A 55,710-nucleotide genomic window follows, 5' to 3' on the forward strand; every position below is an offset into this window, starting at 1 on the left:
CTCCTCCAGTATCACAATCGGCTTATTCCACGCGGTCGGTCGCAGGGGCGTGAGAGCTCGAGCCATTGCTCTGCCGTGACAGTCCGCCGGAAAACTCAAGGGCTTCAACCTTGCCGGTGAGTGAGGAATCGACAAGCATGATATCGGCAATGGTGACGCTGTTTTAGGCGACCGTCCGAGATAGTAGACCGATGACGAACTCACCGTAATGTTGGAATTGATTAAACCCATGCCATGAGCTTACAAGCCAAGCTGCCGTTTCGCCTGCATGAAGCTGCGCGCATCATTCAGGCAGTCGACCGCGAGAAGCCGGTCGCCGTTCAAATAGGAAACCGTCATGCTGCCTTCCGCTGCGCCGGGCGCGACTGTCGTTCGGTCGTAGCCCCGATTGAGACCGGCGATCTGTAGCTTCGTTGCGTATTGATCCGACCAGAACCACGGGCGAGGGCGGTAGCGAATAGCTGCGCCCAGAATGTTGCGAGACACGTGTTCCGCCTGATCTATGGCATGCGGCACGGATTCTAGTCGTGTCATCTCTCCATCGTGCAGGAACGTCGCACAATCCCCGGCCGCCCAGACGAAAGGATCGGACGTTCGGCCAAATCCGTCGACCACGATCCCGCCGTCGATTTCGAGCCCAGCCTCGCGTGCAAGCGCTGTGTCGGGCTGGACGCCGATCCCGACCACAGCCGCATCGACGGGCAGGGACGATCCGTCTGCCAGCGCAGCTAGGACCGCCGCTCCGTCCGTTTTAAGGCCGACCAGGCCGATGCCCTCGCGAATCTCGACGCCTTGGGAGCGGTGCAGGTTGCGGAAATAGGCCGCCGTTGGTTCAGCCGCGACGCGGTTCAATATACGTGGCGCCATCTCGACAACCGTCACCGTCGCGCCGACCTGTCGAGAGGCCGCGGCCACTTCCAGCCCAACGTAGCCACCCCCGACCACCAATATCCGTGCGCCGTCACGCAAGAACGGGCGCAAAGCATCCGCATCGGCTTTGCTCCTCAGGTAGAAGATCCTGTCGACCCGTTCCGTCATGCGCGCCGGCAGTCGGATCGGTCGTGATCCGGTCGCCAAAATGAGATGATTGTAGGGAAGGCATTCATCCCTAGTAGCGACAGTCTTGGCGGCGCGATTTATCGAGAGTGCCGGTAGGTTCGGCCGGATATCGATCTTCTGCTGCTGATAGAAGTCGCTGTTGCGAAGCGAAAGGCGGTCCGCCTCTAATTTGCCAAGCAGATAGGCTTTGCTGAGCGGAGGGCGCTGATAGGGCAAGACGCCTTCAGCACCGAGAAGGGTAATGGTGCCTTGGAATTTTTCTTGTCGCAGCTTGACCGCCGCAGCCAAGCCCGCTTGTCCTGCCCCGACGATGACGATCCGTTCCGCCATTGCTCACGTCTCCGCCGGTATGCGGATCGTGGCGCCGTTCAGGCGCGCGTCTACCCTGATTTGACAACTCAGTCGACTACCAGGCTCGCGTGCCGCGGCTGCGAAGTCCAGCATGTCGTTCTCATGTTCGCTCACCGGATCGAGCGCGCGGGCTAAGCTGTCATCGACAATCACATGACAGGTTGCGCAGGCGGCCGCTCCATTGCATTCCGCGATGATGCCCGACACTGAGTTCTGCAGCGCGACTTCCATGAGGCTGAGGCCCTCCTGTGCGATGCAGGAGTGTTGCGTTCCGTCTGGAAGAATGAATGTAACGTCGGTCATGTGCTTTCTCCTCTCATGCATCCCAAATCACGGGCAGGGTAACGGGACCGCGAAAGACCCAGCCATGAATGCGGACCGCCTCGCGATTCCTGAGATGAAGATTGCGGAGGCGTTCAAAGAGCCTCGGCACGACGAGACGGCCGACCATGTGCCGCGCGACCCACGTGCCGGCGCAGAAATGCGGACCGGCGCCGAAGGCGAGATGCGATTTCTTTTCCCGGAAGACATCGAAGCGATCCGGATCGGAAAAGCGGCTTGGATCACGGTTGGCCGCGCCGACGCAGAGCCCGACCTGGTCACCCTCGCGCAGTTGGACGCCGGAAAAGACGACATCCCGTGTTACGCGCCGCGGGTACATTCCGATCGGCGATATCCATCGAAGCGACTCCTCAAAGGCCGTCGGCCAGAGGTTTGGGTCCGCTTTCACTCGTTCGAGTTGATCAGGGTTTTCGAGCATGCCGAGAACCAGTGTCAGGATTGAATCGCGTGGTTCATTGAGCCCGCCACCCACCGCGACTTTGATGTTGGCGTAGATCTGTTCGATCGTGTGAGGATCCTCGGAATGGATCATTGAGGACAGCACCGACGCGTTGGGATTGTCGCGATGTAACGGCAGGGCGCGCTTGATGGCATCTTCGACGCCCTTGGCAGCGTCTTCCGCCTTGCGGGAAATCTCCGGATCTCCCGAATAGTTGCCCGCGCCGTCGATCAGAGATTGCGACCAGAGCGCCATGGTTTGCCAGTCGACGTCCTGAAAACCAAGCACCTCCGCCAGAGCGCGTCCAGCCATCGGCGCTGCTAGTGCGTGGAAGAGATCGGCCTCGCCATCGTGCTCGAAGCCGGCGATGATTTCATTGAAGATGGTTTCCAGCCGCGGCGCCCAACAAGATTTGACGGAGCCTGGACGCAATGCGGGTTCGATTGCCTTGCGTTCCCTGGCATGAGCCTCGCCGTCCTTGCGCATCATGGTATGACCCATGACCCTGTTGACCAGCGATTGGGGGTTCTCGGACGAGAAGGTCTCGGAGTCGCGCTCCATGGCCATGATGTCGTCATAGCGGGTCGCAACCATGATGTTCGCCGCCTCGATCTTGACGATCGCTGCCATATCGCGCGCCCGGTCGAATGTCGGATAGGGGTCCCTTAGAAGCTCTCCGAACGACACGTCCCGTATCAGCGGTATGTTTGATCCATTGTCGGCAAGCATTGGTTCTCCTCCCATCTCGCCCTCCAGCAAGTTTTCTGACATCAGGCTACGCGAGGGCTTTTCGTCCGACAATTGGATGGATACGATAAATGTCATCGAATTACTCGATAACGTTGGGAGGTTGAATGATCCCCGAGGAGTTGGCGCTGATCGATCTCAGATCGATGCAAATCCTTGTCGCTGTTAACGACGCTGGTTCGTTTTCCGCCGCGGCGATTCAGCTCGATATCAGCCAATCGACCGTGAGCTATGCGATTGACCGTCTTCGACGCGCTTTCGGCGATCCCCTCTATGTGCGGCAAGGCAACCGAATCGCGGAAACGGACAAATGCCGGAACCTTGTTTCGCAAACACGTGAGACGCTCAACCGCATGCTAGCGATCGCCGTTCCGCAAGAATTCGATCCCATGACGGCTGAGGGCGCGGTAACGCTTTCCTGCAATCATCACGAACGTTTTCTGCTCTTGCCCGCCTTTATCAGGACCTTGCGAGAGGCCGCGCCGAATGTCGTTCTCAATGTCCTGGAATCGGCCGTCAACGGAAAGCAGCAGTTGAAGGAAAACGTTGCAGATATTGTCCTGGGTCCCGTCCGAATCCTCGGTGAGGGCTATTTCCGACGAAGGATATTTTCCGATCACTATTCCTGTGTAATGGACGCAGACAATCCTCTTGCGAAAGGCGATCTAACGCTACAGCGCTTTCAGAATGCTGCGCATATTGCCATAACCCATAATGGCCAATGGCAAGCGCTTTATTTTGCCGCGCTTCGCGAGCGGAACATCGTCCTCACGCCACAGCTCACGCTTCCTAGTCATGACAGCCTAGAGCTGATGATCGCCGGAACGGATCTGGTTGCAACGATTCCAAATCGATTGGCGAGCACTTATGGCGGACGGCTCGCTGCACGGCCGTTCCCTATTCACATCGCAATCGACATCGATATGTATTGGACGGAGCGGACGCACAAATCGGGCTTGCATCGCTGGGTGCGTCAGCTTCTGGCTGATGTAACGCACGCCGTTGCCCCCGACCAAACTCAGGAAGAGGTGGCTTTCTCCTGACACGGGCAGAGGCCGGCATCTTCGCGATCCGGCTTCTAAACAGTTCCAAAAATTATATCGGCAGATGCCGCAGTTGCGTGCTCAGTCGGCCTTCGCACCGATCAGCACGAACGCGATTGTAGCCGGCTCGCTGTTTGGATTACGCCAAGCGTGACGTGCCCCATGCTGAACGAACGTGTCGCCTGCCGCAAGGTTCACGACAACGCCATCGTCGAGTTCCAGCGTTATCTTTCCTGTGAGAACGACACCGTAGTCCACTGTCGGCGTGGTATGCATTCCTGGATTGTCCATCTCGAATGTCTCGGCGATGCCCGGCGCGGCGGCAAGATGCTCCAGGCCTGCGAGATCTGGCCGAAACTCCGGCGACATCATCACGGTATCTGGCGGAAAGGTGACGACGAAAAAGGTCGACCCACCTGCAGGTTGCAGTAACGTACCGCTACCGGCCATCGTATCCTTTCCATCGAACGGTAGGGCCGGCACATCTCCAATCGTCCAAATGGGAGCCGATATGAAACCTGGTGTGTGCTTGAGTGCGCGTTCTCGTGGCGACGTGCCATCGCTCACAACGACGGATTTTCCGGATGCGTTCTTGGCGGTTACGACGCGTCTGAAGGTCATGATCTACTCCCACAATCATGTGAAAACTAACCGAGCCCGCCGCAAGTGGCGGGCCGGTGCTACGCTTAAGGACAAATCACGAAGTTCGAAAACCCGCCATGGCGCTGCGCGATGCCGGAAATAGCATTGTTGACATCGGAAAGAGGGAAGCTCTGTGTCTCCAGAATAGAGAGATCCACGATACCGGCGGCAACCATGTCTGCCATCTCCTGGCCCTCTGCTGTCGTCAGCCACGCCGAACCGTAGAGACGCTGATTACGGTCCATCAAGCGGTGAACGTCAATCTCGACCAAGCCTGCAATGGCGCCGATATCAGCGGCGATCCCACCGCGACGCAGGCTGAGCAGGCCTTGACGGAAAGTGTCGTGCAAAGCGCCCGGCCCACTGCAATCGAGGAATGCGTCAACTCCTTCGCCTTCCGTGTGTTTCATGGCAAAATCGGTGACATTACCGTCGTTGATCGAGAATATCTCGATGCGGTTTGGTGCGAATGTCTTGATCTCTTCCAATAGTGCCTTGTCACGACCAGTCCCGAGGATTTTCTTGACGCCTATCGCAAGACCGAAAATTGCGGCGCCGATGCCTAGGGTCCCGCTGATGCCGTTCACCAGGATCGTGTCGCCGGGACCTGCATTGACCTTCTTGAGCGCGGAATAGGCTGTGCCGAGATAACCGAGACGTGCAGCCTGATCGAATGTCATGTTGTCGGGGATCTTTACGATCGCCGAGGCTGGAGCGACGGTGTATTCGCTCAAGCCCCCGATCGGATAGTCCGCGAAGGTTTGAAAGGCGTGTTCGGAGAAACCGAAGTATCCCTGAAAAGCGTAGTGCTTGCACGATATCGAGTCACCGCGCCGGCAATGCCGACACGTACCGCAACTGCGGCCCGGATTGACATAGACGCGATCGCCAACGTTTAGTCCATGAACCTGACGCCCGAGCGCAGCAATCTCGCCAGCAGGGTCAAGGCCGAAGACGGCCGGAAGCGGCGGCTGTGGCATGTGCGGAAACCAAGTCGGCCAGTTCGCAAGAATATTATGCAGATTGGGAACGATCCCGCAGGCTTTCACCCGGACTAGGACGTCCAGGTCGCCCGGCTTCGGCGTATCCAATGTCTCGATCTTCATCTCTCCACCGACCGTGTGCATACGGGCAGCAGTCATCGTCTGCGAAATGGTCATCAGTTTGTTCCTCCTCACGGCAATAATGCCCAACCGGGGCAGGGCGCTCCTCTGCCCATAAGAGGTAATGGCAAAATTTCGAAATAGCAATTAATTTCGTAAAAAATAAATTTGTCGAAAAATTGGATGCACCACGCTTGAAGTAGCCTGGAGGAAGTGCGACCGAGGTCAGTATGGGAATGGCGACCAAGGTGTAGCAGTCACTCGGCAGCAACAACCGCCGACCGCTTCGAACCACGACGCGGACGCCCGCCCGGCAGGTCCGGAAAAAGATGACCTGCGTGTTCGATCACATTTTCACTTGTTTCGCGGATATGCCGCTCAATCAGGCTGAGCGCGGTATCGATGTCTCGATCCAGCACCGCATCGACGATCATCTTGTGCTCGACGTCCTTTTCTCGCCATTGCGGACGAAACTGCGACGACATCCGCCGATAGCGATGCGCCCGTTCGAACAGCTTAGCCCGCATTTCGAGAAGCACGGGCGAGCCACATGCAGCGACAAGCGAGAAGTGAAACTCGCCATGCATGACACTCCATTCGTCGGAGAGGTAATATTCCCGGCCGATTCGCTGCTGCAGCCTATCCATTCTGTGAAATGTTGACAGAATGTTGCCTTCCCAGCGATCATCGCCTTTGCGAATAGCTTTGGCGAGTGCCTCCCGCTCAATGAGAATGCGAACGTCCGTCAGATCGTTGAGATCGGCAATCGAAACCGGCGCCACGATGAAGCCACGCTGCCCCTCGGCTATGACGAGATTTTCGGCAGAAAGCCGCGACAGAGCCTCTCTCAAAGTAGAAAAACTAACCTGATAGCGTTCGCGAAGACCTTCGAAGCGCAATTTTTCGCCTGGTTTGAGAACGCAGTTTACGATGTCCTGCCGCATGCGCTGCAGCACGTCGCCAGCTCTCGTTTCGCCACCCGCATTCTGCTGTTCCAAGAGAGCCTCCACGTAAGAAGATCATCGCCACCTTCATCTCGGAATTTACGGAAAATTTCGAAAAAATCAACTTTGGCGAAAACCTGGCGCCGCGGAGACCTGAAATTCTTGATCGATTAAGAAATTACGATAATAGATGATATTTCGAAATTTATGGAGAAGATATGCGATATCTGAGTTTCTTACGCAACGGTCGTGCGAGTTACGGCTGCCTCATAGATGAGGGGGTTTGCGATCTGGGCAAACGCGCCGGCTATCCAGATCTCGCGACCCATATATCGTGCCGCTTCGACACACTGGGAGCGGAGGAAGATGCCAGCGCCGATTTTGCACTCTCGGAGGTGGAATATCTGCCCGTTATCCCGAACCCATCCAAGGTTCTGTGCGTCGCGACCAATTATCATGAGCCAGACGAAGTGAGGAGCGAGAGGCCAGATTACCCTTTGCTCTTCACCCGTTTTGCCGCCTCACAGACCGGACATCGCCAACCTTTAGCCAAACCCAACCTCTCTGAGAAGTTCGATTTCGAGGGTGAAGTTGCGGTCATTATCGGCCGCAGTGGCCGGCACATCGCGGAAACTGACGCACTTTCCTATGTGGCGGGCTATTCGTGTTTCAACGACGGAAGCGTGCGCGATTGGCAGAAGCATTCCACGCAGTTCACACCCGGCAAGAATTTTGCGAGGACCGCTGGATTCGGTCCCTGGATGGTCTCAACGGATGAAATCCCAGATCCCGCAGGTCTTGAACTGCGGACCCGGGTCAATGGCGAGGTGCGCCAGGCAAACAACACGAACCGTCTGATTTTCTCAATCCCCTGGCTGATTTCCTACGTGAGCTGTTTCACAATCCTGGAGCCTGGCGACGTCATCGTAACCGGAACCCCCTCGGGCTTCGGTTCGTCTCTTCAACCACCTGTGTTCCTGCGTGTCGGCGATGTCATCGAGGTGGAAATCGAAAGGATCGGGATACTCTGCAACCACGTCGCAGGCGAAAACGACGTTTTCGAATAATTTCGATAATTTTTTTTATTTCGAAATATATTGCGATCATCTGGCGTTTGCGCTATCAACGCCAAGAACGACAAAGGCCCAGTTCAGGAGGAACTCATGACGCACATCGTGCACGCTGTCGGCCATATGAAGGTCAATGTCATTGATCCAGAGGCCGTGATACGAGATGCGACGGAAATCCTCGGCCTGCACGTCACCCATCAAAATGTTGACCAAACCTGGCTAAGTTCAAATGGCCGGGCGGCGGAGCTCGTTCTCGTTCATGCCAGCGAGAATTCGGCGCACACAATCGGGCTGGAGGCATTGACGCCGGACTTGGTGGAGGAAGCCGCCTCGCGCATCGAAGACGCAGGCTGCCGCATTTTGATGCGAGAACCAAGCCTCGCTTGTATCGCCGCTGGAGTGACATTTGCGACGCCGGAGGGGCTGCGGTTCGAAATCCACTCGCCGATCCGCAATGTCACCTATGGCCGGCGCTACCCAACCACCGGCGTCGGCGCCAACCGGATTGACCATATCAATCTGATCACGCCGAATCCCTCCGTTACCCGCGCGCAACTAGAGGCAATCGGCGGCCTAAAGCTTTCGGAGCGCATGACCAACGATGCTTTGAGCTGGATGTATGGTGGCAATCGCCAACACCACATCCTGGGCCTCGTGCTCGGCACCGCTCCCGGCCTGCACCACGTTTCCTTCGAGTTCCTGGAGTTCAATCAATATCTGCGTTTGGGCGACATTCTTGATCAGTTCGACCGGCAGCTCATGTGGGGTCCAGGCCGCCACCGTCCTGGTGACAATACCTATGCTTACTACACTGACGCGAGCGGCATGATGATCGAGTGTTCCGGCGTAATGGCCCACATCGCGGACGATGCTGATTTCACGCCGAACGTGATCACCAACCTGGCACGTCCCGGCAACGTCCGAGACATGAATGTGTGGGGCACGCCGGCGCCTGCCGAATGGCGCGAATACCACCACCCGTTTGCCAAGATTGCCTGACAAAACAGAGGTAAAGCCGATGCAGGAAAAACTCGAGTTCATGTCCGACGGGCTGAAACTGTCAGGCGTCTTACACGTTCCGGAAGGGCGCAAGCCCGGTCAGAAATCGCCCGCGTTCATTGTCTGCCACGGTTTTGTCGGCTCCAAGGATGAAAGCCACGCGCAGATCCAGGCTGAAATGATGGAGGCCTTCGGCTATGTCGCATTGCGTTTCGATTTTCGCAGTTGCGGTGAAAGCGAGGGTGAACGGGCGCAGGTGCGCTGCTTCGACCAGGTCGCGGACGCCAAGAACGCACTGACGTTTCTTGCCACTCGCGAGGAGGTCGATCCAACACGGATCGGCATCACCGGCCACAGTTTCGGTGCAGCGGTATCGGTCTATACCGCAGGCGTAGACGACCGCGTGGCCTGCTGCCTATCGTCTTGCGGCTGGGGGGACGGCGAGCGCAAGTTCCGTGGACAGCATCCGACACCGGAATCGTGGGAGAAGTTCATCGGTATTCTGGAGAAGGGTCGCAAGCACAAGCAGGAGACCGGTGCGAGCCTCTGGATGTCGCGTTTTGATGCAGTGCCGATCCCGGAACACCTACGCAAAAACCTGTCGCCGAAGGCGATTATGGAAATCCCGGTCGAAACAGCCTGGTCCATGTACAATTTCCGTGCTGACGACGTCGTCGCCAACATCGCGCCCCGCCCACTGCTCCTATTTCATACGGCCAACGACATCATCACGCCGACGAGCGAGTCCATCCGCATGTTCGAAAAAGCCGGTCACCCGACGGAGCTGATGCTGATTGATACGACAGCGCATTTTCCGCTGGCACCCGGTGATGCGCCTCGCACCAAGACGATGATGAAGGGATGGCTCGACAAGTTCTTCCCGTCGCCACTCGGTGGCGTCGCATGACGGCAGAAAAAAAATGGATCGGCAAACAGGCACTGACGGATTTCTCGGCTGCTCTGCTTGCGGCCGGCGGGTTCAGGCCGGATTACGCCCGACAATCCGCTGATCTCCTGGTCTGGGCTAACCTGCGCGGAGCCGACTCGCATGGCGTTCTGCGCATCCCACGCTATATCGAGATGGTCGAGCTCGGCATCATAAACGGTCAAGCTGAGCCGACGGTTTCGCATGAATTCGGTGCGATTTGCCGTCTGGATGGCCACCGCCTTCCGGGCGCAGCCGGGATGTCCATGGCTGCGGAGAAGGCTGTGGAGCTTGCCAACAAGTTCGGGATAGGTCTTTGCGAGGTTTCGCGGACCAGCCACGCCGGCGCGATCGGCTATTTCGCCGAGAAGATCGCCTATGCCGGAATGATGGGCATTGTGATGTCTGCCTCGAAACCTTTGATGGTGTATCATGGCACGCGCGGAGAGGGCGTTTCCACTAACCCGCTCGCGATTAGCGCTCCAGCCGGTGACGGCAGATATCCGTTGATCCTTGACATGTCGACCGCGGCCGTTGCGCTCGGCAAGATCATGGCGGCCAGGGATTCGGGGCTGCCGATTCCCCCCGAGTGGGGGGTCGACGAACAGGGCATGCCGACCACTGATCCAAGTAATGTCAAAGCCATCCTGCCCATGGCGGGGCCGAAGGGCTCAGGACTCTCTCTTATGATCGAGATTCTGGTCAGCATTCTGAGCGGAAACCCCCTTATCTCCGCTGCGCTTGCCGACAAAAGGGACAACGGCTTCAACGGCGTGGCGATTGCCATCAATCCGTTGAGGTTCGGACTTTCGACTCCTGTCTCACAAGATGTGGCGTCGCTTGCGGGAGCGATTAAGGCGTTACCTCTGGCCGCCGGTGTCGAAGAGGTGCTTCTGCCAGGCGAACGCGGGTTCATCATGGCTGAAAAACGTAGCGTCGAAGGTATCCCGATCCCGGCTATGACGGCCAACCGGCTCACTGAGGAAAGTCGCAAGCGCGGAGTTCCCGTGCCTCCCGAATTCGACTGACACATCAGAACGCAGACATTCGGCGGAACTGTGCTCCTCGTTCTTTTCAAGAGGTCTTTCCATGCTCGTCCTTGATACCGAAATCACGATCGACGCTCCACCGCAACTTGTCTGGAGCGTCCTTGATGATCTGGAGAGCTATCCAGCGTGGAACGAAGTCCTTCCGGAGTTATAGGGCCGCACCACGGTCGGCGAACCGGTCAAGGGCATCCTGTGGCAAGGTAAGCCCGTCCCGGACATTCCGATCGCGCCGACAATCATTCGCATCGTCACCGTACGTGAGTTGCGTTGGCTCAGCCAAGCGCCTGATCCATCAGCTTTCCGCACCGAGCACTATTTTCTCTTACAGCCGCTGCCGGGTGGCCGCACACACGCAATTCATGGCGAGGCATTCTCCGGGACAGTTGCCGAAGAGCGTTGGCCGAGCATCAGCGTGAACCTGAAGCGGGCCTATGACAAGCTGAACGCCGCCCTAAAGGTGCGCGCTGAGGCGTTGCGGGATGTCGATTTTGTCCTTCACCCTGCAGTGAGCGCCAAAACGACCGGGCAGTTGTCCGGCGCTACGTTGCGGTGCCACTGCGCAAAAGAGCCGGTGGAGATGACTGTTTCGGCGCCTGTAAACCACAATCATCTCTGTGGCTGCCCCAGGTGCTGGAAGCCTGCAGGAGCCTTGTTTGCGCAGATCGCAGCCGTTCCCGCTGGCTCAGTTACCGAAAGAGCCAACGGCTCAAAACTCGAATGCGTAGATGCCGCTCAAAAGATCCAACGTTATCGTTGCCAGACTTGCGGAACGCATATGGTCGGCCGCGTAAGCGACCGCGACCATCATTTCTACGGTCTCGAATTTATTCATCCCGAACTTGCCGATAAAGGCGAGCAGCCGGCTGTGGAATTTGCCGCTTTCGTGTCTTCGCTCATCGAAATGGGTGCTTCGCCTTCATCGACCGCAGCCATCCGGAGGCAGGTCGCAGCGGCCAGGATTCCCATCTATGACAGCTTCTCGCCCGAGATCATGGACGTCATCGCCTGGCATAAGGCGAAGCTCGAAAAGGCCCAGGACAAACCCGCTGCGTAGATTCAAAAATCATCGCTCTAAGGAGACGTCCGTGGACGTACGCGCCGCCGTAGCCGTTGCCGCCGGTAAACCGCTGGAAATCATGACTGTTCAGCTCGATGGCCCGAAGGCCGGTGAAGTGCTGGTCGAAGTCAAGGCAACCGGCATTTGCCACACCGACGATTTCACGTTGTCGGGCGCCGATCCGGAAGGCCTGTTTCCGGCCATCCTCGGTCACGAGGGCACCTGCACATCATTTCCGAGCGAGAATCTCCCAATTTTGTGACTCAGTAACATTAGTCGCAATTTTGTTGTCCGGCTGACCCCGACTCGAAGATTCAGGCAGAAAAAGCGGTCACAGCTCCACCAAAAGGATGAACCGGCTCCATGCTATGTCCTAAAGATGCAATTGCCATTTGCTCTGTTGGGCGTCAAATTATGGCCGCGTAAAGCGATCGCGTGGGATAACTTCCACCGTGATCTAGGGTGATGAATGCGCCAAATGTGATTGGTCAAATTCATCTCTATGACTGCGTATCGCCTGGGTTGCCCCCGCGCAGCCCATTGTTGAACCTGCCCACTGTTGGCGCAGGGTAAGACCCGCTAAACTTCGCGGGCCGGTGTCCATTTCGCGAGCGATTCGAACCCACGGGGGACACCCGAGGTTCCCCTTGCCGTTGCCGTCACCGTATTCTTTTCGGTAGTTGCGTCCGTTGTACTGATCCATCTGGGGGATAATCAGATGCGATACTATACACTAGATGCCATCCGTGGCATCGGGGCAATCTCCGTCTTGCTTTTCCACATGGGGTTGGTCTGGCACATAGCACCCTATGGATATCTGGCGGTCGATGTCTTTTTCGCGCTCTCAGGTTTCGTCATGGCGATGACCTATGAGCGCGACCTGAAGTCCGGCATGACAGTGGGGCAGTTTTATACCCTACGTCTGAAACGCCTCTACCCTACCTACCTGATCGGAATCGGCCTTGGTACGATCGTCATCGCTGCCAAGGTAAGTGCCGGCGCCGACTGCCCTTCGCCGTGGATTCTGTTCAACGTAGCGATGGTACCAGCGCCAGTCACCGGCGACTTTTTCCCAGCGAATGTCCCGGCGTGGAGCCTGTTCTTCGAGCTGATCGCCTATGCCTGCTTCGCCCCCGCCATCCGCGTCCGCAGCTCGACCCTGGTGCTGGTGATAGTCGTCTCGGCCTGCGTGCTCATAACTCATGGCGGCATCCGGAACGTCGGATCGACATGGATGGAATTCCCGCTCGGGCTCGCGCGTCTCGGCTTTGCGTTCCCACTCGGCTGGCTGCTGTGGCGCTGGGACGTTCGGCCATGGGAACTTCCGGCGGCGCTCCACCGCCCGGCGAAATTCCTCGGCGATATGTCTTACCCTCTCTACGTCATCCATTACCCGCTGCTGTCCCCGTTGCAATGGATACTGGGCAGATATCACCTCGCCGGCCCCCTGCCGGCAATAGCGATCGTCGTCCTGCTGGTCGCGGTTTCGGGATATTTAGCCCACCTAATGTCCCGCCGAGCCAAGCATCTGCAGGAACAGCATGAAAACCACGAGATGCCGTCGCCCACCCACCCCGGCCTTGATCATGTTGTTCAGCAACTGCGACGTGCTACGTCTGGTCGACACGGCCACTAGACCGACGGAGACGAGAATGACGACCCGGACAATGTGGACGATGGCAGGGATCAGGACGGCTTCATCGTTTCCAACAGGGCATCGGCCTCCTGTCGCTTTGCACTTAGCCTCCTGTCGCTTTGCACTTAATTATCAGAATGCGACAGTTTGGTTCGGCGTTGGCATTTGATTGTGAGAACCATGGCATCGGGATTCTCATATTAATTGCATCTGAGACCAGGCGTTCGACCTGCGCGCTTCGGCGATCATCCGCTCGATGGCCTCGGTGAAGCGGACCCGGTTTTCACCATCATGTGACCACGCAGCATTCGGAGCATCTCCGGTCCCGCGCGCGCAACGATGGTGATTCCCGACAGTAAAGCGGACCGCATGTGAAGCGGTAGGATCGGCTTTGCAAGCGTGGGTAGTTTTGCTGTTCCGCTGCGGCGATTTTCAAACAGCCGCCTGGCCAGCAGCGAATGGCCGCCGAGATCGAAGAAGCTGTCGTCGATCCCGACACGCTCCAGCCCGAGCACTTCGGCGAAGATGCTGGCAAGCACTTCCTCGACCGGTGGCGACGGTAACTGAGATCGCAAACAGGAAGAGATTGATGCCAGGCGTTTGGCCGAAGATCAGGACATCCGAAAGCACCACCATCGCCAGGAGGATGGCGAGCCGGTTGGTGCCGTGTGAGGGGACATTCCGGTAATCCAAAGTATCTGTGATCTGCACTGTGATCCTCTTTCTGATGTGCCCCTTCGCTTCTGATGAGCGTTGCCGGTTGCGCCGGCAATCCTCTCTCAGCCACCATCCGTCATTGCGGATGCGACCAGGAAGGCTTGAGGATGCGGCGGGGCGGGGKGGGGTGTTGCTCTTGTTCATGGCAATACATTGCCGGGCCCGCTTGCAGATTCTGTGCAAGGCGTAAAGAGGACTTCAGAAATGCGACCGGCGAGCGTTGCCGTTGCGGGTTTTTTATCTCAGCCAGAGGGTGTGGCTTAGATGTTTTCGGCACAAACGTAACCTATCTCTCAGCTCGCGGAGTTGTCTTGCATTCCCCTAGGCATGTGCGTCAAAACCAAGCGTCTGCTCGCATATTATTGCTGAAGGCTACGCGTCTTGTCCAACGGCTCTAAAATAGACCCGCTCTGAGTCGACGTGTCGATCAGCAACCAGCATCGTGACGGTAAGCAAGCGACGTGGGTCACAGGCAAAGCTGATGTTGGCGACACATTCCTTTTCTATGAATACAAGCCAGCGGGTTCGGGATACGTGCACGCGAGGCAAATAGTCGACGATCGGTCCGGTGTCGCTCAAGATTTCAGTTATGACAGGTCTTGCTTGCAAAAACGACAACTCTACTGTTTGGCGCAAGAACGTCGTCACCAGCACACACGCTATCCCGCTCAAGAGCGATCTGCATCTCTCCATTCGCTCGCTTCGGAAACCCAGCCTCTCGGATTATGGCCTAAGATCGCTGCTCTGCGAGCGAGCTTTGCAACAACCCGCCTCGATTGTCACAATACCCCGTTTTCGTCCGCCAATTTGGCTCATTTTTGCGGTTTAGGCGGATCGGGCCTTGCTCAAATCGCAATTGCCGTTTCCTCTTTGGCGGTGCGGATCACCATCATGGTGACGAAGCGCAGGACATTGGTCTCTTCCCGAAACAGCCTGTCACACAGGTCTTCATATTCTGACATGTCGCGGAGGTGAAGGAACAAGATCACGTCTGCTCCGCCGGTCACAGAATAGGCTCGCGACACGGGGTCCTCCGCACTCGCAAGGTCCAAAAAGCGACGCATGTGTTGCTCACCATGGGCCTTCAATTCCACCGTGACGATCGCTTTCAACAAGCGTCCCGCCTTTGCCGGATTGAGAATGGCTACAATGCGGTCGATCACGCCTGATCTGTGCAACCGGCGAATGCGCCGCAGACAACTCGATGGTGATAGCGCAACTGCATCGGCCATCTCAACATTCGTTTTGGATGCGTCGCGCTGGAGAAGCATCAGAAGCTTTTTGTCGATCCGGTCCATGGCGGCGTCCTTTTGTTGAGGGTCTATATGCAAGAAAATTGCACATTGATGCAATAATTGACCAAACATGCGAACCGGGTCGGGCTATCGTCGGGCAACCTTAGAGGGCCCTTCAATGATCTCCGTCAAAGCCGGCTTGCGCAACGCCTCACATTTACCGGTCGCTGGTCTGGAACATCGCCGCCGATGCTGGAGATGATCAGAGCGGTGACGCAGGTCTTCCCACCGGTCCTAGGCCCCATCGGATTTCCGGCATGTTCAAAGTTTCGCCGTGCCCTGGCGCTTTTCGCAATGGCGGCTTTCGCAATTATTGGATTGCACGCTTCCTCTGCAGCTTCTCCGCCCAGATCATCGGTGTGTCGGTCGGCTGGCAGGTCTATGACATCACACGCAATACCTTCGATCTCGGCATGGTGGGTCTGACGTTGTTTTTGCCTGCCTTCCTGCTCGTGCTGGCGACCGGCGCCGTGGCCGACCGCCTCAACCGCGTGCTGATCATGTCCGTCTGCATCGTAGGGGAGGGGCTGTGTGCGCTGGCCCTTCTCATGTTCAAGATAATCGGCCAGCAGACAGTAATGCCGATCTTCTGCACACTCGCCGTGCTCGGCACGCTGCGCGCCTTCTTCGGTCCCGCGCAGCAATCATTAATGCCTAACCTCGTGCCGGCGAAAGATCTCGCAAGTGCCATCGCTTGGGGCACGTCCTCCTGGCAGATCGCCACCGTGCTCGGGCCGGTCGCTGGCGGTCTGCTATACGGCATCTCGCCGGAAACAGCCTACATAACATCTTTCGTGTTGCTGAACATCGCAGCGGTCTTCGCGGTAGGCATCCGCATTCCGGTGAGCACCGCGGAGGCCTGCAACAAGGAGAAGCCGAGCTTCGAAACCTTAGCGGCCGGTTTTCATTACGTCTGGAAAGAGAAGATCGTGCTCGGCGCCATCTCTTTCGATCTTTTCGCCATGCTGCTCGGTGGAGCCTCGGCATTATTACCTGTCTATGCGCGCGACATTCTTACCGTCGGCCCTTGGGGGCTCGGCCTGCTGCGCGCGGCGCCGGCCATTGGTTCCATTCTGGTGGCGGCCTTCCTGCTGCGCTATCCCATCAAAGACCATGCCGGCGTGATCATGTTTGTCTGCGTTTCCCTGGTTGGTTTCTTGATTACAGTGTTTGGCGCCTCCACAGCGGTCTGGCTGTCCGTGCTGGCGCTTGGCCTGATGGGCGGTTTTGATATGGTCAGTGTCTATGTGCGCGAGACGCTGATCCAGCTCTGGACTCCCGAAGCTGTGCGCGGGCGTGTCAACGCGGTGAACATGGTGTTCTTAGGCGCGTCGAACGAATTGGGGGAATTCCGGGCCGGCATCTCGGCCTGGGCGCTCGGCGCCGCACCGGCGGTGATTATCGGCGGCGCGGCAACGATCGGCGTGTCGGCTCTGTGGTGGTATTGGTTTCCACAATTGCGCAAAGTGCGGCATTTCCAGCAACGGATGTAGGCTTGCATGCCTTCATCGGCTCAGGAACATTCAAGCGGGCCTGCATCTCTCGGCGTCGTTTAGCTGCCGCTCTTGCTCTTCAGAACCAGGTGCGTTTTCATGCCTACTGCAGGTCAGCATCCGCCGATCTTCTTTTTCCGGTTACCCGAGCTTCGGAGTAAGGGTTCGTTCGGCATGCCGCGCTAGGCTGTCACGCAAACCGGGGTGGCGTGATGTTGGTCCTAGACAGTGGCCTTTTTTCAAGTTTCGACCGCGGCCAGCGGATGGGGGCGATATTTGTCGCCACGTACCTGGCACAGATCGCGATCGTTGCGGGCCTCTCCGCATCCGTTCGCAGGCCTTGTCGGTATGGTCCGGTAGTGGAAATAATCGACTGTCCGCCAATTTTGACGCGGAAGCGAGTTATCGTCTGGGCCATCTGGGCGTTAATCTTTGCCGTAGTTGCGGCAACCTGCGGCCTTCTGCAAACGACGACGGCAGTTCTTCTCGATTCGACATCGATCGTCGAGACAAGTTGCACCGGCCCTCTGCCCAGCGAGTATCGACTCGATCGCGCCAAACTCAAGTTTACCTTCGGGCACGATCCGACCTTGCTTACCAAACGACCGCTTGAGTCCGCCTATCTGGAGGCCACGCAAGTCGATAAGCCCAGACCGATTTTCATCCATCTTTTGGGGCGCCCTGGCTCGAAGGGGCTTCGCGAGCTTGCACCCGAGGCTATGGCCGATCATTCCCGCGACCGATCATATCTCGGTGTTCGCTAGCATTTGCGGACCTGTTCTTGCCCGGAAATCAACGGCTTGGGAAACACTAGTGGTTGGGCAACAGTTCGTATCTCTTCAACTGCACAGAAAAGTTCTTCCAGCTTTGTCCCTAGACTAAGACTAGAGCCATCATCCTTGTCACCGCTCAAATGGCTCACCGAGCGAGGCGACGCCGTTGAGCTTGAGTAAGCGGCGATCGGCGGAGATAAGGCCGAGAACGATGATCGTAACGAGATATGGTAGGCACGCGAGCAATTGCGAGGGAACGGCCAGCCCGGTGGCCTGAGCGGCGAGCCCCATCAACGACACCGCGCCAAACAGGCACGCGCCTAAGAAAATCCTTGATGTCCGCCAGGTTCCGAAGACAACAAGAGCAATGGCAATCCAGCCGCGGCCGGCGATCATGCCTTCCGCCCAGAGCGGTGTGTAGATTGCCGAGGCATAGGTACCGGCAAAGCCCGCCATCATGCCGCCGAACGCAACCGCGGCGAAGCGGATAGCGCTGACGGGATAGCCGATGGCATGAGCAGCTTTCGGATTTTCACCTACAGCGCGAAGGACGAGGCCAACCTTGCTGTAGGCAAGCAGTGCCCAGATGCCAATGGTCACGACAAGAGAGACCCAGACGACGATATCCTGATTGAAAAGCCCGCCGATGACCGGAATTTCCGAAAGCCCGGGGACCGGGACCTTCGGCAGCGTAGTGACCGTCAGGCTCTCATAGCTCTTGCCAAACAGTGCCGAGAGGCCCTGGCCAAGAATCCCAAGCGCAAGGCCAGTCGCGACCTGATTTGCGTTAAAGCCCAGAATAATCCCAGCAAAAACCATAGAGAGGAGAGCGCCTCCGAGCCCGGCCGCAAGGAAAGCGAACAAATGGCCGCCGCCATGATAAACGGCAATGAACGCGACGACAGCGCCGAATGCCATCAATCCTTCGACGCCGAGATTGAGGACCCCAGCGCGCTCGACAACGAGCTCGCCTAAAGCCGCCAGCAGAAACGGCGTCGCCGCTGCCAGCATGCCAGTGACAGTGAACTCGATAGCGCTCATGATGCACTCCGGGCGGAAATGGGACGCCATACAACGCGATAGCGCACGAAGGCCATGGCGATGAGATAAATAAGGAGCAGACTGCCCTGGAATACACGGACGGCAGCGATGGGTAGATTGGCGGAGACCATGGCATTATCGCCGCCGATGTAGAGCGTCGCCATGACCATCGAAGACACGACGATGCCAATCGGATTGAGGCCACCAAGATAGGCAACGATAATTGCCGCGTAGCCATATCCGGTCGAGATGGAGCGCTGCAACTGGCCAAGAGGACCGGCAACTTCGGCTGCGCCGGCAAGGCCGGCTGCGGCACCGCCGATAATCAGCGATAGCCAAATCGCCGAGCTCTCCTTGAAGCCGGTATAGCTCGCTGCCCGGGGCGCCAGTCCGCCGACTTGCAATTTGTAGCCGGCGAAGCTTTTCTGCATGAAGATCCATGCCGCAATCGATAACCCAACGGCGAGGATAAGCGAGACATTGACGCGCGTTCCCTCAAACAGGATCGGCACCATGGCATCGTATTGGAACATGACCGACTGGGGGAAATTGAAGCCGTTCGGATCTTTCCAAGGCCCAAGAAGCAGATAATTGAGCAATTGCCCGGCGACGAAGCTCAGCATCAACGAGACGAGGATTTCGTTGGCATTCAGCCTGACGCGCCAGAAGGCGGTGAGCGAGGCCCATAGCGCGCCGCCAATGGTGCCGAGCAGCAGCATTGTCGGCCAAATCCACTGGCCCGTTGTCTGGGGCATCCAGATGGGGACGGCTGAGGCGAAGACGGCCCCGAGAATGAATTGGCCCTCCGCACCGATATTGAAGACCTTGGCGCGGAAGCCGATCGCAAGTCCCTGTGCGATGAGAAGCAGTGGCCCGGTCTTCAGGAGCACTTCCGAGAATGACGCCCAGGAGATGAATGGCTCGATCAGCATCGCATAGATCACCGCGGCGGGATCTCGTCCCATGGCGACATAGAGGCCAAGATTGAGAATGATGGTGACGATCAGGGCTATGGGTGGGGCGAGCAATGCAACGGTAACGGAGGCTCTTTCCCGGCGGACCAGACTTGGCAAGGCGGCGAAAAAGGGTTTGCTCATGCGGTGGCTTGCCCGCGTTGCGTGTGTGCTCCGATCATGTATCGGCCAATCTCCTCCGGTTTGGTCGCTCGTGTGACAAGCGGCGGGCTCAGCCTGCCGTGGTGCAGAACCTGTATGAAATCGCTGAGCTCGAACAATTCCTCGAGCTCCTCGGAAATGACGAGGATCGCCACACCTTCATTGCGAAGGGTGATGATCCGCTTGCGGATCGCCGCAGCTGCACCGATATCGACGCCCCAGGTGGGCTGAGCCAGGAAAAGAAGCTTCGGCGCCAGCATGATTTCGCGCCCGACTATGAACTTCTGCAGGTTGCCGCCGGAAAGCGAACCGGCTTCGGCCTCGGGGCCGGGCGTACGCACGTCGTAATTCCGAATACAGTCATTGGTGAAGGCGATCGCCTTCGCCTGGTCGAGCAGGCCGTGTCTAACAAGGTTCAAAGGATGGGCGGTCAGCAGGCTGTTCAGGGTCAGCGACATTTCGGGAACCGCACCGCGACCCAGCCTATCTTCCGGGACGAAGGCGAAGCTCAGTTGCCGGCGGGCGGCCGAGTCGAGCGTGCCGACGTCCTTGCCCATCATGAAAATTTGGTCACGTTGAGCCTGCGGCAGCATGATTTCGCCAGAGATCAGCGCTGCGAGTTCACTTTGACCATTTCCGGAAATTCCGGCAATGCCGAGGATCTCGCCGGCGCGTACCGCCAGACTGACATTGGAGAGCGACACGGCGAAAGGATCATCGGGCCGATAGTCGAGGCCAATAAGCTCCAGGCGCTTCTCGCCTTCCGCCAAAGGAAGTGCCGGCATGGGCTCGGGCATGTCGCGGCCAATCATCATGCGGGCAAGCTCATGGGCATCATGCTCGCGGGGATCGACATGGCCGGTCACATGTCCGTCGCGCAGGACCGTCGCGCGGTCGCAGAGCGACTGGATTTCCTCCAGCTTATGCGAGATGAACAGGATGGAGACGCCGTCGTCGCGTAGCCGGCGCAATGTCTCGAAAAGCTTCTCCACCGCCTGCGGCGCCAGCACGGATGTCGGCTCGTCGAGGATCAGCAGCTTCGGATCGGTCATCAGGCATCGGATGATTTCCACCCGCTGCCGCTCGCCGACCGATAGCGAATGCACATGGGCGAGCGGATCAATCTCGAGGCCGAATTCATGTCCGAGTTTGCGGATGCGCTCCTTGAGTTCGGCTTTACGGCCAGGAACGATCAGTCGGATGTTCTCGACGACGGTCAGGCTTTCGAACAGTGAGAAATGCTGAAAGGCCATGCCGATACCGGCGCGCCTTGCCTCCGCGGTGGAGGCAAGGCTGAGGGCCTTCCCCTTCCATGCGATAGTTCCGTCATCCGGCCGCTCGACGCCGTAGATCAACTTCATCAGGGTCGATTTGCCGGCGCCATTCTCTCCGAGGATGGCATGAATCGAGCGAGGCGCTACGTCCAGATCGATATGCCGGTTGGCATGGATCTGGCCGTAGCTCTTGGAAATGCCGCGCAGCGACAGAAGCGCGCTGGTCATGGCTTACTTCGGCAGTGGCGTCTTGACACCCTTGACGTGCCAGTCCATCGCGACGATCTGGACATCCGTCAGCGTTGCGCCCGAAGCCGCGCCTTCGCTGCCATCCGCCTTGGTGATCGGCCCTATGAATGGCGAGAAGCCGCCATTGGCGATCTTTGCTTCGATTTCCTTGATCTTGGTCATGGTCTCGGTCGGGATTTCCGGGCTCCAATCGACGACTTCCACGACCTTGTCAGCAACGCCGAGGAAGGCATTGGCACCCTTGAAGGTTCCGGCGAAATGGGCATCGACCGATGCCTTGAAAAACGGGGACCAGTCGGTGGCGACGCAGCCAAGATAGGTCTTCGGGGCGTATTTTTTCATTGAGGAATTGAGATTGAACGCATGGATACCGGCATCCTCGCAGGCGGAGATCACGGAAGGCGTATCCTGCGCATTCGAGAAGATCACGTCGCAGCCCTGCGCAATCAGCGCCTTTGCGGCTTCCTGCTCCTTTGCGGGGTCGAACCAGGAGTTGACCCAGACGACCGACACCTCGATGTCAGGCCGGACAGCCTGCGCGCCGAGCGTGAAGGCATTGATCGATGTGATCAGTTCGGGAATCGCGAAGGCCGAAACCGAGCCAAGCTTGCCGGTCTTAGAAACGGCCGCTGCCGCCATGCCGAGCAGGTAGGTTCCCTGGAAATATTTGGCAGCGAACGGCGAGAAGTTCGGCGCGACCTGGAAACCCGATGCGTGCAGGACAGTCACCTTGGGATTGCGGCGGGCGATCTGCAGCGCGCCGTTCTGATAGCCGAAGGAACCCGCGATAAGAAAGTGGTTTCCGTCCGCGACCGTCTTGTTCATGATACGGTCCGCATCAGGACCTTCCGCGATGCTTTCGAGGACGGTGACCTTCACCTTGTCGCCATAGGCTGCCTTGATCGGATCAATACCGGCGGCAAGTGCGTGGCCCCAGCCGACATCGCCGATCGGCGAGGGAACGACGAGGGTGATGCCGAGCGGTTCGCCGGCGGCGAATGCAGAGCGACCGACGAAGGCCGTTGCGAGGCCGGCGACGGCCGCGCTCTTCATGAGTTTTCTGCGGGTCAGATCGTTGGACATGTTAGTTCCCCTCTTTTGGTTTTTCAGAATTCAATGGTGGCGAGTGCCGTTTCCGCAGCCTGCCAGTTTTTCAGGAGGCAACCGGCCATCTCACCCGTCCTCGTTGGCGGAATGAGGATCGGGTTTCAGCTCGTGCAGTCGATGAATGCCGGGCATTTCGATGAAGCCGTCGAGACTGCGAATGGCGCGTAGCCAGAGCCGGATGCTCGGGTAAAAATCGAGCGAGACGCCGCCGTCGGGCGCAAGCGCCACGTAGGGGAAGCAGGCGATGTCGGCAATGGTGGCACGGTTCGATGCCAGGAAGCGCATGCCCCTGAGACTCTGTTCGAAAAGGCCGCCTTCCAGTTCGCGCAGTCCGGCTATTCCTTGTGCTTGCAATGTTTCGATGTTGCCGGGGCGCAAGAGCATTTCGTGGAGCCGCGCGCCCCCAAGGTTTGCCGTCAGCCGATGGGAGAAGGAAAGCCACTGCTGCACACGCGCCGCCTTTTCGGGCGTGCCGGTTCCCAGCCATTCCGGTGCGCTTTGGGCGGCGATATAGACGAGAATGGCGCAGGACTCCGTCAGCACGAGATCTCCATCTTCAAGGATCGGGATGGAGCCTGCCGGATTGAGCGCGAGCAATTCAGGCCCTCGATGTTCGGCGCCGGGATGGAAATCGACCGGCCGGATTTCCAGCTTGACGCCCAGGATCGCCGCCATGAGGCGGATTTTGTAGCAACTCGGCGATAGGATGTAATCGTAAAGCTTCATTGCGCGACCAACTGTGCGCCGTAGGTATAATTGTGTCGCTTCAGCCAGCGCCGGTAGGCGACCGACGTCAGGTCGGCCCTGGTCGGGATTTCCATGCCGGGGTCCAGCGGCAGAAGTGCCGGGATTTGGTTTTCGAGGATCGAGCGATCCTGCAGGAAAATCATTTGCTGAAAATGGATCAGGTCCGTCATCGGCGTCACGTCATCAAACAGGGCCATCCATGGCCATACGTCGCAAAGGTCTTCCGCGAGGGGCTGCACGAACAAGGTAATAACGTCCCATTCGCCCGGTCGGGGAGGGCAGGTCTTGTAAAGCACCGAGCAGGTCGGCGCCGGTACGCGGTACATATATTCAGTCGTGATGCCGCCGGCGGCCGACTTTGCGGCCTGTGGCTGGTAGAATTTCACCTGCGTTGCCCAGACTTCGTCTTCATCCTCTCGGATTTCAACCTTGTAGTTCTCGACTTCGGTATGGGGCTCGGCGCCGAGAATGTCGGTATGTACGAAGGGGAAATGGGCGATGTCGAGGAAGTTCTCCACCGCTCGCAGCGGTGAGCAGCGCACCCGCACCACGCCGACATCCACGAAGCGGCGGCCGGGCTGATCGGCCTCGGGAATCGCAAAAAGCTCCTTGGCGGGATTGCCAAGAGAAGACCAGACATGGCCGTAGCGGACACGGGCGGGGAGGACGCGTCCGTCCCGGGATGTTACCTGCGCATTCCCGTCTGGTGTGCGTGTCACCTCGATAGGCTCGCTCATCAGCGCGGTTTCGCTCCCTGTCTCGGTGAGCTGGCTGAAAAGGCCGATCGGGTACCATTCATCGATCATCGCGCCGCCCTTCGTCATGCGATCTCCGTTTGGCGTGTTTCCGCCTGGCGGCGCAGAGCCTCGGCGACGCGCGATGCCGTGATCCGATCGGACGGGCTGCGATCCTGCTCGATCAGTATATGAATGAGCGTGCGCTCCACCTGCTCAGTCGCCAGCAGTCGGACCCACGGAAAATCTGGCACATCGAAAAGCCCGTTCGTATCCGTTCTTGCGCCGGCCGCAGCTTCGATCGACGCGATGCCGGCCTCAACCGTCAGCGAGCGCAATGGGATGAGATTGGCTAAGCGCGACGGTTTTGTCTCAGGTTGGCCCACCGCGACCCATATAATGCCATCCGCTTCTTCAACCTCCTGCACCGTCACACGGATGGTTTCCGGCGGGACGAGATTCGGATGGGCAGGGATGCGAACGCATCCTCCTGCGGGTGAATAGCTCCAGCCATGATAAATGCAGGAGAGCGCTTCACCCCGCACGAATCCGTGGGACAATCGCATCCCGCGATGCGGACAGCGAGCTGATGATGCCGATGCCCGCCCGGACTGGCTGCGCCAGAGAGCGAGAGGTCCTGCTGACGTCCACGCCGGCATAACTGTTCCGGGCGGCAGATCGGCAGAAAGGGCGACAGGCGTCCAGGAGCCGGTCGTATCAGATGGCATGACCTTCACTTCCTCAATTTTGCCAATGCTCTAGCGTTCTTTTCCGAACACTGTTGCCGACATTGCGACCTCAGTTGCGCAAGAGGCTTGCATAAAAAATTCGCATTGGCAACGATGATTAAATAAAAGGCAGCGGATCAATCCTGTCTATCGTGCGATGTAGCTACGGGATCTACAATCCTGCGCTGAATCTCGTCCACCCAGACGTCGATCGGGCCGAGTGAGCATCCCATTTCCAGCATATCGATTAGCTCCACAGGCCCCGCGACTTCGAGTTCGATTCGGTCGGCGCCGGTATGAAAGAAATCCTGGGAAAGTCCGAGTTTGTCCGCATGACGGCGTATCCACGGAACGAACGAGGAGGAATTCACCTCGCCGAGAATCGTCATCCGTTCGCGCGAATCGTCCTGCCGTGGTGCCATTATTGAATTACCTGTCATTGGGTGCCGTCATGATGACACAATAGCGCTTGGCAGTATTTGTGAAAGAGCGCGACAAACGGAAGCGCTCTGCGGCGCTATCGCTCGCGGTAGTTTCTCGAAATGCGTTCGCCCAGATAATGCAAGGTACGGCACCCTAAGCGGGTTCACCTTTTGCGCACCACCTTGGCCGGATCGACAAAAGCGGGTTGCCGGTTCGCGCGCCTCTCGCCTCGGTCCCGAAGGAACGGAAGCAATTGGCTACCTTGGCGCTTGATCTAGGACAGGTATGGTGTGTCGGAGAGCACGAAGTGGGTGATGCCGAGATCCCGATAGTTGCGCAGCGAACGCGCAACGTCTGCCGCGGATCCGACCAGCCAGGTGGTGCCGGCGCCACCACCGCCGAACTTGCCGGGCGCGGTATAGAGGTTGTCATCGAGAACATCACCACGCTCGTGCAGATTAAGCAACCGCCGCTCACCGCCACGGACTGCTGATGATCGTTCCAGCCGGCGCCTTTCGTCTTTGCCATCTGGGCGACCTTCGCCTCGGCGTCGGCCCAGGCCTGTTCCGTCGTGTCGCGAACCAGTGTCGTGATCCGCAAACCGAACTCCAGCGGCGGTAAGTCGGCGCTCCAGTTCATGCTCAGCGCCCTAAGCCGCTCGATCCGCTCCCGCACCCCATCGAGGGGCTCGCCCCAGAAAAAGCTGGACATCGGCCTTGGTGGCGAACACCCGCTCGGCCGCCTCCGAGGCGCCCCCGAAATAGAGCTTGTGATGCCGACGCTCGCCGCGAACTTCGATACGCGGCATCGCGGTGGAGTCCGTAACCCGGAAGTGTTCGCCGGCATATGAACATTCTCTTCGGTCCACAGCCTGCGAACCAGCCGCATGAACTCCTTGGTGCGGGCATAACGATGGGCCTGGTCGCCTTCGCTGTCGCCATAGGCGGCACGGTCGTCCTGGCCCGATACGATATTGACGTACGCGCCTGCCGGTCAGATGGTCGAGTGTGGTGGCAGCACTCGCAAAGTGCGCCGGCCAATAACCCGGGCGGATTGCAATCAGCGGTTCGAACGTGGTGGTGCGCGCATCAAGTGAGGCAGCGACGGTAGAGGTCTCGGGCCTGCCCAGCCGGTGCTGATGAGAGCGCCCTTCCAGCCATGCTCCTCCAGCGCCTTCGTGTGCGCAGTCAGCGTCTCCAGACTGTTATGGTTCTCGACACGGTTCTGCTCCCATCAATAGCAGTGGTCTCGCTTAAATCTCGATTGTTGGCTCATGGCCACAAACCGCCTCTAAAATCTCAATCGTCATCTGCTGTGCTTGCGACGGGATCCTTAAGTATTTCGACTGGTACAGAAGTTTGGACATAACAGCCTCGGCGAGCCGGGCGTCCATCACACGCGTCGTTTTCAGCGCGCGTGCGCATGATTCCTTGAACGGAAGCAGCGCCTCTACAAGGTAGTCATGGCCTTCGCTCTCGCGGACGCACGTGTCGCGTTGCTGCATTGAGGCCCCGCGATAGAAAATCTTCTTCGCAACGATCTCCGCCGGTGTCTCTAGGTAAACCTTCTGCCCACGTATTTCTCTTTCCCTTGTGGGCTCAGACGTCAGGTGCGTTGCGACGATAAAGTCGATCTCACCGATATCCTTGAACACGATTTTGAGCGCGTGCGTACCGTCGAAGGTGCAGGCGTTAGGGTGTATGTCGAGAGCAAAGCCGCGCGTTTGTGGATTGAGATAAGGGGACGCCTGGGGATCGTCGATGAAGATATCGACGTCGAAACTCTCCCGGTGGCCGATTTGAAGCATTAGCGCAGTGCCGCCGCCGAAACTCCAGCTGTCGAGAATGGTGAACTTCGAATTAGCTTGGCTGATTATCTGGCCTGTCAAAGAGCTCCGCCCAATGACTATTTTGCGATTGTGCCACTAGGCGGCTCGGGCGAGTGGCAATTCGCATCCGGCCATCTCGGAAAACCGCTGCGCAACGCATCAGCGAGGTTGACGTGTATTTCATCGAGAAACGAATGCTGAAGGCTTTCGCTAAATTCAGAAAAGAACGCAAATGCAGATGCATCGTAATGTTCGGCGCTCGCCGGGTCGACAATCTTCGACGCGAACTGCTCAGCCGAAAGGCTCGTCCCATAAGGGGCGTTTAACGTGGCTAACACTGTCGTAGTGACGAACGTCATCGATTTTTACCGCAATTAATACATGGCCTTACATAAGGTCTTGCGGCGATAGAGACAAGGAACGAGCAGTTTGACGGCATCGGTTCGTCTGGTTCGATTCCCTCCAACTGCGCCGGTGCCAAATAACGTGGTCTGAGGTCCAAGGCGAGGATAGCAGTCGAACAAACTTATGCGTCGCGCCATCCTCACTCAATACTCGCTGCCGTCGCGAGGTCAAACCCATATCAGGAAGCGATAGTCTTATTGTCGTTGCTTTTTCGCTCCCGGGGGTTCGCGACACTACATGCAGTCGGCGCCTGTTCAGCCTGTTTCTAGCCTTCGCTCTGCTCCTTCCCTGGTGGCCGCTTTTTTCCCTCATCGGCCGCCAAAGAGAATGATGTTTCTTATAACGGAGTTTATCTACTGATTTTATAGATTAAAGATTTTGCAACCACTGAGTGGATCGAGACCTTATGACCTACCTCCTCAGCCTTCTCGATAAAAGCCCGATCGAACAAGGCCTTTCCGGCGCCGATGCGCTGAAAGCGACGGTCAGGCTTGCCGCGCGGGCCGAGGAACTCGGCTATCACCGTTTCTGGGTCGCCGAGCATCACAATATGTCCAACCTCGCAAGCTCGGCACCGGAGGCGCTGATCGCCTACCTTCTCGCAAGGACCACGAAGATCCGCGTCGGCTCCGGCGGGGTCATGCTGCAGCATTACAGCGCCTACAAGATCGCCGAAACTTTCAACCTTCTTGCATCGCTAGCGCCCGGCCGCGTCGATCTCGGCGTCGGCAAGGCGCTGGGCGGTTTTCCGCTGTCGACGCGGGCGCTGCAGCTTGCCGTCGATCCGTCGAGGAAGCCGGATTTTGCCAGCCAGCTTACCGATCTCAATACCTATCTCGCCGCCGATCCCAATTACACCGGCGCGCAGGCGACCCCTTTCCCGCCGACGGCTCCGGAACGGTTCCTGCTCGGCGCCAGCGTCGAAAGCGCGAGACTCGCAGCCGAGAAGGGCTGGGAACTCGTCTTCGCCGGCCACCTGAACGGTGATCCTGACAATCTCAACAAGACGTTCGAGGCCTATGAGCAGGCATCCGGCGGCAAGCGTCCGATCCTCGCGCTCGCAGCCTTTGCCGCCGAAAGCGAGGAATATGCCCGTGACCGCGTCGGCAATCTGCGCATCGTCAAGATGTTCCTGCCGAACGGCCAGACCGTCAATGTTGGCAGTGAAGAGCAGGCGGCCGAATTTGCCCGTCAGGCGGGCGTCACCGACTACCGCATCGAGGAAAAGGTGCCGAGCGTGCTTCACGGTACGGCAAAGCAGATCCGCGCGGAGCTGGATGAGCTTCACCGCCGCTACGGCGTCAAGGAGTTCGTGCTCGACACGCCGGCGCTTTCAACCGCCGACCGCCTTGCCTCCATCGAGCTGCTCGCCGCAGAGCGCCTTTCCCTCGTCGCCTGACCCGTTCCCAGGAGGATTGATCCCATGGCTCAGAAACACGTCACCTTCGGTATCATGTTGCAGGGGCCTGGCGGCCATATGAATGCCTGGAAACATCCGAGCGTCCCGGCCGATGCCAGCGTCAATTTTGACTTCTTCGTCACCACCGCACGCAAGGCGGAGGCAGCCGGCATCGCCTTCTCCTTCGTGGCCGACGGACTCTATATCAACGAGCAGTCGATCCCGCATTTCCTCAACCGGTTTGAGCCGATCGCCATTCTCTCGGCGTTGGCGGCCTCGACGTCGAAGATCGGCCTTGTCGGCACGGTCTCGACCTCCTACAGCGATCCCTTCACCATCGCTCGCCAGTTCGCCTCGATCGATCTCATCAGCGGCGGCAGGGCAGGGTGGAATGCGGTGACCTCGCCTCTCGAGGGTTCGGGTCGCAATTACAGCCGCGAGCATCCCGAGCATGAGCTGCGCTACGAGATCGCCGAGGATTATATCGATGCGATCAAGGGCCTCTGGGATTCCTGGGACGACGATGCTTTCGTACGCAATCGCGAGACCGGCGTGTTTTTCGACAAGACGAAGATGCACCGCCTCAATCACAAGGGCCGCTTCTTCCGCATCGAGGGGCCGCTCAACATCGGTCGTTCGAAGCAGGGTCAGCCCGTCGTCTTCCAGGCCGGTGCTTCTGATTCCGGCATCCGGCTCGCCGGCAAACATGCCGATGCCGTCTTCACCAATGGCGGGCCGTTTGAAGAGGCTCAGGCCTTCTATCGCCAGCTGAAGGGCAGCGTGATTGCACATGGCCGCAGTGCTGCGGAGGTTGGTGTCTATCCAGGCATCGGGCCGATCGTCGGCGCAACGCCCGACGAGGCTGAAGCCAAGTACGAGGCGATCCGTAACCTCGTGACGATCGAGGAGGCGCTCCTCTATCTCGGCCGCTTCTTCGACCATCACGATTTCAGTGTCTATTCGCTCGACGAACCGTTTCCTGAACTCGGGGACATCGGCAGGAACAATTTCCGCGCCACCACCGATCGCATCAAGAGGACAGCACGGGAAAAGGGGCTGACGCTGCGCCAGGTCGCGCTCGATTCAGCAACGCCGCGCACCGCCTTCATCGGCACCGCCGAGCATATCGCAGACGAGATCATTCGCTGGGTGGATCATGGCGCCGCCGATGGCTTCATCCTCGGCTTCCCTGTCATCGCCGAAGGGTTCGACGATTTTGCCCGATACGTCCTGCCGATCCTCACCGCGCGCGGCTATTTCGATCCTGTCCTCAAGGGCGAGACGCTGCGCGACCATCTGGGCCTGCCCTTCCGTGAGAGCCGCTATGCGACCGCTACGGAGGAGCTCGAACGCGGAAAGGCAGTCGGCGCCTGAGGCGCCGGCGAACCCGCCATGGACACCATCGCTCAGACCCCGCGCAGCAATGATCCGGTCGAGAAGGGCATCGCCCGTTACCTCGATGAATTCATCACGCTGCGCCACGATCTGCACCAATATCCCGAGCTGGCGTTCCAGGAGCTAAGGACCAGCAAGCTCGTGGCATCCTACCTTTCCTCCTGGGGCTACGAGGTGGCGACGGGCATTGCCGGCACCGGCATCGTCGCCACCCTCAGGCGCGGGAAAGGCAAGAAGCGGCTCGGCATCCGGGCCGATATGGATGCGTTGCCGATCGAGGAGGCGACCGACCTTGCCTATACCAGCAGCAATCCCGGCGTCATGCACGCCTGCGGCCATGACGGGCATACCTCGATCCTGCTTGCCGCCGCCCGCTATCTCTCGGAAAGCGGCAATTTCAGCGGCACGCTCAGGCTGATCTTCCAGCCGGCCGAAGAGATCGGCGCGGGCGCCCGCAAGATGATTTCGGAAGGGCTGTTCGAACGCTTTCCTGTCGATGCGATATTCGGGTTGCACAACTGGCCGGGTGTTCCGGCAGGCCAGTTCGGCTTTGTCACAGGCCCCGCCATGGCTTCGGTCGACCAGGCGGTGATCAGGATCGTCGGCAAGGGCGGCCACGGCGCCGAACCCCACCGCGCCGTCGACCCGGTGCTGGCTTCGGCCTCCTTCATCACCGCGCTCCAGAGCGTCGTCTCTCGCAATGTCGATCCGCAGGACATGGCCGTCGCTACCGTCGGCTCGATTCATGCGGGCTCCGCCTCGAACGTGATCCCCGAAAGCGTGGAGATGAAGCTCACCATGCGGGCCTTCAGCGAACCAGTTCGCCAGCTGCTGCAGGAGCGCATTCCGGCGCTTGCCCGCGCCCAGGCTGAGAGCTTCGGTGCGGAAGCGGATGTGAACTATCGGCTCGGTTTTCCCGCACTGGTCAACCACGCCAGGGAAACGGCGTTTGCCCGCGACGTCGCCTATGAGGCGCTTGGCCTCGCTGCGATCGAGAAGGATTTCCGGCCGAGAACCGCGAGCGAGGATTTCGCCTTCATGCTGCAGGCCAATCCCGGCAGCTATCTCTTCGTCGGCAATGGCGACAGCGCTCCTCTCCACAGCGCCCACTACGATTTCAGCGACGCGATCATCGCGCCCGCCGCCCGCTACTGGGTCCGGCTCACACAAACCTTCCTCACTGAAGACAATGGGTGACGAACGATATGAGCGATACGTTTCTCTATACCAGCCCACTCGACCCCCGCGCCAAGCCGTTGATCGATGAGCTGATCCACGAATACGACAGCCGTTACGGCACCTATTTCAATGCCGAAGGTGCCGCAGCAGAATTGAACCGCTACCCTCCTGAGGCCTTCGCGCCGCCTCACGGTAACTTCCTGCTGTTGATCCGCAATGGCGAAACCATCGGAGGCGGCGCCTTCAAGCACTACGACGATCGCACTGCCGAGTTCAAACGCGTCTGGACGCGTTCGGATCTGCGCCGCCAGGGGCTTGCCCGAAAGGTTCTGGTGGAGCTGGAGGCTCAGGCCGCCCGCCAAGGTTATAGCAGGATCTATCTGACGACGGGTTTCCGCCAGCCCGAGGCCGTCGGCCTTTATCTGAACTATGGCTACACCGCGCTCTTCGACACGGATGCCGATCCCGAGATCTACAAGAGCCTGCCTTTCGAGAAGGACATCACCCATCTCACGGCGCCGGCTTTTGGAAGCGAGCCGCGTCTGAAGGTGGCCGCCGCAAATCTCTGAAACGGCAAGGACCGGCAATCATAAAGGGAAACGACAATGGCACTGACGACGGATTTTGCGGGCCTTGAGCCCGGCAGCAGGACGGCGGAACCCAGACAGGACTACTCCCGTTTCCGCATCGTACCGGCCCGCCATCCCGAGCGGCTGGCGGGCACGATATTCGCCGCCGTCGTCATCATCGCCGTGCTATATTCTACCTTCACCAATCCGCGCTGGGGTTGGGGCGTTTTTGCCGAATGGTTCTTCGCCGAGCCCGTGCTCGTCGGTCTTGGCAGAACGCTGCTCCTGACAGCACTCGCCGCCGTTTCGGGCTCCATCCTTGGAACAGCGCTGGCGCTCGCCCGCGTCTCCAGGTCGCCGCTGCTATCAGGTCTTTCCTGGGGCTATATCTGGCTGCTGCGCTCGATCCCGATGATCGTGCTGCTGCTGATATTGAATAATCTCGGCTATCTCTATGAAACGATCAGGATCGGCGTCCCGTTCACCGACACGGTCTTGTTCGATTATCCCACCGTGCAGCTGCTGACGCCCTTCGCCGCTGCCTACCTCGGCCTCACACTCAACCAATCGGCCTTCTTCGCCGAGATCGTCCGCGGTGGCATTCTGTCGGTGGATCATGGGCAGCTGGAGGCCGCTGCCGCACTCGGTCTGCCGCGCCGCCGCCAGGCCTTTCGCATCGTGCTGCCGCAGGCCATGCGCTCCATCCTGCCGACCGGTTTCAACGAGCTCATTGGATTGGCGAAAAGCACCTCCGTCGTCTATGTGCTCGCTCTGCCGGAGCTCTTTTATACCGTCCAGGTGATCTATCGCCGCAATCTCGAAGTCATTCCACTGCTGATGGTCGCAACGGTCTGGTATCTGATCATCATGACTGTGCTCTCGGTCGCCCAGCACTATATCGAGCGCTATTTCTCTAGGGGCGCCGTACGCAATCCGACACCGTTGCCTTTCCAGGCATTTTTCGAACGTTTCCGACGTCCGCTGCCGGCTCTCGATAGCGCGGCCGATAAAGTGTGCAATCTTGGTTTCCATGATGCGGGAGCTCTACGGGCAGGCGGTGCGGTGCGCATCCACGGCATCTCGAAAAGCTTCGGCTCGCTGAAGGTGCTCGACGATGTCGAGCTCAACCTGCCGGCCGGCAGCGTGACCGCCATTCTCGGCCCCTCCGGTTCCGGTAAGTCGACGCTGCTGCGGTCGATCAATCAACTGGAGCGCGTCAACGACGGCTTCATCTCCATTGATGACGATTTCGTCGGTTATAGCAGGAAGGGCGACACGCTCTACGAGCTCAAGGAGAAGGATATCCTCAAACGCCGCGCCGATATCGGCATGGTCTTCCAGAGCTTCAATCTCTTCCCGCATCTGACCGTGCTCGAAAACCTCATCGAGGCACCGATCGAGGTTCGTGGTCTCGGCCGCGAGGAAGCCGTGCAGCTGGCGCAGGAACTGCTGGCGCGCGTCGGTCTCAGCGACAAGATCAATGCCTATCCGCGCCAGCTCTCCGGCGGCCAGCAGCAGCGCGTCGCGATCGCCCGGGCGCTGGCGCTCCGCCCCAAGGTTCTCCTCTTCGACGAGCCGACGTCCGCACTCGATCCGGAACTCGTCGGCGAGGTGCTCGACGTCATCAAGGAGCTCGCCCGCACCGGCACGACGCTCGTCATCGTCACCCATGAAATCGGTTTTGCCCGCGAAGTCGCCGACACAGTCGTCTTCATGGAAAGCGGCCGCATTCTGGAGGCCGGTCCGCCGGCCCGGATCTTCACGCAGGCCGAGCATCGTCGAACGCGCGAATTCCTCGCCAAGGTTCTCTAGCGCGGACAGCGCTGGTGAAATGCCGGGCCGCGACGGGCTGCTCCGGTCGAATGACAACAATTACAATCTTAAGACGAAATGGAGAAGGGGCATGGCATTTACAGATAGGGTAAGGCTTCTGATAGCGGGAGCCGTCACCATTGGCGCGATCGGTTTCGGTTCCGCTCAGGCGCAGCAGAAGTTCGACCTCAGCCCCGAACAGCCGAACCGGCTGCGGCTGGAAAAGAACGAGAAGCGCATCGCTGAAATCAAGGACTTCAAGTTCGTCGAAACAGGTGTCTTCACCGTCGGCATCAGCTCGAGCGGCAATCTTCCGCTGCACGACTATGCCTCCGACTCCAAAACGGTCATCGGTTATGACGTCGATCTCGCCCAAGCGGTCGCCGACAGCCTGGGCCTGAAGCTCAACCTCGTTTCCGTCGCCTGGGCCGATTGGCCGCTGGGGCTCACCTCCGGCAAGTTCGATGCGGTGATCTCGAACGTGACCGTCACGGAAGAGCGCAAGGAAAAGTTCGATTTCTCGACCTACCGCAAGGATGAACTCGGTTTCTACGTCAGGACTGACAATCCGATCACGGCGATCAAGGAGCCGAAGGATATTGCCGGCCTGAAGGTCATCACCGATGCCGGCACCAACCAGGAGAAGATCCTGCTGGAATGGGACCGGCAGAACGTTGCGGCCGGTCTGAAGCCGATCGAGGTGCAATATTATGACGACGATGCGGTCAAGGACTTGGCCGTTCAGTCCGGCCGGGCCGATGCCGTCTTCAGCGTCAACGCCACCCAAGCCTATGCGGCGGGCATCAACGGCAAGACCAAACTTGTTGGCACCGTCAGCGGCGGCTGGCCGATCACGGCCGAGATCGCCGTCACCACGCGCAAGGGCAGCGGCCTGGCGGCGCCCGTCACCAATGTCGTCAACGACCTGATTGCCAGCGGCGCCTACAAGAAGATCCTCGACGCCTGGAATCTCGGTCCCGAGGCGATCGACAAGGCCCAGACCAACCCGCCCGGCCTGCCGAAGAGCGGTTCGTAATGTTTATGGGACGGGCGGCCGTTCGAGCCGGCCCGTCCCTGCCTTTCACGCAAACGGAGACATATCGAACGTGGCGAATTTTCTTGATGTCCGCACCTTTTTCTTCGCGGCGCTGACGGCAGCCTTGGCTGGCCTCAATGCAACCCATGCGGCCGATGATTTCGACCTGAGCCCGCAGCAGCCGGGCAGGCTTCATGCAGCCAGGAACGATGAGGCGATCGCCGCGATCCCCAAGGATTTCAAGTTCGTCACGCCAGGTAAGTTCACCATCGCCGTCAGTCCCGGCGGCCCGCCGCTTGCCACTTACGCAACCGATGCCAAGACTGTAGTCGGCGCGGATCCCGATTACGCCTATGCCATCGCCGACAGCCTCGGCCTGACGCTGGAGATCGTGCCGGTCGCCTGGATCGACTGGCCGCTCGGCCTCACATCGGGCAAATATGATGCCGTCATCTCCAATGTCGGCGTGACCGAGCAGCGCAAGGAGAAGTTCGATTTCTCCACCTATCGCCAGGGCCTGCACGGTTTCTTCGTGAGATCCGATAGTCCCATCACCTCGATCAAGGAGCCGAAGGATGCGGCGGGCCTCAGGATCATCGTCGGCGCCGGCACCAACCAGGAGCGTATCCTAGTCAAGTGGAGCGAAGAGGATGTTGCTGCGGGCCTGAAGCCGATCGAGCTGCAATATTACGATGACGAGGCGGCAAGCCTTCTCGCCCTGCGTTCCGGTCGGGCCGATGTCATCGTCCAGCCGCACGCGCAGCTCGTCTTCATCGCGGCGCGCGACAAGAACATCAAGCGGGTGGGCACGCTGAGCGCCGGCTGGCCGGATCGTTCTGATGTCGCGATCACCACCCGCAAGGGAAGCGGGCTAGCCGATGCGCTGACCATCGCCACAAATGGCCTGATCCAGGACGGAACTTACAAGCGCATACTCGAACACTGGCATCTTTCCGAGGAAGCCTTGCCCGCATCCGAGACCAATCCGCCCGGCCTGCCGAAATATTGAATGGAAGGTGTGACATGAGCGGCCGCACCGTATCCATCAGCCATATCGGCTTCCTCACGCCAGGCAATTATCCCGATGATGATCCCTTGTCGGGATTGGAGCAGACGCTCCAGCAGCTGCATTATGGCGAGGAACTCGGCTTCGACAGCGCCTGGGTCCGCCAGCGGCACCTGGAGCCGGGGATCTCCTCCGCCAGCGCCTTTCTGGCGGCCGCCACCCAGCGCACCAGCCGGATCGAGCTCGGAACGGCGGTCATTCCGATCGGTTATGAAAGTCCGTATCGTTTGGCCGAAGACCTTGCGACGGTCGATGTTCTCTCGCGCGGACGGCTGAATATCGGCGTCAGCGCCGGCCGCCCGCTGCATGCCGAGCTGATCGGCCCGCTCGCCTTCGACGGCGACTGGACGCGTTATGATTTCTCGCATGATCGCGTGCTGCGCTTTGCCGACAATCTGCGCGGCGCCTATCTCGGCGACGACGAGACCTTCATAAAGACGCCTTTCGGCCGGCAGCGGCCGCGTCTGCAGCCCTATGCCAAGGGCCTGATCGACCGGATCTGGTATGGCGGCGGTTCGCAGCGCTCGGCCGGCTGGGCTGGCCGCAACGGCTTCAACCTGTTGACCGGCAATGTGATAACGGGGGAGGGGACCGACGATTTCTTCATTGGCCAATCCAGGCTGATTAAAACCTATCGGGACGAGGGAACGCAGCGCCGCGTCGCGCTCGGCCGCGTCATCGTGCCTTTCGACAGCGCCGATGCGTCAACCCGCCGGCGCTACCGCGATTATGCCGATGGCCGCCATCAGCGGACGCTTTCCCCGCGGGGTGAGCGGCGCACGCTGTTCGCCCGCGATATCGTCGGCACGTCGGAGGAAATATTGGAGCGGCTTTTCGCCGATCCGGTCCTGCCCGAGGTCAGCGAGTTGCGGCTGGAGCTCCCTTACGAGTTTGAGCACGAGGAATATCGCCAGATCCCCCACGACTTCGTGACAAAGATCGCTCCGGAACTCGGATGGAAAGCGCGGCCCGAAATTCGGGCCGCTTGAAGGGCTGTCGGCGGACGGCGCCCATTCGGCACCAAACAACCATTTTAAGAGGAACATTCGTCAGTGACCAAATCGGTGGAATATTTCTTTTCGATCGGCTCACCCTGGTCCTATATCGGCTTCGACGCCTTTACCGAGCTGGCCGCGAAGAACGACGTCGTCATCACGCCATATCTGACGACGGTGGTCGAAGAGAATGGCGGCATCTTCTCGCGCAACCGTCCCGAGATCCGCCGCGCTTACTGGACGCGGGATCTCAAACGCTGGGCGCGCTTGCGCGGCAAGGAGTTGCGCCTCGAACATCGCCCTGAGCTCGGCGATCCGACGCCGGCATCCCTCTTCGTGATTGCCGCCTATCTCGACGGGCAGGATTGGATTGGCGTCGCCCGTGCCCTGCAGCATGCCTTCTGGAGCGAGGCGAGGGATATCGGCAGACCCGATGTGCACGAGGCGATCGTCACAGCAGCCGGTTTCGACGGCGCAGCGCTTCTCAGGCGGCAGGCCGATGACGACGTCCAGAACAAGTGGTCGGCAGACCGCGTGCATGCGCGCGACCGCGGCGTTTTCGGTTTTCCCAGCTATGTCTATGACGGCGAACTCTATTGGGGACAGGACAACCTGCCTTTTCTCGAACGCCATCTCTGCGGCGACCGGCCTTAGGCTCGAACGAGCAATTGCAGACGAACGTTTTTTTCAACGGGACGGAGAAGGAGAGACGCGCATTTCTTTAATCTAGTAATTTTATAGACGATAGTTGAAGCAACCATAGAGAGGAAAAACCATGTCAGGTTTCAAACTCGTCGGCATCGCTGGCAGCTTCAACCGTCCATCGAAGACACTGGCGCTCGTCCGGCACATCGCCGAACGCGCCAGCACCCGCTACGGCTTTACGACCAAGACCTATGATCTCAACGATGTCGGTCCGTCGCTGGGCAGCGCCTTGTGGCGCAAGGATCTCGACGAGCGGGCAAGCCGCGTCGTCGACGAGATCGTAAGGGCCGACGCCCTGATCATTGGGTCGCCGACCTACAAGGGATCTTATCCCGGCCTCTTCAAACATCTCATCGACCTGATCGATCCGCAGGAACTTCGGGGCAAGCCGATCATCATCACGGCGACGGGCGGCGGTGACCGGCATGCGCTCATGGTCGAGCATCAGCTCCGGCCGCTGTTCGGCTTTTTCACGGCCCATACGCTGCCAACCGCCGTTTACGCGTCCGATCGCGATTTCGCGGATTACACGGTCTCCTCGGATCAGCTTTCGAGCCGTATCGGCGAAGTGATCGGCGAGCTGGCGGCCTTCTTTCCCCATGCAAGTCCGGCAATCGCGGCGGCCGAATAGGTCATGGTTCGGTCTCAGGAAGCAAGGATGGATGACGCGGACAGGCCGGGATCGGGCGATCAATTGTGGAGCGTCTTTGAATTCGCCCGCCGATACCGCCTCGCCAAACGCGAGGGAAATCGCCTGTTGATGCTCTACGGGCCAACGGCGTCGCTTCGCGATCTTCCGGCCAATGCGCAGCGTCATTCACTGATTTCCTAACCGGAGAATATTGATCCCCGACAGGGAGGTTCGCATGAAACTCGATTTCCATGTCTGGCTGAAATTCGCGGTCGACCGCCTCAAGGCGAAGCCGGTGGCTGCGCGGGGGCCTGCAGACGGGGCGCGCATTCGAGACAATGAGCGGGACCGGTCCGCCCGCGAATACGAAATCCATTATTGGGGCGCGATGCCCGGAACCTGGTATTGAGGAGGCGGCGTCATGGCAATTGTCGTTGAGACCGGCCTCGGCCGGCACGGTGCGAGAAGAGCAGCGGACAGTCTCATGTCGCGAGTCCGGCATGCGGCCGGGATCTGCACGATCGCAGGCTCCTTCACATTTCTGTTCGCCTTGGTGATCGGGCTGATCCGATGAGCGATGTCCTTATCCTTCCCGGGTTGTTCGGTTCGGGAGACGGTCACTGGCAACAGCACTGGCTGCAGGATCAGCCGGACAGCCGTTGCGTCACCCAGGACGATTGGGATCATCCGCGTCTCGACAGGTGGCTGCCGCGGTTGGAAAGCGCGCTTGAGGAGGCGGGCGAGTCCTATCTTGTCGCCCATAGTCTCGGATGCCTGCTTGCCGCCCGGCTCGCCGGCCGGAGCGCCGCACGCCGGGTGAAAGGCGCGCTGCTCGTTGCGCCATGCGATCTGCCGGCCACGGAGATCCTGCATCCGGGACAAATCTCCTTCGGCGAAATGCCGGTGGCGTCTCTGCCTTTTCCGAGCATCGTCGTCGGCAGCATGAACGATGCCTACATGACGGTCGACCGCCTGGCCCTGTTCGGCCGGCTATGGAACGCCGAGACCAGGAATATCGGTCTTGCCGGGCACATCAATATCGCCAGCGGCTTCGGACGCTGGCGCAACGGCTACCGGCTGCTGGATGCCTTGAAGATACGCACGGGCGCGCGAAAGCGCATCGCTTCCATGCCGCCGGCTTTTGCGATCTGAGTGGAAGCGCAATGTCCGATATCGTCGCCGATCTCCTGCGCCTGCGTGAAGATCCGAACGCCGATCCGAGAAGCAGGCGCCGCCAGACCATGGATTGTCTGGTGCAGGCGCTGCTTGCCATGGCCGATAGTGAATTCGGACCGGAAGACGCGCAAAGCCGCCAATCGATCCTTCATCTGACGACGATCATCCGTGACATGACGGAAAGGATTGCCGAAGCCGACGATGCGACGTTTTCAGCGATCGTCAGGGAGGCGGCAATGCTGATCCGCAGCCTGGAACGGCGACGGGCCGATGCGGCCAGGTTTACGGTGCATTGACCCCGCTCAGAGCATGATGGCGAAAGGTGTGAGCGGTTTTCGGCATCATGCTCTAACTCTTTAATTTGGAGCAGGATTCAGAGATTTTAGGCCAAACGGACCTAAAATCATCCTGTTCTAAAGCTTGCCCTTCCAGGGCACGAGGAAGGCCTCGAGAAAGCGGATGCCGGCCGAGAAGGTGAAGGCGCAGACCGCGATGATGGCGATGCCGACGAAGACGACGTCGGTCGCCAGGAACTGCGACGCCGACATGATCATGAAACCGATCCCGCGTGTCGACGCGATCAATTCGGCCGCAACCAGCGTGCTCCAGCCGACGCCGAGTGCGATGCGGATGCCGGTGAGGATCTCAGGCAGGGCCGACGGCAGGACGATGTCGAGGAAAAGCTGCAGCCGGCTTGCGCCCAGCGAGCGGGCGGCATTGACGCGCTCGATCGGCAGCGAACGAACGCCCGCCTGGGCCGACAGGCAGATCGGGGCGAACATCGCCAGCACCAGCAGCGTGATCTTCGACGTCTCGCCGATGCCGAGCCAGATGATCATCAGCGGCAGGTAGGAGAGGGGCGGAAGCGGCCAGTAGAATTCGATCGGCGCGTCGAGCACGCCTTTCGCCCAGCGATTGAGGCCCATCAGCAATCCGAGCGGAATGCCGGCGGAGATGGCAATCAGGGCTGCGACGACGATGCGGAACAGGCTTGCAGAGACGTGCTCGGCAAGTGAGGCGCCGGCATAGCCGTCGCGATAGATGACGCCGATCTGCGTCAGCACCTCATCGGGACGCGGCAGGAACAGGTGCGGGACGACGCCAAGCGCTGAAACGAGCCACCACAGCAGCAAGATGGCCAAGGCGGTGGCGATGCTGATGGCTGCCGTCGATTTTTCACCGGCGCCGAAGCCGGCCATTTTGACCAGCTTGACCTGGCGGTGCTCGGCGTGAGCCGCAATCGGCGGAGCCTGTGTTATATCGCTCATGCTACACTCCTCAAGTCTTCGCTGCTGTGGAGAATGGCGCGGATCTCTTCGCGCAGCTCGGCAAATTGCGGCGAGCCCTTGATCGAGCGGGCATCGCCGGTTTCGGCAAAGCGGCGGACGAAATCGAGATCGAAGCGCGCAACGACCCGCCCCGGCCGAGGCGACATGACGAGAACCTGCGTGCCCAGGAACAGGGCCTCTTCGATCGAGTGGGTGATGAAAAAGACCTTCTTTGCCGTTTTATTCCAGACGGAAACCAGCAGTTCCTGCATCTGCTCGCGTGTCAGGCTGTCGAGCGCGCCGAACGGCTCGTCCATGAGCAGGATATCCGGATTTGCCGCGAGAGCACGTGCAATGCCGACACGCTGGCGCATGCCACCCGATAATTCATAGGGAAAAGCGCCGGCGAATTCGTCGAGGCCGACGAGCCGGAGCAATTCCAGGGCGCGGGCCTGCCGCTCCTTTCGGTTTATCCCGGCGAAGTTCAGGCCGAGTGCCACATTGTCGGCCACCGATTTCCAGGGTAGCAGCGAGTCTTTCTGAAAAACGACGCCGCGATCAGCGCCCGGCCGTTCGACGGCGCGCCCATCGAGCACAATCCGACCTTCCGAAAGCGGAAGGAAACCGGCGATAGCATTGAGAAGGGTTGATTTGCCGCAGCCCGAGGCTCCAAGCGCGACTACGAAGCCCCGGTCGGGAATATCGAATGAAACGCGATCGAGCGCGTGGACGGTTCGTCCGTCGCGGGCTGCAAAGAAAACGCTGGCGTGATCGACTTTAAGCATGTGCCGCTCGCAGGTTCGACGCCGACGCGATGATCGCGCCGGCGCCAGGGAGGATCAATTGCTGACGCCGATGAACGCGTCCGCGGTTACGAAGGCGCCGTAGTTCGCCAGCACGTCAGACACCTTGCCCTGCTCTTTCAGGAAGGACGCCGTATCCTTGAGGATCTTGGCAGCCCCTGCCGTTTCGCCGCCGCCGAGCCAGGCATCCGATGCCTGAACTTCAGGCGTCAGCAGCGTCAGGTTCGTCAAGGCCGAGGCCTGCTGCTCGGGGGTCCCGCCAAGGAGTTTGGCGAGCGCTTTGATGTTGTCGCTGTCGGGACGCCAGGCAGATTTGTCCGAGGCGAAGGAGGCGTAGTATTTGTTGATGACCGAAGCGAAATCCTTCAGGAATCCCGGGTTGTCGGCGGCGAACTTCGAAGTCGCGACCCAGGCCGAAAACGTCGGCGCACCCTTGTCAGCCACATCCTTGGAGGTGACGAGGACCTTCCCGTTTTTCTTCAGTTCGGTGAGCGCCGGATCCCAGACGAAACCGCCGTCGATGTCGCCGCGGTTATAGCTCGCGACGATCTCTGATTGCGGGATGGCGAAGACCTGGACGTCCTTCTCGGTCAGGCCGAGCGATTTGATCAGCGCAAGCAGCTGATAATGGTCCGTCGACACGGGCGCGGCGGCAAGCTTCTTGCCTTTCAGATCGTTCAGGCTTTCGATGCCGGAGCCGTTGCGGACGACGAGCGCCTCATCGATGCCCGAGATGGATGCGAGATAGAAGGCCTTAACCTCCAGCCCGCGGGAGACTGCAGCCGCAAACGGGCTGGATCCGACATAGCCGACCTGAACATCGCCCGAGGCAATGGCCGCGAAGATTTCAGCGCCCGAATTAAACCTGCGGAAGTCGATATCATATCCCGTCGCCTTGGCGAATTCGCCATTGGCGATCGCCACAGATGACGGCAAGGCATCGGTCTGGTAGGCGACAACAACCTTCTTGTCTGCCGCTTGCGCAACGATCGCAGTCGCAAGTGTGCCGACGCTCACAGCGATTGCGGTAACCAAATTCCTGAAATTCATCTTAAGCCCCTTTGTTCAGGGCCGACGGCCCTTGATCTCACTTGCGAAGGGTAGTCCGTGAAAGCGGCCTAGCGGGAGCAATAACAAACTATATTTATAGACTATTGGGACAATTGTTTTCGTGAATGTGCTACTTGCCGATCCCAAGGACGGGCAAACCAAGGGAGGCTGCGCATTTAGGAGTGGGGTGAGCGAGTGCATGGTCTACGTCGGCTTTTCAGCCATATCTGTGCGCCGTAATCTAATCAAGATGGGCGACATGCTGCCAAACTCCGCCCGCAAGAGCTTGGCGCTCGTCCGTTCGATCAGTTAGGCGTTCGTCACGCAGCAGCGGAAGGAGTTGGTTGCCTTGGCGCTCGATCTCGGACAGGTGTGGTGTGTCGGAGAGCACGAAGTGGGTGATGCCGAGATCCCGATAGTTGCGCAGCGAACGCGCAACGTCTGCCGCCGATCCGACCAGCCAGGTGGTGCCGGCGTCACCACCGCCGAACTTGCCGGGCGCGGTATAGAGGTTGTCATCGAGAACATCAAGTGTCAGTGCGAGTTCGTTTCTGAAAGTAGGCGTGATGGTGATGATACCCGCGCTATTGGCGTCGTTAGCAAGTAATGAGAGTTTGTTTTCGGCCTCGCCAATCACCGAGACGGCTCAGTCGTCCGGTCCGTGTATGGTAAGTGACGGGAAACGCTGTACGACATGAATGACATTCAGGTTCCCATCAGTGTCGAGCAGCGCCTGAGCCGTGCGCACCAAATGCTCTGCTCTTTCACATGATCCTGAGCCCACTGCGCGGACAATCGTCTTGTACAAGTTTCACCTCAGAAGCGATCTTTGCCGCTTCTGCCCACGAATTCGGTTCGAAATCCCCGGGAGCGTGCTTGTTTGAGAAAGTCATTCGCAGATAAGCCAAAATCGGCCCAAACCTCTCGTTCTGCAATCGGCGAGGCGACGATGGCGGCATATGACGCAAGCTGCTGAGGCCAGCCGTGGTCGACGACATGGGGCATTACTACAACAGGGTCGCTGGTCCTGATCCCATCAACTGCAACGCAGTATCTTTGAAGGCACACAGCGCTCCAGTCGACTGAGATCAGGAAGCGGAATTCTGAGTCGGGCTGCGCGGCCGACCTCCCTTCACGTGGCCTGGTTCAAGGCTCCCCTCTATTGATGCGCCACTGGGACACGATGCGCCAGCGCCATTTGTACACAGCCGCCCCGCTCGTATTGTTGGCCAGTCGCAGCACGGTGATAGCCGCGGAAAGAGGCTGTAGGGAAAACTCTCCAGCACATAGAAAGCTATGTGCTTCTCGTCCGAATTCGACTGCCCCATCCTCAGCTCCTCCGCGAGTTTCGATCTCATTTTAAGTCGATCACATATTCGGATAGACCGGTCCTTCTCGGCCCCGCGGCGGCACCCAGTTGATGTTCTGGTTGGGGTCCTTGATGTCGCAGGTCTTGCAGTGCACGCAGTTCTGGGCGTCGGTGACGAAGACGTCCTCGCCATCCTTCTCAACCCATTCACATACCCGGCCGGACAATAACGAGTCGACGGGCCAGCATAGATGTCATGTTCGGAGCGCTTCTGCCGGCCCATGTCCCTGACCTGCAGATCTACCGGCTGATCTTCCTCATGGTTGATGTTCGGGAGAAACACCGAGGATAGCCTGTCGAAGGTCAGGATGCCGTCCGGCTTCGGATATCCCAACAGGCGGATTGTCAAGCTGGCGCACCTTTTGGGAGTTAGCAGAAACGGATGATCATATTTTGAGCAACCCTTATTAATCAGCGAATGACCTGCGCTTTTTTGAGCATTCGAGATGTTCGCACCGTGCCCTTCCGTGCGATTTCAAACTGGCATGAAAGCTGCTTGTCAGCTTTGTATGCAAGATGGAAATACACAACAGCCGACGCAGATCAACATCGAAGCGTCCATCGTCTCCGGCATTTTGTCGGCGCGTATTCGTCCCGGCACACGGCTTGGCGAAAGCCAACTAGCCACATTGTTCGATGTGTCTCGCACCCGCATCCGCGAGGCGATGATGCGCCTCGAAACGCGAGGCATCGTTACGGTCAGCCCACGTCGCGGCTGGTTCGTGGTGGAGCCTTCGGCAGAAGAATCGGTGAAGGTCTACGAGGCCCGGCGTATCATCGAGTTCGGGCTGCTGCGCAATCTCTCCTCGGTCAGCGAGCAGGATCTGGAGATACTCGCCACTCATCTACAGGAGGAGAAACTTGCGATCGCGAAGGGCGACCGCCAGCGCCTGACCTGTCTGATGGGGGATTTCCACATCCGCATCGCCGAGATCGCGGGAAACGAAATCATCGTCGAAACGCTGCGCGACCTGACGGCGAGAACGATCCTCATCTCGATGCTCTACCAGTCCGACTTTCATGCGCAGGAATCTCATGACGGACATTGCCGCATTTTCGAGGCGCTGCAGGAGGGAGACTTCAACGCCGCCGCCGAACTTGCGATCCGCCACCTCGATCAAGTCGAAACGGGCCTCGATCTCACCCATAGGCCGGACCCGCTTTCGGACCTGCGAAATTCGCTTTCACTGCCTCCCTTATCCTCTGAACCCAAGGAGTAAATCAGCATGTTTTCCAGACGCTCTTTCCTTGCCATTGTCGCCGTCTCGGCGACGCTTGGCTTCGCCCCTGCCGCCTTTGCCGATGCCTTGGGCGACATTACCGGTCGCGGCACTATCCGCATCGCCGTCCCGCAGGATTTTCCGCCGTTCGGCAGCGTCGGCACCGATATGGCGCCGCAGGGTTATGACATCGATGTCGCCAACCTTATCGGCAGCAAGCTCGGCGTGAAGGTAGAGCTGGTGCCCGTGACCAGCGCCAATCGCGTTCCCTATCTCCAGACGAACAAGGTCGATCTCGTCATCTCGAGCCTTGGCAAAAACCCGGATCGCGAGAAGGTCATCGATTTCTCCGCCGCCTATGCGCCTTTCTTCAATGGCGTTTTCGCACCGAACTCCGTGGCTGTCACGAAAGCAGAGGAACTGTCCGGCAAGACGGTCGGCGTAACGCGCGGTGCGGTCGAGGATCTGGAACTGACCAAGATCGCGCCGGCCGACGCGACCATCAAGCGCTACGAGGACAATAACGGCACGATTTCCGCCTTCCTTTCCGGCCAGGTCGACGTCGTGGCAACGGGCAACGTCGTCGCGGCCGCCATTCTGGCCAAGAACCCGCCGAAGCGGCCGGAACTCAAGTTCCTTATCAAGAACTCGCCCTGCTATATCGGGCTCAACAAGGAACAGCCGGCGCTTCTCGAAAAGCTGAACGGCATTCTGGCGACCGCCAAGACGGATGGCTCACTCAATGCCATAGCTGAGAAATGGCTGAAAACCGACCTGCCGAAGGACCTCTGAGAGATCTTCCGAAACCGCGCACCGGCTTAATGGACGGGTCGGTGCGCCGCTTTCGCCATCGAAAGGAAGCAATCGGGTGAATTACAAATTCGATTTCGGATGGCTGCTCGACTATTCCCCGCAGATCGTCAAGGGTGTTCTCGTCACCCTCGAGCTGATCGCCATAGGCGGAATTTTCGGCATTGCCTTTGGCATATTCTGCGCCTGGGCCCGCGCCCTTGGGCCGAAGTGGTTGCGGCCGCCGGTTGCCGCCTATGTGGAGCTCATCCGCAATACGCCTTTCCTTATCCAGCTCTTTTTCATCTTTTTCGGCCTGCCGTCATTGGGGCTGCAATTGTCGGAACTGACGGCAGCCAACATCGCCATGGTGGTCAATCTCGGCGCCTATAGCTGCGAGATCATCCGCGCCGGCATTCAGGCGACGCCGAAGGGGCAATTCGAGGCGGGCGCCAGCCTGGCGATGACCCGTTTCGAAACCTTCCAGCACGTGGTGCTGGTGCCGTCCCTGCAGCGCATCTGGCCGGCGCTTTCGTCCCAGGTCGTAATCGTCATGCTCGGATCTTCTGTCGTCTCGCAGATCGCTGCGGAGGATCTGACATTTGCCGCCAATTTCATCCAGTCGCGCACGTTCCGCGCCTTCGAAGCCTACATGGTCTCAACCATCATCTATCTCCTGCTCGCAATCCTTCTCCGGCAGGCGCTCGCAATGGTCGGCGGCTTCATCTTTTCGCGCAGGAGCATGAGATGATCGAATTTACCACCTGGGACATTTTGAGAAATCTCCTGCTTGCCGCCCGTTGGACGGTGCTGCTTTCGCTCGTCTCCTTTATCGGCGGAGGCATCGTCGGGCTCCTGCTGCTGTTCGCGCGCATTTCCCGAAAAAAATCGCTCCGGACATTTTCGAGATATTACGTCGAGCTGTTTCAGGGCACGCCGCTGCTGATGCAGCTCTTCATTGCCTTCTTCGGGCTTGGCCTGTTCGGCATCGATGTCCCGGCCTGGCTGGCGGCGGGCCTGACGCTGGTATTATGGACGGCAGCGTTCCTGACTGAGATCTGGCGCGGCTGTGTCGAATCCGTTGCGAAAGGCCAGTGGGAGGCCTCCGCAAGCCTGGCCATGGGCCGCTTTCAGCAGATGCGTTACGTCATCCTGCCGCAGGCCATGCGTGTCGCCGTGCCGCCGACGGTCGGCTTCATCGTGCAGGTGATCAAGGGCACCGCGGTCACCTCCATCATCGGTTTCGTGGAACTGTCAAAGGCCGGCACCGTGGTCACCAACGCCACATTCCAACCCTTCGTGGTCTACGGCCTAGTAGCCCTTATCTATTTCGCCCTGTGCTGGCCCTTATCGAAGAGCAGCCAGATTCTCGAAAGGAAGCTTAATGTCGCTCATCGAAATCACTGAAGTCCGCAAGAACTACGGTGCGAACGAGGTTCTGAAAGGTATCAACCTCGATGTCGAACCCGGTGAAGTCATTGCGATCATCGGCAAGAGCGGTTCCGGAAAATCGACGCTGCTTCGCTGCATCAACGGGCTGGAGACGATCTCGGCCGGTTCGATCGCCGTCGCCGGGTCGCAACTGCTGGACGACGACCTTCATCTCAAGGCCCTGCGGCTGAAAGTCGGGATGATCTTCCAGCAGTTCAATCTCTTTCCGCATCAGACCGTGGGCGGCAATGTCATGCTGTCGCAGATGGTGGTGAAAAAGACGCCGAAGCCCGAGGCGGAAACCATCGCCCGCAAGATGCTCGAGCGTGTCGGGCTGGCGCACAAGTTCGACGCCTATCCGGACGAGCTTTCGGGCGGTCAGCAGCAGCGTGTGGCGATCGCACGCGCACTTGCCATGCAGCCGATCGCGCTGCTGTGCGATGAGATCACGTCCGCGCTCGATCCGGAACTCGTGGCGGAAGTGCTTTCGGTCGTACGCGAACTGGCATCGGAAGGCATGACGCTGCTGATGGTGACGCACGAGATGAAATTCGCACGCGACGTCTGTTCGCGCGTCGTTTTCATGCATCAAGGCAAGGTGCATGAGATCGGCCCTCCGGGAGAGGTCTTCGCCAATCCGCGAACTCCGGAGCTGAAGCAGTTCCTTGGATGGAATTGAGGACCCGGCTGCTTTTTGGGCAGCCGGGGTAAGCGCCTGCAGCAATTGGCCGAAGGAGCCTCGCCGGCCTCTGTGGAAGCGCGCGTTCGGACAAAGAAAAGGCGGCCCGAGGCCACTTTCGCCCGCTCTGTCCTTGGCAATGTCAGAGTCCATCCCCCTGGAAAGACCGGCTTCGCCCGAAAGGGGTGCCCTTCGGGGTGGCAACGGGAAATTTGGAGACAGACAATGAGCACATACGCTGAGACCGCACGTTTCGACACGGGCCGCGCTGACCGCCGGGCCTGAAAGAGCGGCAGCTGCAATTATCACGCGTTCAAATACTTAACCTGGCGCGTTCCGCCGCAACTCCAATCATACGCCAACTCACCGCTCAACTGCACGACACGAGGCCAGGTTCAAATCTAAGCATTGGGCTCTATGGTAATCACGGAGATCTGCGTTCCCAGAAGAGAGCGCCGCTGAATTCGAGAACGCGTTCACCCTGCTGGTTGATTGCGGCGTTCTCAAAGAAGACGAGGCCCAGGCTCGGGCGCGAGCGCACCACCCGTTTGTTCGAAATGCTGGTGGTGTAGGTTAGGAGGTCGCCGGTATAAACCGGTTCGGCAATAACCTTTTGCAATATCTATCATTTTGAAGCTTAGCTGAAGGCAGCCATCTTATTCATGGCGCCGAATCTCACATTGGTGCTGACCTCGGCACCTTTCAGTCTTCTGAAACCTAGCTCCTCGCCTCAGGCATCGCAAAGGCGCGTTGCAATTCCATCTGGACCGCATGCATGAAGCGACTGGCTTGCCACGAGATTTCCTCCGGTACTATACCCTGCCGCTCGAGTGCAGCGGCAAAGGCAGCCATCTCGGAGCGCCAGAAGCCGTTAGCTTCCTCACCATGAAGGCGCTGTAGGGCTTCTGCGCATCGTTTGACTTCAGCAGTGCGCCGATCGGCAGGGAACTGTACAACCGCCACGTCGTCTTCGTCCTAATAACTCGAATCACCTGAGGATGGCCCAGCATCGCTGGCAGACCTTCACAAATGGTGAACCAGCTGCGGAGCAGTCGACATGACCATTCCAGGGTGCAAGGTCCAGTCTCGCCTAGCGCGGAACCACTCTTCGAGAAGGGCGCCGAAACGGCGTAGCTCACCAGACGGTCGGACGGATAGACGACTTGGATGTCGAGGCTCTCCCTCGTGCCTGCCGCTCGCCTGCGCCTGAAACCTTTAGAGGCGCTCGATTTCGCTCGCCCTCACCAAGATCTCTTCCTGCTCGAAGCTGGATTCCAGCTGGTGCCTGTACGCCGCCCACCAGCTCCGATCAAGGTAGTCCGCCATCACCTCGACTACGACGATCCTGTCCCGGTCGACCTCGCCACCGTCTTTCCAGAGTCCGTCGGCAGGGGCGTCGACATGCATCGTGACTCCGCCGAAAGCCTCTGTCAGTTCGTCCCGGATGCGTTCCAGTGTGGAACTGCCGTCGCCGGGCACGGGCAGAAGGATCTCAACCAGATAGCTCATCAGGAAACGCCTCGCAGAAAATCACGCAGTGCCGTGTTTGGGGCGTTCTAGCTGCCTTTCCAGGTCTTCCTTCTCCTTTTTGTGGTCCGTGCCGAGCTTCTCGCGAACGCGCGCGATTTCCTCGTCGGACGCCTCAATCGAAGCGCCGGAATCGTCGGGAATTCCGGCACCCGTCTGCGCGATAGTTTCATTCTTTGGGCGGTCGTTCGCCCCATTCGTAATTTTCATCATGGGTGGTTCTCCTTCTCTTGAAGGAACTACCAGCGGACCAGGCGGTTCCGTCCCCGTCCTACCATCTTCCTCTCCGTCCTGATCCCGAGGGCGAGCCCCTCCCAAGCAAGGCGAGGCTCCTGCGATAGACGACGGTTGCACGCCTTTGTGGCCGACGAACTCCGACAATCCCACGCATTTGTACTAACAATTCGGACCGATCTGCTGCCTGCGTGCCTTTAGCCTTGTAGAGGCTGCAGTTCGTATCATCGGCCGACTTTGCCGGTCCCAGAGATGATCCAAGGTCCTCGACGTCGAAAACCCAATGCTGCGAGCCGGCTTGTCTTTCGAGCGAATTCCGCCACTATCCCGGCGAAACGCCTGGAGCTCGACGAAGTCGGCTCCCGGTTCACTATTTGAACTTGTCCATATTGCCTTTCGTGACGAGAGCGGCGCCTGAGTCGATCAGCGACTCGACCTTCTGGCCTTGGATCGACTTGACCAGCGCGTCGACGCCAAGATTCGCCATTTTGGCGGGGAACTGCGCCACCGTGGCATCCTCGATGTCTGCCTTCAGCGCTTCTTCCTCCCCGCAGCAGAAATCGAATCCTACCAGCACTATTTTGCCCGGCGCTATGCCGGCGTTCTTGATCGCGCGCGAGGCGCCGGCCGCCGGCGGCCCGCAAGCGGCGTAAATCGCCTTCAGGTCCGGGTTCTTGGTGAGCAAGTCTTCGGCGACGCTTATTCCAAGCTCTTCGGTGCAATTGGTGGCGCCACGTCCGACGATCTTGACGTCCATACCTTGCAGTCCTTCAAGCATGCCTTTAACGCGATCGTCCAACGCGGGAACGCCCGGTACGCCTTCGAGAATGCCAAGCGTGTCGCCGTCCTTGAGCACGGTTTTCAGATACCCGCCTGCGAGCTTACCGGCGGCATAATTATCGGTCGTAGCCAACGCTGTTTTGTTTTTCCAGTCCGGAATGTTGTTGTCCATCAGCACAACCTTGACGCCTGCCGCGACAGCCTTGTCGAGCGCGCTAGCCACTGTTGGATCGACCGGAGTGATGGCAATGCCCTGTACCCCGTTGGTCACCATGGATTCGATGAGCGAAATCTGCCCTTCGATATCGGTCGCTGACGTGCCCTGGCCGAAGGTGATTTCCACACCCGGATGTGCAGCGGCATAGGCCTTGGCCGCATTTTCCATCGTGGCAAAGAACGGCACCGGAAATTTGGTGATGAAGCCTAGCTTAACCTTCTCCTGGGCCGCGCCGGGCTCACCCGCGACCGCAAGAAGGGCAAGTGCGCCCAGAACTATTTTCAGTTTCATTTCCCTTCTCCCACTTTGGTCGCCTCTAGCAGAGGCGACGCGTTACTCCGCCCCTCCAGGCGGCGGTCCCTAATTCTCCGCCCCGACGATCATCGAAACGAGTTCATGCTTGTTGGCCTCTGTCGGTTTGAGCTCCCCGACTTTACGGCCTTGACGTAGCACGACGGCGCGATCGGCGAGTTCGATGACGTGTTCCATATTGTGGGTGATCAAAATGACCGCATTGCCTTCGGCCCGAAGCTGGGCAATCAGGTCCAGCACCTTGCGCGATTCCCTGAGCCCCAGCGCCGCAGTCGGTTCGTCAAGAATGACGAGTTTTCGGGCAAAGACGGTCGCTCGGGCAACCGCAATGGCTTGGCGCTGACCGCCCGACATCAGCGCCACTGGGGCATCTAATTTCGAAAGCTTCACCTTCAGCCGATTGATCACTGTCGCCGCTTCCTGGTTCATGGCGCGATTGCTGAGAAATCTCAGTGGCTTTGGCAGCCAGGTCGGAAAATCAAGCTCGCGGCCACAGTAGAAATTCTGTGCGGGCGTCAAATTGTCGAATAGAGCCAAATCTTGGTAAACTGTCTCAATCCCGGCACGTCGCGCAGCTGCAGGCGAATGAACTGGCGCTCTTTCTCCATCGAGAAGGATATCGCCTTCGTCGAGCGCATGGATCCCACTGATGCATTTAATTAAGGTCGACTTGCCGGCTCCGTTGTCTCCGAGCAGGGCGAGAACCTCGCCACGATAGGCGTCCAGACTGATACCCTTGAGGGCATGAATTGCCCCGAAGCGCTTCTGAGCGTGGCGGACGGAGAGTGCTGGTTTGCTTGACATGGTCATTGCATCCTCCCTGCCTGCATGACGCGAGCCCGCGCCTCGAGATGGTTGCGCAGCACGTCCGCCTCAACGGCAATGACGATCACGGCACCGATGACGACCATCTGCCAGAATACGTTGATTCCAAGGAGGTTAAGCGCGTTGCGGATGATGCCAATCAGCACAGCGCCGATCAGTGCGTGTCCGAGGTGCCCCCGACCCCCGAGGAAGCTCGCACCGCCGATGATCACGGCCGCGATCGTGTCGAGTTCAAGCAGGTTGCCATAGGTGGGCGAGGCGGCAGCGGTCCGTCCCGAGAGCACGATTGCCCCGATGCCAGCGCAAAGCCCAGAGATAATGTATGTGGCGACAAGCACTTTCTTGATCGGGATGCCCATGTTCTTGGCGGCCTCTGGCGCTCCGCCGACCGCATAAATCCAGCGGCCCGCCACCATTGCCTTAGCCAGCACGAGCAGAAGCAATGCCAAGCCGAGCACGACGTAGAAGGAATTTGGCAGACCAAAGGTCCAGTTACTGCCGAGTGCGTTGATCGCCTCGGGCATACCGCGCATGGTCGTGTGACCTGGGGCGAGTTCCAGGGCCAGCCCGCGGCAGATGCTCAGCGTCGCTAGCGTGATGATAAAAGGATGCGGCAGACGGCCGTAGACAAAGACGAAGCCGTTGATCGCGCCGACGAGGCCTCCGGTGCCGAGCATCGCGAGAATGACGAGCGGTGCCGAGTGGACATGCGCGAAGGTTAGCCCGCCGATGACTGTTGCCAACGCGAGATTGGAGCCGACCGACAAATCGACGCCGCGCGTCAGGATCACAAGCTGTTGGCCCATCGCGACGATCGCTATGACCGCCGTCTGGGACAGGATGTTGCCGAGGTTGACAGGCATGAAGAAATTCGGCGTGACCAGGCCGATAGCTACCACGAGAAAAACCAAGATGAGCAACGGGCCAACGCTGAGGAGCGACAGGGCCACTCCCAATCCATATGCGCGCCGCTCCGGCGCTTCTCGCACCATACTCGACGCTTCATCACCGTTCTGCCGACCGATCGCCAATTTAGCCTCCGGTTTTATATGTATAAGAAACACACCACTTGAAATCTTATACAAGTTGTTTCTTATGTTATAAAATACACGATCGAATTCAGCGGGATGAAGACGGATACGATTTACAAGAAGGCCTTCAACCACGCTCTCGATTTGCTTGAGCAGGTCGAGACGGGTGTGGAATTGCCTACTGAGAACCAGCTCGCCGTGCAGTTGGAGATAAGCCGCACGACCGTGCGAAAGGTGCTTAGGGCCTTCATCGCGCGCGGACTTATTTCGGCAGGTCTGCCCAAAATCAAACTGCACTCGACGGCGGCCGCCTGGGAACGCTATCCCGACGCGGAAACGGTCCAGATATCGGCGCAGGTCGAAAAGAGCTTTATGGAATGGATTCTTAGGGACGATCCGCGTCCCGGGACACTCATCAACGAGCTGGAACTCGCGCGCAAATTCGGCATCGCCACCACCATCATTCGGGAATTTCTGAACCGATTCCAGAGGTTCGGACTAATTGAGAAGCGAAACAATGCAGGCTGGATATTTCGGGGTTTCACGAAGGACTTCGCGCTCGAACTGTTCGAAGTCCGCGAGATGTACGAGCTCCGTTCAGCCAAATTTTTTGCGGAGCTTCAGGACTCCTCGCCTATTTGGGGAGACCTCGGAGCTCTCCGGATTGCCCATGTCGAACTGCTCGCCGATATTGACCGGCGATTTCACGATTTCTCCGAGCTCGACAGCCGTTTCCATCGGCTTGTGAGTTCAGCTTCCCCGAACCGGTTCGTCGACAGTTTCTCTGACGTCATTTCCCTTGTGTTTCACTACCACTACCAGTGGCGGAAACATGACGAGCGGCAGCGGAATGAGATCGCCATCCACGAGCATCTCGCCTATATCGACGCGCTAATCAGCCGCGACATCAATGCGATCGAAGCGGCATGCCGGGCACATCTCCGGTCCGCGCGCGCAACCTTGCTTCGATCTACGCAGGATTGAGGATGGCGTACCGCTGGTTTCTGGCCACACCACCCGAAGGAAGTTGAAGTACATCGACGATATCGTCAGATGTTCCATCCGCAGGGACACCGATGGCACCCGGTGAAACTGTAGCGCTCGCAGTAGGCTATCGGACATTCGGCCGCCGAGCTGCTCGCCTTTTTCCCCCAGCGCGTTTGGCCTTTGACTAGTACAGCAGTCATCATAGGGTGCGATCCGATCAACACGCAAACGAATTCCCATCGTATCATTGCCTAATTTTCTTTGAAAAGATTCCCGCAACCCACTACTCCATCCACCTCCTTCGCGAGGCTTCTTGATGAAATCGCGTGCAGGCCTGAGCTAAGAGACCGCCGCCGCTCGTGAGAGCATCAAAGATTGCACGATGTTCCGATAAAGCCACGGCCAAATTTGCGGTGTTCCGAAATGGCCCTGCAATTTCGCTGACATCGGACTGTGACGTTCGTCACTGGTGATCCGCTCCCAAACGTTGGACCACCGGAAACTAGAGTTTTCCGGCTTGTTTCAGGAAGGCGGGCTGGTTGCGCATACATGCCACTGAACTTTCATTCAGCGGCGATTAGACCGTATGTTTCGCGGTGAAGGTGGCCCGCCCCCGCGGTAAGCTAAATCGGGGGTTGCTCTGGATAGGCCGGAGCCTTGCCCCATGCTTAGCGAGGGCGAACCATGAAAGAAGATAGCGTAATTTTCATCGGCCTGGATACGTCGAAGCTGAAGATTTCTGTGGCCATGGCCGACGGAAGTCGGAACGGCGAGGTACGGTTTTTCGGCGACATTTCCTCGGAGCCGGCATCAGTGGCATCGATGGTCAGCAAGCTTTCCAAGCGCGGAGCTAAGCTTCACTTTTGCTATGAGGCCGGTCCCACGGGTTACGGTCTTTACCGCCAGATTGTCGAACTGGGGCATGATTGCGTGGTCGTGGCGCCGTCACTGGTACCCAAGCGTGCGGGCGATCGGGTGAAGACAAACCGCCGGGATGCCATGAGTCTGGCGCGCCTGCACCGGGCGGGCGAACTGACCGCGGTCTGGGTCCCAGATGAAGGCCATGAGGCGATCCGCGATCTGGTACGGGCGCGCGAGGCGGCCAGCGACGCGCTGAAACAGGCCCGTCAGCAACTTCAGTCCTTCTTGTTGCGTCATGGCCGGATCTATGCCGGCCGCGAACCATGGACGCGTGCCCATCGAAGATGGCTAACGTGCCAGGCCTTCGATCATCCCGCCCACCACATCCTGCTGGCGGAATATTGCCAGGCAGTCGCGGATGCCAGCGTGCGCCTGGATCGGCTGACCAAGCTGGTCGTCGAGACCGCGGCATCCTGGTCAATGGCCCCGGTTGTGGCTGCCTACCAGGCGATGCGCGGCGTCGCGTTCATGACGGCGGTCACCTTTGTCGTCGAAATAGGCGATGTCAGGCGCTTTGATAATCCTCGCCAGCTGATGGCATATCTCGGTCTCGTGCCGTCGGAAAGCTCAACCGGAGAACGGGTCAAGCGTGGCGGGATCACCAAGGCGGGCAACACAAGAGCTCGAAGGGTACTCATTGAAGGCGCTTGGACATATCGCTTTCCGGCTCGCATGAGCCCGAAGATCCAGGCGCGGCTCGAGAGCCTTCCAAGGGCCGTTCGTGAGATAGCCTGGAAAGGCCAGGTGAGGCTTTGCGCGCGCTATCGAAAACTAATAGCAGCAGGCAAGCCGAAGGTGGTCGCGGTCACCGCCATTGCGCGAGAAATGGCAGCGTTCCTATGGGCGATCGGGCAGGAGGTCGCTCCCACAGCAAAAGGCTAAAGGCGAATGCTCAGCTCGAACAAAAACGCTTAACACCGTGCGAACATACGGTCTACGACGACATCGTCGATCATTGCTGCGATGCCT

57 protein-coding genes and 5 pseudogenes are annotated in these 55,710 nt (G+C 59.0%); 31 read left to right on the forward strand and 31 right to left on the reverse strand.

The genetic code is table 11. The features are described 5' to 3' along the window. Nucleotides 1–240 precede the first annotated feature (240 nt). The 3 genes from QDY28_RS17035 to QDY28_RS17045 are packed head-to-tail and all read right to left on the reverse strand — an operon-like array spanning nt 241 to nt 3,016. A complete protein-coding gene (locus QDY28_RS17035) occupies nt 241–1,389 on the reverse strand; it encodes an NAD(P)/FAD-dependent oxidoreductase (protein ID WP_331382855.1) in 1,149 nt (382 codons plus the stop codon). Between the two features lie 3 nt (nt 1,390–1,392). Beyond that, on the reverse strand, nt 1,393–1,713 hold the full coding sequence (locus tag QDY28_RS17040; RefSeq protein ID WP_331382856.1) for a 2Fe-2S iron-sulfur cluster-binding protein: 321 nt from the start codon (nt 1,711–1,713) through the stop codon (nt 1,393–1,395). A 13-nt stretch (nt 1,714–1,726) separates the two neighbouring features. Further along, nucleotides 1,727–3,016, reverse strand: coding sequence for a cytochrome P450 (locus QDY28_RS17045; RefSeq protein WP_331382857.1), 1,290 nt, complete (start codon nt 3,014–3,016; stop codon nt 1,727–1,729). A 29-nt stretch (nt 3,017–3,045) separates the two neighbouring features. On the opposite strand from QDY28_RS17045, the gene QDY28_RS17050 reads away from it, so the two are divergent. Continuing rightward, nucleotides 3,046–3,981 (forward strand): LysR family transcriptional regulator, encoded by a 936-nt coding sequence (locus QDY28_RS17050; RefSeq protein WP_331382858.1) that lies wholly within the window; start codon nt 3,046–3,048, stop codon nt 3,979–3,981. Nucleotides 3,982–4,062: 81 nt separating this feature from the next. Here the strand turns inward: QDY28_RS17050 and QDY28_RS17055 are convergent, their stop codons facing one another. From QDY28_RS17055 to QDY28_RS17065, 3 genes are all read right to left on the reverse strand, one after another. Further along, complete coding sequence (locus tag QDY28_RS17055) at nt 4,063–4,602, reverse strand: cupin domain-containing protein (RefSeq protein ID WP_331382859.1); 540 nt, start codon at nt 4,600–4,602, stop codon at nt 4,063–4,065. A gap of 65 nt (nt 4,603–4,667) precedes the next feature. Continuing rightward, nucleotides 4,668–5,783 (reverse strand): alcohol dehydrogenase catalytic domain-containing protein, encoded by a 1,116-nt coding sequence (locus tag QDY28_RS17060; RefSeq protein WP_331382860.1) that lies wholly within the window; start codon nt 5,781–5,783, stop codon nt 4,668–4,670. 200 nt (nt 5,784–5,983) lie between these two features. Further along, nucleotides 5,984–6,724 (reverse strand): FCD domain-containing protein, encoded by a 741-nt coding sequence (locus tag QDY28_RS17065; protein WP_331382861.1) that lies wholly within the window; start codon nt 6,722–6,724, stop codon nt 5,984–5,986. Between the two features lie 164 nt (nt 6,725–6,888). Between QDY28_RS17065 and QDY28_RS17070 the strand changes: the two genes are divergently transcribed. The 7 genes and pseudogenes from QDY28_RS17070 to QDY28_RS17100 all read left to right on the forward strand — a co-directional run bounded on the left by QDY28_RS17070 (nt 6,889) and on the right by QDY28_RS17100 (nt 13,406). Next, nucleotides 6,889–7,737 carry a fumarylacetoacetate hydrolase family protein gene (locus QDY28_RS17070; RefSeq protein WP_331382862.1) on the forward strand — a complete coding sequence of 283 codons (849 nt, stop codon included), beginning with the start codon at nt 6,889–6,891 and terminating at the stop codon, nt 7,735–7,737. Nucleotides 7,738–7,833: 96 nt separating this feature from the next. Next, nucleotides 7,834–8,739 (forward strand): VOC family protein, encoded by a 906-nt coding sequence (locus QDY28_RS17075; protein WP_331382863.1) that lies wholly within the window; start codon nt 7,834–7,836, stop codon nt 8,737–8,739. A gap of 19 nt (nt 8,740–8,758) precedes the next feature. Then, nucleotides 8,759–9,646, forward strand: coding sequence for an alpha/beta hydrolase (locus tag QDY28_RS17080; RefSeq protein WP_331382864.1), 888 nt, complete (start codon nt 8,759–8,761; stop codon nt 9,644–9,646). Further along, nucleotides 9,643–10,692, forward strand: a complete 1,050-nt coding sequence (locus QDY28_RS17085; RefSeq protein ID WP_331382865.1) for an Ldh family oxidoreductase — start codon at nt 9,643–9,645, stop codon at nt 10,690–10,692. The genes QDY28_RS17080 and QDY28_RS17085 overlap by 4 nt, the downstream gene beginning before the upstream one ends. A 526-nt stretch (nt 10,693–11,218) precedes the next feature. After that, nucleotides 11,219–11,767 (forward strand): GFA family protein, encoded by a 549-nt coding sequence (locus QDY28_RS17090; protein WP_442967545.1) that lies wholly within the window; start codon nt 11,219–11,221, stop codon nt 11,765–11,767. Nucleotides 11,768–11,798: 31 nt separating this feature from the next. Further along, nucleotides 11,799–11,990 (forward strand): annotated as a pseudogene (locus tag QDY28_RS17095) (alcohol dehydrogenase catalytic domain-containing protein); the annotation flags it as partial. A gap of 498 nt (nt 11,991–12,488) precedes the next feature. Then, nucleotides 12,489–13,406 carry an acyltransferase family protein gene (locus QDY28_RS17100; protein ID WP_331382866.1) on the forward strand — a complete coding sequence of 306 codons (918 nt, stop codon included), beginning with the start codon at nt 12,489–12,491 and terminating at the stop codon, nt 13,404–13,406. A gap of 245 nt (nt 13,407–13,651) precedes the next feature. Here the strand turns inward: QDY28_RS17100 and QDY28_RS17105 are convergent, their stop codons facing one another. Together QDY28_RS17105 and QDY28_RS17110 are read right to left on the reverse strand one after the other, a co-directional pair. Beyond that, entirely contained in the window at nt 13,652–13,945 is a 294-nt protein-coding gene (locus QDY28_RS17105) for a phosphopantetheine-binding protein (RefSeq protein WP_331382867.1), read from the reverse strand. Nucleotides 13,946–14,968: 1,023 nt separating this feature from the next. Beyond that, on the reverse strand, nt 14,969–15,421 hold the full coding sequence (locus tag QDY28_RS17110; protein ID WP_331382868.1) for an Lrp/AsnC family transcriptional regulator: 453 nt from the start codon (nt 15,419–15,421) through the stop codon (nt 14,969–14,971). 254 nt (nt 15,422–15,675) lie between these two features. Between QDY28_RS17110 and QDY28_RS17115 the strand changes: the two genes are divergently transcribed. Next, complete coding sequence (locus QDY28_RS17115; protein WP_331382869.1) at nt 15,676–16,911, forward strand: MFS transporter; 1,236 nt, start codon at nt 15,676–15,678, stop codon at nt 16,909–16,911. Between the two features lie 902 nt (nt 16,912–17,813). On the opposite strand, the gene QDY28_RS17120 is transcribed toward QDY28_RS17115, so the two are convergent. The 11 genes and pseudogenes from QDY28_RS17120 to QDY28_RS17170 all read right to left on the reverse strand — a co-directional run bounded on the left by QDY28_RS17120 (nt 17,814) and on the right by QDY28_RS17170 (nt 27,289). Beyond that, on the reverse strand, nt 17,814–18,725 hold the full coding sequence (locus QDY28_RS17120; RefSeq protein ID WP_331382870.1) for an ABC transporter permease: 912 nt from the start codon (nt 18,723–18,725) through the stop codon (nt 17,814–17,816). Then, nucleotides 18,722–19,822: an ABC transporter permease gene (locus tag QDY28_RS17125; RefSeq protein WP_331382871.1), complete on the reverse strand. Its 1,101-nt coding sequence runs from the start codon at nt 19,820–19,822 to the stop codon at nt 18,722–18,724. The genes QDY28_RS17120 and QDY28_RS17125 overlap by 4 nt, the downstream gene beginning before the upstream one ends. Continuing rightward, nucleotides 19,819–21,342 (reverse strand): ABC transporter ATP-binding protein, encoded by a 1,524-nt coding sequence (locus tag QDY28_RS17130; protein WP_331382872.1) that lies wholly within the window; start codon nt 21,340–21,342, stop codon nt 19,819–19,821. The genes QDY28_RS17125 and QDY28_RS17130 overlap by 4 nt, the downstream gene beginning before the upstream one ends. Before the next feature lie 3 nt (nt 21,343–21,345). Next, complete coding sequence (locus tag QDY28_RS17135) at nt 21,346–22,446, reverse strand: BMP family ABC transporter substrate-binding protein (RefSeq protein WP_331382873.1); 1,101 nt, start codon at nt 22,444–22,446, stop codon at nt 21,346–21,348. 90 nt (nt 22,447–22,536) lie between these two features. Further along, nucleotides 22,537–23,196 (reverse strand): glutathione S-transferase family protein, encoded by a 660-nt coding sequence (locus tag QDY28_RS17140; RefSeq protein ID WP_331382874.1) that lies wholly within the window; start codon nt 23,194–23,196, stop codon nt 22,537–22,539. After that, the gene (locus tag QDY28_RS17145; RefSeq protein ID WP_331382875.1) at nt 23,193–24,041 is read right to left on the reverse strand and encodes an aromatic ring-hydroxylating dioxygenase subunit alpha; all 849 of its coding nucleotides are present in this window, start codon (nt 24,039–24,041) and stop codon (nt 23,193–23,195) included. The genes QDY28_RS17140 and QDY28_RS17145 overlap by 4 nt, the downstream gene beginning before the upstream one ends. Further along, nucleotides 24,038–24,679: a Rieske 2Fe-2S domain-containing protein gene (locus QDY28_RS17150; RefSeq protein WP_331382876.1), complete on the reverse strand. Its 642-nt coding sequence runs from the start codon at nt 24,677–24,679 to the stop codon at nt 24,038–24,040. Before QDY28_RS17150 ends, QDY28_RS17145 begins: the two co-directional genes overlap by 4 nt. Nucleotides 24,680–24,816: 137 nt before the next feature. Beyond that, nucleotides 24,817–25,101 (reverse strand): acylphosphatase, encoded by a 285-nt coding sequence (locus QDY28_RS17155; RefSeq protein WP_331382877.1) that lies wholly within the window; start codon nt 25,099–25,101, stop codon nt 24,817–24,819. 275 nt (nt 25,102–25,376) lie between these two features. Continuing rightward, nucleotides 25,377–26,320 (reverse strand): annotated as a pseudogene (locus QDY28_RS17160) (LLM class flavin-dependent oxidoreductase); the annotation flags it as partial. A gap of 34 nt (nt 26,321–26,354) precedes the next feature. Next, on the reverse strand, nt 26,355–26,990 hold the full coding sequence (locus tag QDY28_RS17165; protein ID WP_331382878.1) for a nucleotidyl transferase AbiEii/AbiGii toxin family protein: 636 nt from the start codon (nt 26,988–26,990) through the stop codon (nt 26,355–26,357). 36 nt (nt 26,991–27,026) lie between these two features. Next, nucleotides 27,027–27,289: pseudogene (locus QDY28_RS17170) on the reverse strand (hypothetical protein). A 452-nt stretch (nt 27,290–27,741) separates the two neighbouring features. Here QDY28_RS17170 and QDY28_RS17175 point away from each other — a divergent pair. The 15 genes from QDY28_RS17175 (at nt 27,742) to QDY28_RS17245 (ending at nt 39,594) form a co-directional block, all read left to right on the forward strand. Further along, the gene (locus QDY28_RS17175; RefSeq protein ID WP_331382879.1) at nt 27,742–28,734 is read left to right on the forward strand and encodes an LLM class flavin-dependent oxidoreductase; all 993 of its coding nucleotides are present in this window, start codon (nt 27,742–27,744) and stop codon (nt 28,732–28,734) included. Nucleotides 28,735–28,758: 24 nt separating this feature from the next. Then, nucleotides 28,759–30,108 carry an LLM class flavin-dependent oxidoreductase gene (locus QDY28_RS17180; protein WP_331382880.1) on the forward strand — a complete coding sequence of 450 codons (1,350 nt, stop codon included), beginning with the start codon at nt 28,759–28,761 and terminating at the stop codon, nt 30,106–30,108. 18 nt (nt 30,109–30,126) lie between these two features. Further along, a complete protein-coding gene (locus QDY28_RS17185; RefSeq protein ID WP_331382881.1) occupies nt 30,127–31,326 on the forward strand; it encodes a M20 aminoacylase family protein in 1,200 nt (399 codons plus the stop codon). Next, the gene (locus QDY28_RS17190) at nt 31,323–31,877 is read left to right on the forward strand and encodes a GNAT family N-acetyltransferase (RefSeq protein WP_331382882.1); all 555 of its coding nucleotides are present in this window, start codon (nt 31,323–31,325) and stop codon (nt 31,875–31,877) included. Before QDY28_RS17185 ends, QDY28_RS17190 begins: the two co-directional genes overlap by 4 nt. 36 nt (nt 31,878–31,913) lie before the next feature. After that, the gene (locus QDY28_RS17195; RefSeq protein ID WP_331382883.1) at nt 31,914–33,689 is read left to right on the forward strand and encodes an amino acid ABC transporter permease/ATP-binding protein; all 1,776 of its coding nucleotides are present in this window, start codon (nt 31,914–31,916) and stop codon (nt 33,687–33,689) included. A 91-nt stretch (nt 33,690–33,780) separates the two neighbouring features. Next, the gene (locus QDY28_RS17200; RefSeq protein ID WP_331382884.1) at nt 33,781–34,725 is read left to right on the forward strand and encodes an ABC transporter substrate-binding protein; all 945 of its coding nucleotides are present in this window, start codon (nt 33,781–33,783) and stop codon (nt 34,723–34,725) included. A gap of 112 nt (nt 34,726–34,837) precedes the next feature. Continuing rightward, nucleotides 34,838–35,734, forward strand: coding sequence for an ABC transporter substrate-binding protein (locus QDY28_RS17205; protein ID WP_442967546.1), 897 nt, complete (start codon nt 34,838–34,840; stop codon nt 35,732–35,734). 14 nt (nt 35,735–35,748) lie between these two features. After that, nucleotides 35,749–36,780, forward strand: a complete 1,032-nt coding sequence (locus tag QDY28_RS17210; RefSeq protein ID WP_331382886.1) for an LLM class flavin-dependent oxidoreductase — start codon at nt 35,749–35,751, stop codon at nt 36,778–36,780. A 63-nt stretch (nt 36,781–36,843) separates the two neighbouring features. Then, nucleotides 36,844–37,440, forward strand: coding sequence for a 2-hydroxychromene-2-carboxylate isomerase (locus QDY28_RS17215; RefSeq protein WP_331382887.1), 597 nt, complete (start codon nt 36,844–36,846; stop codon nt 37,438–37,440). A 121-nt stretch (nt 37,441–37,561) separates the two neighbouring features. Beyond that, the gene (msuE, locus tag QDY28_RS17220) at nt 37,562–38,122 is read left to right on the forward strand and encodes an FMN reductase (protein WP_331382888.1); all 561 of its coding nucleotides are present in this window, start codon (nt 37,562–37,564) and stop codon (nt 38,120–38,122) included. A gap of 3 nt (nt 38,123–38,125) precedes the next feature. Then, nucleotides 38,126–38,323 carry a hypothetical protein gene (locus QDY28_RS17225; protein WP_331382889.1) on the forward strand — a complete coding sequence of 66 codons (198 nt, stop codon included), beginning with the start codon at nt 38,126–38,128 and terminating at the stop codon, nt 38,321–38,323. Nucleotides 38,324–38,357: 34 nt separating this feature from the next. Beyond that, nucleotides 38,358–38,531, forward strand: coding sequence for a hypothetical protein (locus tag QDY28_RS17230; RefSeq protein ID WP_331382890.1), 174 nt, complete (start codon nt 38,358–38,360; stop codon nt 38,529–38,531). Nucleotides 38,532–38,543: 12 nt separating this feature from the next. After that, a complete protein-coding gene (locus QDY28_RS17235) occupies nt 38,544–38,696 on the forward strand; it encodes a hypothetical protein (protein WP_331382891.1) in 153 nt (50 codons plus the stop codon). Next, nucleotides 38,693–39,274 (forward strand): RBBP9/YdeN family alpha/beta hydrolase, encoded by a 582-nt coding sequence (locus QDY28_RS17240; protein ID WP_331382893.1) that lies wholly within the window; start codon nt 38,693–38,695, stop codon nt 39,272–39,274. The genes QDY28_RS17235 and QDY28_RS17240 overlap by 4 nt, the downstream gene beginning before the upstream one ends. A gap of 11 nt (nt 39,275–39,285) precedes the next feature. Further along, nucleotides 39,286–39,594 carry a hypothetical protein gene (locus tag QDY28_RS17245; RefSeq protein WP_331382894.1) on the forward strand — a complete coding sequence of 103 codons (309 nt, stop codon included), beginning with the start codon at nt 39,286–39,288 and terminating at the stop codon, nt 39,592–39,594. A 117-nt stretch (nt 39,595–39,711) separates the two neighbouring features. Here the strand turns inward: QDY28_RS17245 and QDY28_RS17250 are convergent, their stop codons facing one another. The 5 genes and pseudogenes from QDY28_RS17250 to QDY28_RS17270 all read right to left on the reverse strand — a co-directional run. Continuing rightward, nucleotides 39,712–40,566 carry an ABC transporter permease subunit gene (locus QDY28_RS17250; RefSeq protein WP_331382895.1) on the reverse strand — a complete coding sequence of 285 codons (855 nt, stop codon included), beginning with the start codon at nt 40,564–40,566 and terminating at the stop codon, nt 39,712–39,714. After that, the gene (locus QDY28_RS17255; RefSeq protein WP_331382896.1) at nt 40,563–41,351 is read right to left on the reverse strand and encodes a taurine ABC transporter ATP-binding protein; all 789 of its coding nucleotides are present in this window, start codon (nt 41,349–41,351) and stop codon (nt 40,563–40,565) included. The genes QDY28_RS17250 and QDY28_RS17255 overlap by 4 nt, the downstream gene beginning before the upstream one ends. Before the next feature lie 54 nt (nt 41,352–41,405). Beyond that, nucleotides 41,406–42,419 (reverse strand): taurine ABC transporter substrate-binding protein, encoded by a 1,014-nt coding sequence (tauA, locus tag QDY28_RS17260; RefSeq protein ID WP_331382897.1) that lies wholly within the window; start codon nt 42,417–42,419, stop codon nt 41,406–41,408. Between the two features lie 322 nt (nt 42,420–42,741). Next, nucleotides 42,742–42,948, reverse strand: a pseudogene (locus tag QDY28_RS17265) (LLM class flavin-dependent oxidoreductase); the annotation flags it as partial. Between the two features lie 839 nt (nt 42,949–43,787). Beyond that, nucleotides 43,788–44,122: pseudogene (locus QDY28_RS17270) on the reverse strand (4Fe-4S dicluster domain-containing protein); the annotation flags it as partial. 175 nt (nt 44,123–44,297) lie between these two features. On the opposite strand from QDY28_RS17270, the gene QDY28_RS17275 reads away from it, so the two are divergent. The 5 genes from QDY28_RS17275 to QDY28_RS17295 all read left to right on the forward strand — a co-directional run bounded on the left by QDY28_RS17275 (nt 44,298) and on the right by QDY28_RS17295 (nt 47,907). Then, nucleotides 44,298–45,008, forward strand: coding sequence for a GntR family transcriptional regulator (locus tag QDY28_RS17275; protein WP_331382898.1), 711 nt, complete (start codon nt 44,298–44,300; stop codon nt 45,006–45,008). Nucleotides 45,009–45,014: 6 nt separating this feature from the next. Beyond that, nucleotides 45,015–45,800, forward strand: a complete 786-nt coding sequence (locus QDY28_RS17280) for a transporter substrate-binding domain-containing protein (protein ID WP_331382899.1) — start codon at nt 45,015–45,017, stop codon at nt 45,798–45,800. A gap of 76 nt (nt 45,801–45,876) precedes the next feature. Further along, nucleotides 45,877–46,548, forward strand: coding sequence for an amino acid ABC transporter permease (locus QDY28_RS17285; protein WP_331382900.1), 672 nt, complete (start codon nt 45,877–45,879; stop codon nt 46,546–46,548). Beyond that, nucleotides 46,545–47,204 (forward strand): amino acid ABC transporter permease, encoded by a 660-nt coding sequence (locus QDY28_RS17290; protein WP_331382901.1) that lies wholly within the window; start codon nt 46,545–46,547, stop codon nt 47,202–47,204. The genes QDY28_RS17285 and QDY28_RS17290 overlap by 4 nt, the downstream gene beginning before the upstream one ends. Next, on the forward strand, nt 47,182–47,907 hold the full coding sequence (locus QDY28_RS17295) for an amino acid ABC transporter ATP-binding protein (protein ID WP_331382902.1): 726 nt from the start codon (nt 47,182–47,184) through the stop codon (nt 47,905–47,907). The genes QDY28_RS17290 and QDY28_RS17295 overlap by 23 nt, the downstream gene beginning before the upstream one ends. Nucleotides 47,908–48,331: 424 nt before the next feature. On the opposite strand, the gene QDY28_RS17300 is transcribed toward QDY28_RS17295, so the two are convergent. From QDY28_RS17300 to QDY28_RS17330, 7 genes are all read right to left on the reverse strand, one after another. Then, a complete protein-coding gene (locus tag QDY28_RS17300) occupies nt 48,332–48,526 on the reverse strand; it encodes a hypothetical protein (RefSeq protein WP_331382903.1) in 195 nt (64 codons plus the stop codon). A gap of 98 nt (nt 48,527–48,624) precedes the next feature. Continuing rightward, nucleotides 48,625–48,870, reverse strand: a complete 246-nt coding sequence (locus QDY28_RS17305) for a DUF6074 family protein (protein ID WP_331382904.1) — start codon at nt 48,868–48,870, stop codon at nt 48,625–48,627. 252 nt (nt 48,871–49,122) lie between these two features. Beyond that, entirely contained in the window at nt 49,123–49,416 is a 294-nt protein-coding gene (locus QDY28_RS17310) for a hypothetical protein (protein WP_331382905.1), read from the reverse strand. A gap of 21 nt (nt 49,417–49,437) precedes the next feature. Further along, entirely contained in the window at nt 49,438–49,647 is a 210-nt protein-coding gene (locus QDY28_RS17315; RefSeq protein WP_331382906.1) for a hypothetical protein, read from the reverse strand. Between the two features lie 391 nt (nt 49,648–50,038). Further along, on the reverse strand, nt 50,039–50,956 hold the full coding sequence (locus QDY28_RS17320; RefSeq protein WP_331382907.1) for a sugar ABC transporter substrate-binding protein: 918 nt from the start codon (nt 50,954–50,956) through the stop codon (nt 50,039–50,041). Between the two features lie 69 nt (nt 50,957–51,025). Beyond that, the gene (locus QDY28_RS17325; RefSeq protein WP_331382908.1) at nt 51,026–51,787 is read right to left on the reverse strand and encodes an ATP-binding cassette domain-containing protein; all 762 of its coding nucleotides are present in this window, start codon (nt 51,785–51,787) and stop codon (nt 51,026–51,028) included. Further along, nucleotides 51,784–52,794, reverse strand: a complete 1,011-nt coding sequence (locus QDY28_RS17330) for an ABC transporter permease (RefSeq protein ID WP_331382924.1) — start codon at nt 52,792–52,794, stop codon at nt 51,784–51,786. Before QDY28_RS17330 ends, QDY28_RS17325 begins: the two co-directional genes overlap by 4 nt. Nucleotides 52,795–52,929: 135 nt before the next feature. On the opposite strand from QDY28_RS17330, the gene QDY28_RS17335 reads away from it, so the two are divergent. Next, nucleotides 52,930–53,817, forward strand: a complete 888-nt coding sequence (locus tag QDY28_RS17335) for a GntR family transcriptional regulator (RefSeq protein ID WP_331382909.1) — start codon at nt 52,930–52,932, stop codon at nt 53,815–53,817. A gap of 687 nt (nt 53,818–54,504) precedes the next feature. Then, on the forward strand, nt 54,505–55,623 hold the full coding sequence (locus tag QDY28_RS17340; RefSeq protein ID WP_331382910.1) for an IS110 family transposase: 1,119 nt from the start codon (nt 54,505–54,507) through the stop codon (nt 55,621–55,623). Nucleotides 55,624–55,710: the final 87 nt, after the last annotated feature.

This window comes from Rhizobium sp. BR 362 (genome assembly GCF_036528765.1).
Lineage (GTDB): Bacteria > Pseudomonadota > Alphaproteobacteria > Rhizobiales > Rhizobiaceae > Rhizobium.

Excerpts from the sequence above, each read along its gene's own strand:
- QDY28_RS17035 (WP_331382855.1), bottom strand. The coding sequence starts at position 1,389 with ATGGCGGAACGGATCGTCATCGTCGGGGCAGGACAAGCGGGCTTGGCT.
- QDY28_RS17040 (WP_331382856.1), bottom strand. The coding sequence starts at position 1,713 with ATGACCGACGTTACATTCATTCTTCCAGACGGAACGCAACACTCCTGC.
- QDY28_RS17045 (WP_331382857.1), bottom strand. The coding sequence starts at position 3,016 with ATGACATTTATCGTATCCATCCAATTGTCGGACGAAAAGCCCTCGCGT.
- QDY28_RS17050 (WP_331382858.1), top strand. The coding sequence starts at position 3,046 with ATGATCCCCGAGGAGTTGGCGCTGATCGATCTCAGATCGATGCAAATC.
- QDY28_RS17055 (WP_331382859.1), bottom strand. The coding sequence starts at position 4,602 with ATGACCTTCAGACGCGTCGTAACCGCCAAGAACGCATCCGGAAAATCC.
- QDY28_RS17060 (WP_331382860.1), bottom strand. The coding sequence starts at position 5,783 with ATGACCATTTCGCAGACGATGACTGCTGCCCGTATGCACACGGTCGGT.
- QDY28_RS17070 (WP_331382862.1), top strand. The coding sequence starts at position 6,889 with ATGCGATATCTGAGTTTCTTACGCAACGGTCGTGCGAGTTACGGCTGC.
- QDY28_RS17075 (WP_331382863.1), top strand. The coding sequence starts at position 7,834 with ATGACGCACATCGTGCACGCTGTCGGCCATATGAAGGTCAATGTCATT.
- QDY28_RS17080 (WP_331382864.1), top strand. The coding sequence starts at position 8,759 with ATGCAGGAAAAACTCGAGTTCATGTCCGACGGGCTGAAACTGTCAGGC.
- QDY28_RS17085 (WP_331382865.1), top strand. The coding sequence starts at position 9,643 with ATGACGGCAGAAAAAAAATGGATCGGCAAACAGGCACTGACGGATTTC.
- QDY28_RS17100 (WP_331382866.1), top strand. The coding sequence starts at position 12,489 with ATGCGATACTATACACTAGATGCCATCCGTGGCATCGGGGCAATCTCC.
- QDY28_RS17110 (WP_331382868.1), bottom strand. The coding sequence starts at position 15,421 with ATGGACCGGATCGACAAAAAGCTTCTGATGCTTCTCCAGCGCGACGCA.
- QDY28_RS17115 (WP_331382869.1), top strand. The coding sequence starts at position 15,676 with ATGTTCAAAGTTTCGCCGTGCCCTGGCGCTTTTCGCAATGGCGGCTTT.
- QDY28_RS17120 (WP_331382870.1), bottom strand. The coding sequence starts at position 18,725 with ATGAGCGCTATCGAGTTCACTGTCACTGGCATGCTGGCAGCGGCGACG.
- QDY28_RS17125 (WP_331382871.1), bottom strand. The coding sequence starts at position 19,822 with ATGAGCAAACCCTTTTTCGCCGCCTTGCCAAGTCTGGTCCGCCGGGAA.
- QDY28_RS17130 (WP_331382872.1), bottom strand. The coding sequence starts at position 21,342 with ATGACCAGCGCGCTTCTGTCGCTGCGCGGCATTTCCAAGAGCTACGGC.
- QDY28_RS17135 (WP_331382873.1), bottom strand. The coding sequence starts at position 22,446 with ATGTCCAACGATCTGACCCGCAGAAAACTCATGAAGAGCGCGGCCGTC.
- QDY28_RS17140 (WP_331382874.1), bottom strand. The coding sequence starts at position 23,196 with ATGAAGCTTTACGATTACATCCTATCGCCGAGTTGCTACAAAATCCGC.
- QDY28_RS17145 (WP_331382875.1), bottom strand. The coding sequence starts at position 24,041 with ATGACGAAGGGCGGCGCGATGATCGATGAATGGTACCCGATCGGCCTT.
- QDY28_RS17150 (WP_331382876.1), bottom strand. The coding sequence starts at position 24,679 with ATGCCATCTGATACGACCGGCTCCTGGACGCCTGTCGCCCTTTCTGCC.
- QDY28_RS17155 (WP_331382877.1), bottom strand. The coding sequence starts at position 25,101 with ATGGCACCACGGCAGGACGATTCGCGCGAACGGATGACGATTCTCGGC.
- QDY28_RS17175 (WP_331382879.1), top strand. The coding sequence starts at position 27,742 with ATGACCTACCTCCTCAGCCTTCTCGATAAAAGCCCGATCGAACAAGGC.
- QDY28_RS17180 (WP_331382880.1), top strand. The coding sequence starts at position 28,759 with ATGGCTCAGAAACACGTCACCTTCGGTATCATGTTGCAGGGGCCTGGC.
- QDY28_RS17185 (WP_331382881.1), top strand. The coding sequence starts at position 30,127 with ATGGACACCATCGCTCAGACCCCGCGCAGCAATGATCCGGTCGAGAAG.
- QDY28_RS17195 (WP_331382883.1), top strand. The coding sequence starts at position 31,914 with ATGGCACTGACGACGGATTTTGCGGGCCTTGAGCCCGGCAGCAGGACG.
- QDY28_RS17200 (WP_331382884.1), top strand. The coding sequence starts at position 33,781 with ATGGCATTTACAGATAGGGTAAGGCTTCTGATAGCGGGAGCCGTCACC.
- QDY28_RS17210 (WP_331382886.1), top strand. The coding sequence starts at position 35,749 with ATGAGCGGCCGCACCGTATCCATCAGCCATATCGGCTTCCTCACGCCA.
- msuE (WP_331382888.1), top strand. The coding sequence starts at position 37,562 with ATGTCAGGTTTCAAACTCGTCGGCATCGCTGGCAGCTTCAACCGTCCA.
- QDY28_RS17225 (WP_331382889.1), top strand. The coding sequence starts at position 38,126 with ATGGTTCGGTCTCAGGAAGCAAGGATGGATGACGCGGACAGGCCGGGA.
- QDY28_RS17230 (WP_331382890.1), top strand. The coding sequence starts at position 38,358 with ATGAAACTCGATTTCCATGTCTGGCTGAAATTCGCGGTCGACCGCCTC.
- QDY28_RS17235 (WP_331382891.1), top strand. The coding sequence starts at position 38,544 with ATGGCAATTGTCGTTGAGACCGGCCTCGGCCGGCACGGTGCGAGAAGA.
- QDY28_RS17240 (WP_331382893.1), top strand. The coding sequence starts at position 38,693 with ATGAGCGATGTCCTTATCCTTCCCGGGTTGTTCGGTTCGGGAGACGGT.
- QDY28_RS17245 (WP_331382894.1), top strand. The coding sequence starts at position 39,286 with ATGTCCGATATCGTCGCCGATCTCCTGCGCCTGCGTGAAGATCCGAAC.
- QDY28_RS17250 (WP_331382895.1), bottom strand. The coding sequence starts at position 40,566 with ATGAGCGATATAACACAGGCTCCGCCGATTGCGGCTCACGCCGAGCAC.
- QDY28_RS17255 (WP_331382896.1), bottom strand. The coding sequence starts at position 41,351 with ATGCTTAAAGTCGATCACGCCAGCGTTTTCTTTGCAGCCCGCGACGGA.
- tauA (WP_331382897.1), bottom strand. The coding sequence starts at position 42,419 with ATGAATTTCAGGAATTTGGTTACCGCAATCGCTGTGAGCGTCGGCACA.
- QDY28_RS17275 (WP_331382898.1), top strand. The coding sequence starts at position 44,298 with ATGCAAGATGGAAATACACAACAGCCGACGCAGATCAACATCGAAGCG.
- QDY28_RS17280 (WP_331382899.1), top strand. The coding sequence starts at position 45,015 with ATGTTTTCCAGACGCTCTTTCCTTGCCATTGTCGCCGTCTCGGCGACG.
- QDY28_RS17290 (WP_331382901.1), top strand. The coding sequence starts at position 46,545 with ATGATCGAATTTACCACCTGGGACATTTTGAGAAATCTCCTGCTTGCC.
- QDY28_RS17295 (WP_331382902.1), top strand. The coding sequence starts at position 47,182 with ATGTCGCTCATCGAAATCACTGAAGTCCGCAAGAACTACGGTGCGAAC.
- QDY28_RS17310 (WP_331382905.1), bottom strand. The coding sequence starts at position 49,416 with ATGAGCTATCTGGTTGAGATCCTTCTGCCCGTGCCCGGCGACGGCAGT.
- QDY28_RS17315 (WP_331382906.1), bottom strand. The coding sequence starts at position 49,647 with ATGATGAAAATTACGAATGGGGCGAACGACCGCCCAAAGAATGAAACT.
- QDY28_RS17320 (WP_331382907.1), bottom strand. The coding sequence starts at position 50,956 with ATGAAACTGAAAATAGTTCTGGGCGCACTTGCCCTTCTTGCGGTCGCG.
- QDY28_RS17325 (WP_331382908.1), bottom strand. The coding sequence starts at position 51,787 with ATGACCATGTCAAGCAAACCAGCACTCTCCGTCCGCCACGCTCAGAAG.
- QDY28_RS17330 (WP_331382924.1), bottom strand. The coding sequence starts at position 52,794 with ATGGTGCGAGAAGCGCCGGAGCGGCGCGCATATGGATTGGGAGTGGCC.
- QDY28_RS17335 (WP_331382909.1), top strand. The coding sequence starts at position 52,930 with ATGAAGACGGATACGATTTACAAGAAGGCCTTCAACCACGCTCTCGAT.
- QDY28_RS17340 (WP_331382910.1), top strand. The coding sequence starts at position 54,505 with ATGAAAGAAGATAGCGTAATTTTCATCGGCCTGGATACGTCGAAGCTG.